Below are 57,671 nucleotides of genomic sequence, written 5' to 3'. Positions count from 1 at the left end.
CACGCCGTTTGTGGGCAAAGGTAACCGCACCAAACACGGCCCCAAAATACAGTAATGAAAAACAGACCGAAGGCGGCGGCGATAAAAATCCATGCCAGCAAGGTAAAGTCCTGTGGCCAGAGCGTGATACCAAAGAAAAAAAACTGTTGTTGGCTGATATCTAACAGTATTGCTTGGCGGCCATCAATAGAGATAAACGGCAGGGCGAAAAACATCACGATCAATAGGCTATTCATCATGGTTCGCAGGCGCTGAAAATCACCTTTTTGCTCACGGAAATGGATATTGCCAGAGGGGAGACGACTCTTTGCTGCGGTTTCAGTAGAGAGGTTTTTAACCGGAATGTGTAGCTCTACTGAGGCAGGTTTCGCGCCCACACTCTTATTTACACTTGGAGAATTTGGGGTAACTTCGCTCTTGGGCATAAAGGGTCCTAACGGCTTAAATAAGATTCGCCTCCCTATAGCAAGCGCTAGGCCAAGTTTTAATTGGCTCAACATCATGATATTTATAATTATTTTGTGATTGGAACTAGATGCGGATCACGATATATCACACATTGGCGATATATCGCGTTTTTAGTGTGCTCGTTTTGAATTAGATTTCACTCGATTGACGCTGGATCCCCAATTTTTTCATTCGCGATCTCAGTGTACTTGCGGGCACACCGAGGACATTCGCTGCGCCGAGTGGGCCGGATATGCGCCAGTTTAAGCGCTTAAGGGTTTGTTCTATATGCAGCGCTTCCGCTTCCGCTAAGGTTTGCCCTTGGGTTTGAGCTAAGGGATTATTGCTCGGCATAGCGTGGATCTGCAGAATATCTCCTTGGGATAGAATGGCTTCGCGTTCGAGGATATTTTGCAGTTCGCGCACATTGCCCGGCCAAGTATAAGCCATGAGTTTTTGTAGCCCTTTTTGGCTCACTCCACGAATTTTTTTACCTAGCTTACGATTCAAGTTGTGCAGAATATGGCTGACGAGTTCGGGAATATCTTCGATTCTTGCGCGCAGTGGTGGTACTTGAATAGGGAATACATTCAAACGGTAATAGAGATCCATCCTAAATAATCCCTGTTCGACTCGCTTGAGTAAATCGTGGTGACTGGCGGCGACTAAGCGAATATCCACTTGAATGGTTTCGCTGCCACCGAGACGTTCAAAGGATTGTTCTTGGATGACTCGCAGTAGTTTTGATTGGGCTTCTAAACTGAGTTCAGCGACTTCGTCGAGGAACAGTGTGCCTTGATGAGCAAGTTCGAAGCGACCTTTACGGCGGCTCGTGGCGCCAGTAAATGCCCCCTTCTCGTGACCAAAGAGTTCACTTTCTAGTAAAGATGCCGAAAACGCGGCACAGTTGACACTGATCATGGGTTTATCTTTGCGGCGACTGAGCTGATGTAAGTTACGGGCAACGAGTTCTTTTCCTGTGCCATTTTCACCACAAATGAGCACAGTACTGTCGGTATTGGCCACCATGTGCAATTGCTGGATCATATGGCGGATCACTGTACTGGCACCCGAAATATCCACATCACCCGTTTTGTCTGCCAACTCTGCCTGTAGATAATGATTTTCAGAGGCGAGTCGCTCCGAGAGCGCTTGTACTTGGGCTAGGGCTTGGCGTAATGACTGCTCTGTTTGTTTTTGAATACTAATGTCGCGAAATATCGCGACTACACCAATCAGTTGATTGTCACGGTAAACAGGGGTGGAACTGTAATGAACGGGGAAGCTACTGCCATCTTTACGCCAAAATACATCGTGGGTGATTTCTCGGGTGATCCCATCCTTTAAGGTGTTGTAAATCGGACAATCCTCTTGGGGATAATGACTGCCATCTGCATGGCTGTGATGATGGCAGTTATGGATGTTTTTACCGAGTAGCTCTTCATTCTTCCAACCCGTCATGCGTTCGGCTGCCGGATTGATAAACACCGCATTACCGCTTAAATCAAATCCATAAATACCTTCGCCGACAGCGTTGAGCAGTAACTGGTTTTCCGGTAAGAAATGCTTATCTATCGATTTTTCATTATTGACTGAAATCTTATTGGTCATCTGTCTTACTCTGGTTTTGGCGGTATTTTCTGAGTATACCTTAAGTACTGTGACGCGATATATCGTGTTTTTGATTATGCCCTTTAAGCATTTTTTCTTTGGTGATTTTTCTGCTCACACTTTTGCCGTTCGAATACATTTTACTTGATGCCATACTCTAAAAAATATTTTCATCTAAGAAATTGATATAAAAGATAAATGACTAATATTCATTCAAAAGTCTGATTTAACATTGGATATTGTTTCATTTGTGTTATAAAAATGTTTGTGCAATGTGATTTTGTGTTGGCCGTGGTAGCAAGGTTTAGGGACGAGAATCGCACAAAGCAGGTCAGGTATTCTAAAAATAATAAGCAGTTGGGATGAATATGATGACCTCAAAGAAGCAGAAGTTTGGATTAAGTGCAGTGAGTTTGGCGATTACTCTAGCCTTGTCTGGTAGTTTAATCAGTCCGCAGGCAATAGCAGAAGAAGATGAGACGGCTGTTAAAAATGAGAACGTTGAAAAAATTGCAGTTGTAGGGTCCCGTGCTGCGCCACGCTCAATCGGCGATTCCCCCGTTCCTATTGATATTATTAGTAGTGACGACCTTAAAAAAAATGGCTCAACTGACATGATTGATATGTTAGTGACTTCGGTGCCATCGTTTAACTCACGCGCTCAACCCATTAGTGATGCAGCAACCTTAGTTCGTCCCGTTAATTTACGGGGTTTGCCATCAGACAGTACGCTAGTGCTAGTCAACGGTAAGCGTCGTCACCGTGCATCTGTGATTGCGTTCCAAGGAGGTGGTATTAACGATGGCGCTCAAGGTCCTGATATTTCGGTTATTCCTGGTTCTGCATTAAAGCAAGTTGAAGTGTTGCGCGACGGTGCTGCTGCGCAATATGGCTCTGATGCGATTGCAGGAGTCATGAACTTTGTTTTAAAAGATAATTCCGAGGGTGGTTCTATCACTGTGACCCAAGGAGAATATTACGAGGGTGATGGTGCTACGACTACGGTCGAAGGTGATGTCGGTTTACCTGTGACTGAAAATGGCTTCGTCAATTTGAGCTTCCAGTATAAAAATGCTGACTCCACTAGCCGTAGTGTGCAGCGTCCTGATGCGGCTAACTTAGCCGAGCAGGGTAATACCGCGATTAATGACCCCGCTCAAGTGTGGGGTAATCCTGAAATTAATGATGACTATTCAGTGTTCATCAACTCAGGCTTAGACATTAATGCCAACATGCACGCCTATGCCTTTGGTAATCTTTCTTCCCGCGATGCCGTGGGAGGCTTCTATTATCGTTACCCGCAAAATCGTAGCAATGTGTATTCCAATGATGGTGGCCAGAATTTACTTGTGGGCGCTGTAAATGGTGATCCATCAACATGTGGACTCGTACCGATCCCTAAAAATGCTGATGGAAGTGACGGCAACGTACTCGACACTGATGCATACAAGGCGATGGTTGCCGATCCCAATTGCTTTGCCATGAACCAAATTTTCCCAGGGGGTTATACACCGCAGTTCACCGGCACCATTGAAGATATGTCCTTCTTCGCAGGCGTAAAAGGCGATATCGGTGAATGGAATTATGATTTCAGTGCTGGTACGGGGGCGAACAAAGCCAGTTTTGGTCTTAAAAATTCGTTGAATCCATCATTGGGATTAGATACCCCGACGGATTTCGATACGGGAGCTTATGAGCAAGTTGAAACTACCGTTAACCTCGATTTCTCGCGCTTCATAACCTTAGGAGGCATTGAAGACATTAGTTTTGCTTCTGGTTTTGAATGGCGAAATGAGTCGTTTGAGATTTCTCAAGGTGATGAAGCCTCGTGGATTGCTGGCCCTTATGCTAGTCAAGGTTTCAACATTGGTGCGCATGGTTTTAAAGGCTTTGGCCCAGAGTCTGCGGGTAAAAACTCACGTCATAACATAGGTATTTATACTGATTTAGAAGCTTATTTAAGTGATGACTGGTTACTCGGTTTAGCACTGCGCTACGAAGACTTTTCAACCTTTGGTGATACGTTAAATTACAAATTGACGTTGCAGTATTCTGCAACGGATGAATTGTCGTTCCGCGCCTCACACAGCACCGGCTTTCGTGCTCCAACGGTTGGCCAAGAAAACGTGGTGAATACCCAGACATCGATCATCGATGGTGAATTGATCCAGACCTTTATTGCCCCCCCAACCGATCCGCTTGCGGCATTTTACGGTGGTGAAGTGTTAAAGCCAGAAGAGTCGATTAGTTATGCGATTGGGGCTGTATATGAGTACGAAAGCTTCTTCTTAACGGTCGATTACTACAACATTGGCGTAGAGGGCCGTATTGCACAGTCGAGTAAGATTGATGTTGAGGCTACAGATTATGATGCGCTACGTGCCGCTGGGGTTGAGTTCCCTGAGTTGATCCAAGGCGTGAGTTATTACACCAACGACTTTGATACTACCACTCAAGGTATCGATATCGTCGCTTCCTATGATGCGGAAATCCTATCGGGTAATGCTAAGTTCAGTCTTGCCTATGGTTGGACCGATACCAGCGTTGATAAGTTTGATCTTAAAACGACCGATGCGGGTAAAGTTCGTCGATTAGAAGATGGTATCCCAGCGCACCGTGCCACCTTAACTTGGGCACAGTCATGGGACAAGGTAACCCTGTCACTACGTGGTAACTATTTTGGTGAGTACTATGCGACTCACGCTGATGATACCTCTGACTGGGGCTCTGAAATGGCTGATGCTGCAGTGACCGTCGATCTTGAAATGAGCTATCAATTACTTGATGGCTTAACCCTGGCGGTGGGGGCTAATAATCTATTTGATCAAGAAGCGCAAAAGCTGAAAGAAGGGACCTTGGGTGAACTCGGTGGCGTTTATTATGAAAGTGGGCCATTCGATTACAACGGCGGTTTCTACTATGGTCGAGTGAATTACCGTTTTTAATGAGTAAGCCAATTTATAGAAGCGATTTCTAACCCACCTTTCAAGAAATTTGGCTTTTATAAATAGAAGTGAAGTAAGCAAAAAGGCTGCAATGCAGCCTTTTTTATTCGTATTTGACTCGTCCTAAATATGGTTTAGTGCTTAGTTACGATTCGTTTGCGCGGCAGCTAAACCATTTAACACATCACTCATACTGAGTTTTGACGGCAATAGAATCCCATTGGGGGCGCTTGGACCATAAATTTTATTGTAGGGCGTGCCGGGGACTCCTTCGTGGCGCATATAGGTTTCAATCGTTTTATTCGCCTCACTCCAGTTACCTTGCATCAGAATGATATTGTCGGCCATCAAGGCATTTACAATTTGCTCCCTGTGGGTGACTTCCGCTTTATTCGTTTGGCAGATGGTGCACCAATCAGAGGTGATATCGACAAAGACGGTATAGCCTTGGGCAACCAGAGGCGCGATTTTCTCTGGGGCTAAGGTGTGCCATTGTAGTTTTTGATAGGCTTGGTAATCCTCGCTTTTGTGCACAAATCCAATAATAGCACTGAGTCCTAAGGCGAAAAATCCCAGCACAAAAATCACCGTCAGTGGTATGGTTTTACCTTTTTGTCTTTGCCAAAGCAGTAATAAGATCGCACCTATTAATAGGCAAAGAATAAAAATACTGGTCAGCGTTATAGTGTTCATAAAATTTCCTGATTGAGAATCGCCTTTGTGATAATAGCGATGAAGGCTTAGGTATTAAGGCTTGGCTATAAAGACTTAGGTTAACGCTAATCTTAGCGGTTAACGGCTTAAATCAGTGTGAATTTATGGGATTATCGCGTTTTGGGTTCTCTTAAATGACTGTTCATTTATTGAAAATGGATTTATTAGCGTTAACGCCTTGATGACGCGATGTTAGAATAGCAAGCAAGTTTAAGGCCCTGCAGTGGGCTTTTTTATTCGGCGAAAGGTGTCTCAATGAGTTGGAGTACTTGGTTAGGTTTATTGGCTATTTGTTGTTTGGGGGCTATGTCGCCGGGCCCAAGTTTGACTATGGTAGTACGTCATACTTTAGGTGGTGGGCGGGGAAAGGGTATCGTTTGTGCTTGGGCACACTCGATAGGGATTGGGATCTATGCGCTGGTGACGTTACTGGGCTTAGCCGTAGTCCTTAAAAAGGCGCCCTTAGTCTTTAATGGCATTGCGATTCTCGGTGCCTTATACCTTGCTTGGATGGGAGTTCAAGCGCTGCGTTCCAATGGCGGTATGCAAGCTAAATTGGCTGCAGGGGAGGCGACAGATACCTTAACTGCAGCCCGTGATGGTATTGCTATTTCTTTATTCAACCCTAAGATAATGCTATTTTTTCTTGCGTTATTCAGCCAATTTGTGATGGTCGCCGACAGCATGACGGCTAAAGCATTAATTGTTTTTACACCGTTAGTGGTCGATGGTCTTTGGTACACCTTGATAGCCTTATTGCTATCCCACTCGAGTGTGTTGCCTAAATTGAGAGAGAAAGCGGGGTTAATTGATAAGTTGTCCGGCGTAGTATTAATATTGCTGGCGATTCGTGTGGTGTACACGCTTTAGTGATCTATCTAAAATCATTGGTTTTAAATAACAAACATGCCATCAATCGATGGCGTGTTTGTTTATGGCTATGCATTTAAATCAAGGCGTGATTAGCCTTTAAACATTTGCACAGAATTATCAGCTTCTTCTGCCACACTTTCTTGGATAATGGGTGGATTGGCAATGTGGTCGTCTAAGTTGTCACTCAGCATTTCTTTGAATTCACTGCTAAACCATTCTAATGCGCTCTCTTTTTCAGCACCGAGATCCGCTGATTTAATCGCGGCTTCGAAGGCATTAAAACGTGCTGCGGCAAAACGGAGTGCTGTGCCAACTTTACCTACATCTGCTTCTTGTTGGCTTAGCTGATTGGCTAAGGCAATAAACTGATCGGCAAGTTCGTAAATGGTGGTGCTGCTCGTGTCGGTCATGGCGTTCACTCTAAAAAAGTAACAGATTAAAGTTCGATTCTAACTTAATTGGTGTAAGAAGGAATCGTCAGGCATTAACTATTGGGATCTGTGTCGGTAATGACGACTCCTGTGTGGGAGTCATAATTAATCGACAGTTTATCGTTTGTTCGATACAAATAAGTGCACTGGCCAGGATCGGTATAACTGGCTTTATAGTCGGTTTCAGTCGCATCAATATTCAAGCGCGAGACACTCGGCTGGGCATTTTGGAATAATACTTCCCATACCGATATACAGTCTTCAACATTATCGAGTGCCGGAGAGGCCTCATTGCCATGGATATAGTGTTGTGCTGGCCAACCGAAGGCGTTGAAATCTATTTGTTCGGATTGTGCCGTACCAAATACGGGTAAATCCTCTTTTGGACCTGAGCCCACTTTTACAGCCCATACGGAACGTGCCAGATTGATGGCTGATTTAAAGCCTCCGCCTGCCGCTTTAACGGTTGCAATTTGCGCATCTTGTTGCACATTGATAAATTTTGGCAGGGCCACTACGGCTAAAATACCGAGCACTATGATGACCACCACAAGTTCAATTAAGGTGAAACCCGTTTGATGTCTTTGAATTGATTTATCAGAATGTTGGATCATCATTACGTATCAGAGTGTGCGAGAATGGGCGCACTATATCACTTAATTTCGAATGTTTTAAATTGAAAGTCTTAACGTGAGACCTAGCAGGTTTAGTGGTATTACTTAGCGGCAAGTAAGGTCTGCAAACTTGCCATACCACTATAGGACTTTTAAGCTAACCCGATTATAGAATTGAGGAAGTAAAATAGTGACTCAGGTGACATGGCAAACATTTATCGATGAGCAAAGAGCTTTGCTTTATTTTCAGCAACTAAGCGCATTTGTTGATAATGAACGCAGGGCTGGGAAAGTGGTTTATCCCCCCGAAGTTGATGTTTTCAATGCTTTTAGTATGACGCCCCTTGAACAAGTCAAAGTGGTTTTGATTGGCCAAGATCCCTATCACGGCCCAGATCAAGCCCATGGTTTATGTTTTTCGGTTAAACGCGGGATAAAACCACCGCCATCTTTAGCCAATATGTACAAAGAATTAGCGACGGATATTGAAGGTTTTGTTGTGCCATCCCATGGTGATTTATCCGCATGGGCGGAGCAGGGGATATTGATGCTCAATACTGTGCTGACCGTTGAGCAAGGCAAGGCGCATTCCCATGCCAAAGCCGGGTGGGAAGTCTTTACGACTGCGGTGCTGGAATTATTAAATCGGCAGACTCAGCCGATTATTTTCGTGCTTTGGGGCAGTCATGCCATTAAAAAGGGTCAAGTCATTAACGCACCGCAACATCAAGTGCTCACAGGACCACATCCTTCACCTTTATCGGCTTATCGCGGTTTTTTTGGTTGTGGGCATTTCTCTCAAGTGAATCAATTATTGCTTGAGCGAGGCGAAACGCCGATCCTTTGGCAGGTTTGATTTTAGGGTTGCGGTTAAAGCAATAAAAAAGGTCTTACTGAGTAAGACCTTATTTTTGGGGCGAAACTACATTTGTTAGCAATCAGTGGTTTCTGTCGACCGAAATCTTAGCTAGCGTTACTAAGGCTTGCTTATAGTCGCTATCGGGTAAAGCAGATAATGCCGCGATGGCTTTCTCTGATTCTTCAATTGCTTTTTGTTGGGTGTAGTTTAACGCGCCGCAATGGTGCAGTGCTGCTACGATTTTATCTATTGCCTGAGTACCATCACCTTGCTCAATTGCTTGACGTATGAGCTGTTTCTCTTCGTCTGTGCCATGGGCAATGGCATAGATGAGTGGCAGCGTCGGTTTACCTTCGGCAAGGTCATCGCCAATATTCTTTCCTAGCTCGTCACTGTCGGCGGTATAGTCGAGTAAGTCGTCGGTAAGCTGAAAGGCGGTGCCGAGATACTTACCATAGTTGCCTAAGGCGGTTTCTTGCTCAGGCGTTGCACCTGCTAGCACGCCCGCGAGTAGCGTAGCGGCTTCAAATAACTTGGCAGTTTTGCAATAAATGACCCGCATATAGCTTTCTTCAGTGGTGTCTGGGTCATTGCAATTCATCAGCTGTAAGACTTCACCCTCGGCCAACACGTTAGTCGTATCAGCTAACACTCTGAGCACTTTCATGTTGTCAAGTTCAGTCATCATCTGGAATGAGCGGGTATAAAGGAAATCCCCGACTAGCACACTGGCACTATTGCCAAACAGTGCATTGGCGGTTTCTCGTCCGCGGCGTAACGTCGATTCATCAACTACATCATCATGGAGCAATGAGGCTGTATGGATAAACTCAATAATCGCCGCTAGCTTAAGATGTGCTTCGCCTTCGTAGCTCACCGCACGTGCGGCTAGAACCGACAGCAGAGGACGAAGACGTTTACCACCACCATTAATAATGTAAAAACCTAATTGATTAATTAGGGCGACATCTGATTCAAGCTGTTTATATATCAGCTGATTGACTGCTTGCATATCAGTGTCAGCCAGTTGACGAATAGCGTTTAAATCCATAATAGACTCTGGTTGTGGGGTCATTACGTACCCGGCCCCTGTTTAGGCTCACGTGTTATAATGAAATGAATTTTACCTAAAATTCTGACATATGACAGCACTAGCTCAACTAATGTGAGAGTTAATCCGGTCTTTTTTTATTCTTTCCTAATTAGGGCTTGCCAGAGTTAGATTCTTCGCGTAAACTCCGCGCCCATTGTCAATAAAGTTTTTGTAGCACCCTGCCTCATCCAAGAATGAGCCCGCGTGTTAGGAATTGGAGTAAAATAGCTATGTACGCTGTTTTTCAAAGTGGTGGTAAACAACACCGTGTAGCTGAAGGCCACACAGTACGTTTAGAGAAGTTAGAAGTTGCAACTGGCGAAACTATCGAGTTCGATCAAGTTCTTTTGATCGCTGATGGCGAAACAGTGCATGTTGGTGCTCCTTTAGTAGCTGGCGGTAAAGTCGTTGCTGAAGTTGTAAGTCACGGTCGTGGCGATAAAGTTACTATCGTTAAGTTCCGTCGTCGTAAGCACCACGACAAGAAAATGGGCCACCGTCAGTGGTTCACTGAAGTTAAAATTACTGCTATCAACGCATAATAGGAGTCTAACTCATGGCACATAAAAAAGCTGGCGGTTCTACTCGTAACGGCCGCGATTCAGAAAGTAAACGTCTAGGTGTTAAGCGCTTTGGCGGTGAATCAGTTCTAGCTGGTAACATTATTGTTCGTCAACGTGGTACTAAATTCCACGCTGGTGTAAACGTAGGTATTGGTCGTGACCATACTCTGTTTGCTCTGACTGACGGTAAAGTTAAATTCGAAGTTAAAGGCGCTAATAACCGTAAGTTTATTAGCATCGAAGCTTAACTTTCGAACCTAGCTCATACTGTTAAAGCCCCGCCATTGGTGGGGCTTTCTGTTTTTTGTGCTTCTATTTACGCCGTGTAGATGCTTGAGTTGGTAAATGATTACCAAGAATGAGCATTGACAGGTAAGATTGGAAGCAAAGTATCTCGAGTTTTTTGGCGACCAATGAAGTTAGACGGTATAATTGCTTCATTCAGTGGTGCCAGGAGTAAGTATGAAGTTTGTCGATGAGGCAGTAATTAGGGTCGAAGCAGGCGACGGCGGTAGCGGTTGTGTTAGCTTTAGGCGCGAAAAGTATGTACCTGATGGTGGTCCTGATGGTGGTGATGGTGGCGACGGTGGCAGTGTTTTTCTGCAGGCTGACGAAAACTTCAACACTTTGATCGAGTTCCGTTTTGAACGTTTTCACATGGCTGAACGTGGCGAAAATGGTCGTGGCCGTGATTGTACTGGTCATAGCGGTAAAGATCTGATCTTAAAAGTTCCTGTTGGTACTCGCGCGGTCGATCATGATACTGAAGAAGTCCTTGGGGATTTAACAACCCACGGTCAAAAGCTATTGGTTGCCAAAGGTGGTTTCCATGGTTTAGGTAACACTCGTTTTAAGAGCAGTACTAACCGTGCTCCACGTCAAAAGACGTTAGGGACACCTGGTGAAGTTCGTAGCCTTAAATTAGAGTTGTTACTGCTGGCTGACGTTGGTTTGCTTGGCATGCCTAACGCGGGTAAGTCGACATTCATTCGTGCGGTTTCCCGTGCAACGCCGAAAGTGGCTGATTATCCGTTTACAACACTGGTGCCTAACTTAGGTGTGGTTAATCCACGTCCTGGGCAAAGTTTTGTGATTGCGGACATTCCTGGTCTCATCGAAGGTGCTGCCGATGGTGCGGGTTTAGGTATTCGCTTCTTAAAGCATCTTGAGCGTTGTCGTATTCTGCTGCACATCATAGATATTGAGCCGATTGACGGAACCGATCCGGTTGAGTCTGCGCGCGCTATCGTAGGTGAGCTTGAGAAATACTCTCCAAAGTTGGCGAGTAAGCCACGTTGGTTAGTCTTTAACAAAACCGATCTGCTGCTTGAAGAAGAGCTGCAAGAGAAGGTTGATCGTATCGTTAAAGAAATGGGTTGGGAAGGCGATGTTTACACTATCTCCGCCTATAACCGCGACGGTACCAGTGAGTTGGCATTAAAACTCCTCGATTATATTGCGAGTCTTCCACCTGAAGACAATGAAGTCGACCCAGATAGTGAAGTTGAGTTCAAGTGGGATAATTATCATCAAGCAAACCTTGATTCATTGAATGAAGATTATGTTGATGAAGATGATGACGACGACTTTGATGATGACGACTACGACGTAGAAGTTATTTACCAAAGATAATAGTAATCTTTGAGTTTTGAGAGTTCTGTGTACGCTGATACTCAAAATGATATTACTCGGCAAGTTGTGCGTGCTGCACAATTGCTACTGGCCTACGGCGCGGAATCTGATTTAGTTGAAGAAATCAGCCAGCGTCTAGGTCAGGCTTTAGGTCTTGCCAGCGTAGAACTCTCTATTTCCTCTAATTCCCTCGTGTTAACCAGTTTGGTTCATGGTCGCTGTATCACAACTACTCGTCGTATTCGTGAGCATGGTATTAACATGACAGTCGTCTGTGAATTGCAACGTATCTGTCTACTCGCTGAAAAGGGGTTGTATGGCCCAAATGAAGTGCGTAAACGCTTGGCGCGGATTGAACCTAAAACCTATCCTCCTAGCTTAGTGGTATTCATGATTGGCCTGTCGTGCGCTAGCTTCTGTCATTTATTTAATGGCGATCTCACTGCATGCGTGATTACTTTTTTTGCCGCGGCAGTGGGTATGTCGGTACGTTTAGCAATTGCTAAGCGGCATTTTAATTTATTAGTCAATTTTGCCATCACAGCTTTCGTCACCAGTATGCTGGCTCAAACGGGTTATTTGTTTGAGTTAAGTGAAACGCCTAAGGCTGCTATGGCCGCGAGTGTGCTGATGTTAGTGCCGGGTTTTCCGATGATTAATGCGATTTCCGACATGGTAAAAGGGCACATGAGTGTCGGTATATCCCGCTGGGGTCATGCTACTTTGCTGACCGTTTCTTCAGTGATAGGGATTACGATTGCGATGCAGATCGGCGGAATTTTCCTATGATGGAATTATTGATAGCTCTTTTGCACGATGCTTTTTTCTCAGCCATCCCCGCCGTAGGATTTGCTATGGTATTTAATGTTCCTAAACGATTTCTTCCTTACTGCGCTTTAGCGGGAGCCATTGGCCATAGTTCCCGTACTTTAATGTTACAGTTTGGTCTGCCAATCGAGTGGGCAACCTTCGCCGCCGCGGCATTAGTAGGGATTATTACCATAGGGTTTGGTAAGCGCCACTTAGCGCCACCTTTAATGTATGCTGTCGCCGCGATTATTCCTATGATTCCAGGCACTTATGTATTTAATACTGTGATTGCCTTAGTGCAATTGACCGCTCAATCTCAAGTCAGTCCTGAACTGACGGGGCAAGTGATTAGTAATGGCCTCAAAACCGTCTTTATTCTAGGGGCGTTAGCCGTGGGTTTGGCCATGCCGAGTTTGCTGTATTTCAGGACCCGCCCCGTCATTCAATAATTCTATTTCTATAAAACAGGAGTGAGCATGCGCATTGCTATGATAGCCGCGATGGCAAACAATCGAGTCATCGGAAAAGATAATAAAATGCCATGGCATCTTCCAGAAGATCTACGTCACTTTAAAGCGATGACCCTAGGCAAGCCTGTTGTGATGGGACGTAAGACCTTTGAGTCAATCGGTAGGCCCCTTCCTGGTCGACATAACATAGTGATTTCACGCCAAACGGATCTTGTGATTGAGGGCGTGACCTGTGTGACCTCGTTTGATGCAGCCAAACAAGCTGCTGGTGAGTGTGAAGAGTTAGTGGTTATCGGTGGTGGCCAGCTTTATGCCGAGTTATTGCCCTGCGCCGATATCTTATATTTGACGCAAATCAATCTTGAGGTGGAAGGCGATACATTTTTCCCCCACTGGGACGATGGGACTTGGAAGGAAACTGAATCTTTGGCGAGTATAAATGCGGCTGGTTTGGAATATCGCTTTATCAATTTGGTAAAAAAATGTTAAATTGCAGCTTCTGTTGTGTACCCTGCGTGTATGGGGCGTCAGTTTATCTAACGTATTGCATCATATCGGACATTTAGTTTTCACGGAAAGAGATAGCCTATTTCGTTATCCTAGATTTCGAACGAGAGCTAAAGCCAAGAGGTCAATATCATTTAGACAATAGATGCAGCCCATACAGAATTGATAATAAAACTATAAGAAAGTATTAAGGAGTATCGGATGCGTCTTATGCCTGTGGCCTTGGCTGCGTTGATTGGATTTAGTTCTATTGCTGTACCAACCTCTGCTGTTGCGGGGGAAGATCCACTCGTAGCGAGTCTTTGTGATTATGTAAAAGCTAACGACAAAAACCGCTTGCGTAAAAAGTTAAAAGAAAGCCGCGTTAAGTTACGTCAGATTTACAGTGGTATCAGTTGCGATGGTGCAAGTCTATTGCGCACCGCTTACGGTGCGAGTGCGAACGATACCGGTGAGTTTGTGGCTAAGCGTTTGTCGGCGACTGAATTGAGTGTTGCTGAAGCTGATGGGATGACTATCCAAGCTTGGGCTGAAGCAAACGGTCATGGTGCTAGCCCAATTACCGCTGCAGTGAAAGAGCGCCTTGGCGCTGCTGCGGGCGGTGAAGAAGAGTAATGCGGATTTGAACTTAGCGGCACTTTAGCTCTATTTACTGCTAAGTTATATTAAGCGTCTAATATCAAGTATCTAGCATTAAGCTAGATAAAAATGCCAAACTTAAGTTTGGCATTTTTTATGGCCTTAATTTGTGCAAAGGCCGGACAGTTCGAGTCGTCAGTAAGATAGGCAAGTGAATTCGTCTCAAAAGAAAGGGCCGCTAAGCGACCCTAGGTTTTAGTGGTGATAAACATTAGACTCTAAATTCACCGACCGAAGCTTGGAGTTCTTCGGCTAATTTGGCGACTTGATGGCTAGACTGAGCCGTTTGATCTGCACCGATAGCGGTTTCTTCTGAAATTGCTGCAATATGCTCTAGTTTTTCAGAAACTTGCTGGCTTACTAAATTCTGTTCCTGCGCAGCATGGGCGATATGGGTGCCAGAATCATAGGCCTTATGCACAGATTGGCTGATGGTCTCGAGGGCAATGTTGGCTTGCTCCGTTTTTTCAACACAGGCGTTGGCTTGAGCACGCCCCATATCCATGGCGGCAACGGCTTGCTCTGCACCTTGCTGCAACACTTCGATCATCTGTTGGATCTCTCGGGTCGACACTTGAGTGCGTGAGGCTAAACTACGCACTTCATCGGCAACTACCGCAAAACCACGACCTTGTTCACCCGCACGGGCGGCTTCAATAGCGGCGTTAAGGGCGAGTAGGTTAGTCTGTTCTGCAATACCACGGATCACATCCAAAATTGAGCCAATAGAGGCGCTGTCCGACTGCACTTTATTAATCACAACACCCGCTTTGGCCACTTCATCGGCTAAAGCCAAAATAGTCAGTTTGTTCTCTTGTGCAATGGCACGCATGTGCTGAGTTTCTTGATCAGCCTGTTTGATTTGCTCAAGGGCTTGATTGGCACTTAAAGACACCTGCTGAGCACTAGAGCTAAGTTCAGTTGTCGCAGTAGCCACTTGGTCAACTTGGCTTTTTTGTTCTTGTATGCCTGAGGTGGTTTGCGCTGTGATTGCTGATGTTTGTTCGGCTGCCGCGGCAAGTTGATTTGACCTATCTAAAATACCTATGATTAAACTGCGTAAGCTATCGACGAGACGATTACAGTTTTTTGCTAGTTCGGCAAATTCATCGTGTCCAGAGTCATCTAGTTTATGGGTAAGGTTACCTGAGGCTAAGACGTTCAGGGCATTGTTCACTTGGCTGAGTGAGCGTTTTAACGGATTCACCACAGCAAAACTCACAATCACAGCGACAACGATTGCTATTAACACGACAATCATGGTTTGTATGCTGGCTGAGTCAATCTTGGCTATGGTGTCATTACTCATGTTTGCGGCAACAAGTTCGATGTTATCGCTGACATCATTCATGTTGGAATTAATGACTTTCACATCATTTTCGATAATGCCAAGTTTTATCACAGCTTCTTTGGAGTGGGAGAGCTGACTCGATTTTAGCTGCAACATAGATTGCGGACCGGTGACGAGCGCTAATACTTTTTCGATATCTTTAGTGACCGAGCTTAAGGTATCCGCTTCGACGATACCTTGACCGTGACGATTCACATATTCAAGTTTGTTCTTGGTTTCGCTGATAATGTAGTCAAGTTCCTTTGAGATCAGTTCGTGCTTACTGTCTTCGTCATTCGTTACTAAATCTGCAATAGTGGTGATGATATTTCCGAGACTAGTATCAATAGCGCTGGCTGATGCAGCAAGACTCTGCTCATCGGGATTCTGACTGCTTTCTAAATCAACAATATCGAGCAGTTCTGATGAGGCATCATCGGCGGCATTTTCGAGCTTTTTCTTTAGTTCAACGAGCTGTTCTTGCTTGCTCAATGAGGCCTCACGTTCGGCGATCATGGCAATACTATCTCGCTCAAAGGTGGCAAAGCTGCCGCTTAATTGGGCAATTAAAGAAGATAGATTCTGCTGGCTCTTGACTAACTGAGTGAGGGTGGCAATTTCGTTTTTGAACTGAGTCCCGTGGTCTTCGAACACTTTACGAATATTCGGGATATTTGCCGATCTAGGGGTGTTATAGGCAATGAGGATTTGTCTTTGTTGCTCACTCAATGCTTCACTAAGGTGGTTTGTCGATTTCAGCGCGGGCAAGCTTAATTCTTGCATCATAGCAGAGCTGGCTTTTAGGCTATTGTTGGTTAAATAAGATGTAAATCCTAGTAACACGAGTAAAAGTGTAACAATACCAAATCCGCCAATCACTCTGGTGGCTACATTAAATTTCATAGGATACTCCGATTTTTATTATATTTTTCCAAATGAAAACAGGGTGATATTCAGGGTTAGGCGGCTCAGTCTGTTATCGACTTTAAGCTGTTTTAGTTTAACTCTTTTTTAACTTTTTTTGCGTAATTTTTTGGTCTTTTTCAAGATGCCATAAGGTTAAGTGTTCACCCCAGCAACAGCCTGTATCTAAAGCCTTTAATTTAGTATCGTCGACCTTGCCCATCAACGCAGCCCAATGGCCAAATACTAAGGTATGACTCTGGCGCAGCGGCGAAGCAAACTCAAACCAAGGTTTGAGTTGTGGATTAGTACAGTTTTCAGGAGGTTGTTTGCAATCAAAATCAAGTCGGCCATCGACATAAAGATAGCGCATGCGTGTTAATGCATTGATGCAATAACGTAAGCGTTCTATGCCAGTTGCACTTGGATCCCATTGCTCTGCGGTATCTGAATACATTTGGCTTATTAATGTCTCAAGATAATCATCGTGCTTGAGGGCGCGACTGACGAGTGCGGATTCTTCTCTTAATACCTCCAGCGACCACTGAGGTGGTACACCCGCATGACTCATAATGAGTTGGTGTTCAGGTAATTCACGCATAAGAGGTTGTTGTCTCAGCCAGTCAATGGAGGCTGAGATATCGGGGGATTCTAGAATTTCAGTGAGATTATCGCTGGGCTTAGCGCGTTTGAGCTTACCGTGTAATGCCATTAGATGGAGATCGTGGTTACCTAAAACCGTTTTAGCGGAATCACCTAAGGAGCGAAAAAACCGTAGCGTAGCTAAGGAGTCAGGTCCACGTGCAACAAGATCACCTACAGCCCAGAGTTCATCGCGGGAAGGATTAAAATCGACCTTAGCGAGTAATTTTTGTAACTCAGCGAAACAGCCTTGAATATCACCAACAAAATAATGCGCCACAGTACCCCTTTCCTAACGATATTAATGTAGTAAGCCTGGGGTCGCTAAACGGAAGGGACGGATTGTCGCCTGGAAACGCTCACCCGATTCGCTGACCATACCATAAGTGCCGTGCATTATGCCAAGTGGCGTATCGAGCACAGTACCACTGGTGTATTGATAGGCAGTATTCGGCGCTATGGTTGGCGTTTCACCGACAACACCGGCACCTTGGACTTCACTGGTGTTGCCATTGGCATCAGTGATTATCCAGTGACGAGTTTCAAGTTTAGCCGCTTGCTCACCTAAATTGATGATAGTGATGGTGTAACTGAAGAGGTACTTTTCATCCTCGGGCGAGGACTGCTGCTCTATATACTCAGTTTTGACTTCGACCCGAATGGAGGTGTCCAATGCGCTCATTCTTGTTCCTAGGCTCTGGTCTAAGGGCACCTAAGTGCCCTGACATATTTATGCTTTCTTATCGCAAACCATGTTAGCCATAGCAACATACTGCTGCACGCTAATCTGTTCTGGGCGTTGACTTGAGTCAATCCCTAACTGCTCGAACTCATCGTCAGATAACATGTGCTTTAAGTTATTACGCAGAGTCTTACGACGCATGTTGAATGCGGTAGTACAAAGGTGGCGCAGTACGGTCACATCTTTACAAGGGAACGGCTTTACAGCGTATGGCAATAAGCGTACGACTGCTGAGTCCACTTTAGGTGCAGGGGTAAAGCTGTGGGGCGGCACTTCGAGAACCGGAACCACTTGGCAGAAGTATTGTGCCATGACCGTTAAACGGCCATAGGCTTTACAGCCTGGGCTTGCCGATAGACGCAGGACTACTTCTTTTTGTAGCATAAAGTGCATCGTTTCAATCTGTTCTGCAAATTCGAACAGGTGGAACATCAGTGGCGTTGAAATATTGTAAGGTAAGTTACCGAATACTTTCATTTTTTTGCCAGGCACACTCAGTTGGCCAAAATCAAACTGCAGTGCATCACCTTGGTGAATAGTCAGTTTATTTTTAAGGACTGGGTGTTGATGTAAGCGTTCAACCAGATCGCGGTCGAGTTCGACGACAGTCAGATTATCCACAGCATCGGCTACAGGTTCAGTTAAGGCACCAAGGCCTGGGCCGATTTCGACCATCACATGGTGATTATCGGGTGCAATTGCACCCACAATGCGGTCAATCACATTGCCGTCGGTAAGGAAGTTTTGTCCGAAACGCTTTCTGGCCGTGTGGCCTAAATGTACTTTGTTGCTCATTAATAATGTAATCGTTTAGTTCTTTGAGGATAACTCAATGGCTTTATTCAGAGCACAGACAAAACTGCCAATATCGGCCTTGCCTGTACCCGCGAGATCGAGCGCCGTACCGTGGTCAACCGAGGTACGAATATAAGGTAAACCTAAGGTGATGTTTACCGATTTGCCAAATCCTTGTGACTTGAGAACGGGAAGTCCTTGGTCATGGTACATGGCCAAGACGACATCGGCGTCCTGTAAATATTTAGGTTGGAACAGAGTATCGGCCGGTAATGGGCCGACAATATTCATCTGGAACTCTTCTCGCAACTCGTTGAGTGCAGGAATAATCACGTCGATTTCTTCACGCCCTAAATGGCCGTCTTCACCTGCGTGTGGATTGAGACCACAGACATAAATTTTCGGTGAAACTATGCCAAATTTGCTGATGAGATCGGCATGTAGAATCTTGATAATATGCTGTAAGCGTTGACGCGTTATAGCTTTTGCAACATAGGCCAGAGGAATATGGGTGGTCACGAGTGCCACTTGCAAACCCGGCGTTGCCAGCATCATCACTACATCGGGGCAATTTGCTTGATGGGCAAAAAACTCAGTATGGCCACTAAAGGAAATACCTGCTTGATTGATAATGCCTTTATGCACTGGACCTGTCACGACAGCATCAAACTCGCCACTCATGTTTTTCTCGCCCGCATAACGCAAGGTTTCAACTACATAAGTGCTGTTTTGCTCATCGAGCTGACCGCAAATCGACTCGCTCACTAATTTAAAGGGCGCTATGGTTAATGTGCCCGCTTCTTGCGGTTTAGGAGCTTGATTTGGCTGGTAAGGGCGGAAAGTCACTTGCAAACCGAGTCGTTTCGCGCGGCTCGCAAGTAATTCTGGATCCGCACAAACGACTAACTCAGCAGGCCAAGCCTGCTGAGCGAGTTGTACGACTAAATCGGGGCCAATACCTGCGGGTTCGCCTGGGGTAACGGCAATACGTTTAGTGCTCAATTAGAATTAACCTCGATTGGTCTCTGGCTGGAAGATTTCAATGTATGCGTCTGAACGCATTTCGTCTAGCCAGTTTTGCAGTTCTTCGTTAAATTTGCGACGGAAGATCAACTGGTGCGCACGGTTGCTATTGAACTGATCCGTGGCGTCGGTTTTTCTGCGTTCTTCTAACTGAGTGATATGCCAACCGTGAGTCGTACGGAATGGCTCACTAATTTGGTCGTTTTTCAAACTGTTGAGCGTTTGAGCAAACTCAGGTACGTAAATGCTTGGTTCTGCCCAACCTAATTCACCACCTTTTGTGGCCGAACCAGGATCCTCTGAATACTGACGCGCTAGGTCTTCAAACTTAGCTTCACCTGAGCGGATTTGCTTCAGGAATTGCTCAAGCATGGCTTTAGCGCGGTCTTCTGACAGGATCGGCGATGGCTTGAGCAAAATGTGGCGCGCTCTAACTTCTTCGATTTCTTTGGTTTGTAGGCCGCGAGCATCCATGATCTTAATAATATGGAAACCTGCACCACTCTTAATCGGGCCGATAATGTCACCCATTTTCGCACCGTTAATCACTTCGGCGAACAGAGTTGGCATTTCGTTGATGTTCATATAATCCCAAATACCGCCTTCGAGTGCCTTAGGACCTGAAGAAGAAGCGATAGCGGTACGACGGAAATCCTCACCACTCTTCAAACGTTCTAATACGATATTGGCGCGTTTGCTTGATGCTTCGAGTTGTTCACTGGTGGGGTTATTAGGCACGTCAATCAGGATATGGCCAATTTGGTATTCCACATCTTTCATCCCTTGTTCTTGGATGAGTTTGACTAGGCTAGTAATTTCCTGTGGTGATACTTGAATGCGGCGTTGTACTTGAATACGTTGAATTTCACCTAGAGTGATTTCTTCGCGCAATTGTTCTCGGTATTGGCTGAAACTTAAACCTTCGCTTTCAATTTTTTGTTGCATCTGCGCGACAGACATTTTTTGTTCGCGCGCGATGTTTTCAATCGCTTGGTCTAGTTGTAAGTCACCAATATTCAGCCCTATACGACTAGCCATTTGCAATTGTAGGCGAGTTAAGATTAAACGCTCAATCACCTGAGTGCGCAGGGCACTGTCAGAAGGTAACGATTGGTTTGCTGCTTTGGCATTCGCTTTAACAGTGTCAATCATGTTAGTGATTTCACTTTCGAGCACTATGCCGTCGTTAATTTGGACTGCAACGCGGTCTAGCGGCTGGGGTGCGGCCAATGTAGGTTGGCTGATCGCGAGTGCAAATAAAGCAAAAATCAGATGTTTACTGGGTTTCATCCACAAAATCCTTGGCACGTTCTAAGGTCAGGTTCGACGGCTTAATTGAAATAACTTTACCATTTATATCGAAATTACAGTGAGTTGCCCTAATGTAATTTTTTGGCGACGCATTTGAGTGCAAGGTTAGACCTTAAGATCCGCTTTTATTCGCTTTAGCAAAAGGTGAACGGTAAAGCACTCATTAATCTGTTTGGACTCTGAGTCCTTGTTGAGGTTCAGCAATCTATCACAATTCTTTGCTAATTCCTCAGATAAAGCGGTTTTCTGTAGTTAAACAGGCCGTCATTGAGCATATCGGATACGCCTAATGGGCCAGAACCACCGAGTCCCTTAATGATTAAGTTCAGGTAGATACCACTATCAAACTGTTCGCGAGGATCAATTGTGGCAGAACCTATGTTGTCGTCATAGTTGGTTTTAATGCGGTAATGATAACTAAGTCTTACTGCGTAACAGCATGATTCGTACTGGATACCTGTGTAAGTTTCAATACTGCGACTTTCGTTAAGGTCATAATACCAATTACCAACAAAGTAGAGGTCGTCACTGATTGGCCAAGCGCCACGAACGCCCGCTTGGGAGATGTTCACTGTATCATTGGTATTTGAGTTCAATAAATCAGGGACATAGCGATAGCTAAATTGCAGTAATTTATTCGCTTCAGGTCTGAAATCTAAGGTGACTTCAGATTTTTTATTGTCACTGGTGTTGGTATCGTACTGAATCGCAGCCCCCATATACCAATCATGGGACAAGCGGGTATCTAACTCTGCAGCAAGTACTGAAGTTGATTGATTAGACTCAAAAATACTGTCTTCGTAACCGACTTTACTGTCTTGCAGGTAAAAAATTTGTCCTAGGCTGAATTTAGTGGCTTCTTGGTTGTGACTATCAAACAGGCGTGTAGTAACACCTAGAGTGACTTGATTTGCATCGGAAATCCGATCCAGACCCGAGAAGCGACGATCACGGAATAGACCAAAGTAGTCGTCCTGTAATTGAGCCGTATCATAAATGCCTATGTTGCGTTGATCTTCGTAGCCGACATAAAGATATTGAAATTGTGGCTCGAGCGTTTGGCGGTAGTTTTGATCGAAAAGCTCAGTAAAACGTTCGAAGTTGATTTGACCATTAATCCGTACCTGCGGGATGGTGCGATTCACTGTGTCGTCAACAACTATGTCTGGATCTTCGTTATGCTGCCAATAATTGGTCTGCATCAACTTAACTTGACTGGTGAGCGAGCCTGAAGGCCCATGTATTGGCAGAGTTACGCTTGGTGACATGTACAAACGAGTCGCCGTATTAACATTGTTGTCCTGATGGGCAAAATTCGTTAGCTCCGAATTGAAACCAAAATCTAAATTGTTCCAAAAATCAGCAGCGCGATAGTTAAAGTTAACCTGAGGCATGACTTGATATGGTTTTTCATCCTCACCCAGTACTTTAATATCTTGTACTCGGGTGCTTAGATCCCAGTTACTTTCGAAGTAGCTGATTTCACCTATGCGTGATAACTGGTTATCGGTTGCACGGTTAACATCTGACTTTAAGTCATTGAAATAATTGTTATCTGATACATCGGTAAAATTCGCTAATACGCGCCAATTTTTGTCGATCGCCCCTTGATGCTGCCAGTTATATAAGTAGCGATTCGGGCTACCATCGATCAATTGGTCATTGCCTAGATATTCTAAATTGACTCGGCCATTTTGGGCTGCACCCGCCAGATAACCAAACTCTGTTTTAGTGAATAAACCACGGTTTGACATATAGCTAGGCGTAAATGTTAAATCGTACTCTGGGGCAATATTCCAATAATAAGGTGCAGAAATTTCGACACCATCTGTAGTGCTAGTGCTAAAACTAGGGTAGAGAAAGCCAGATTTACGTTTGTCTGAAACGGGGACTGTCATGTAGGGTATATAGAATACAGGTACACCGCCAATTCTTAGTTTGGCATTCCAAATTTCGCCCCATTCTTCTTCACTGTTGATCTTGATCTTTTCGGCCTCGAGTAGCCAAGACACATTGTCAGGAGGGCAAGTAGTGAAGTTGGTATTCGTTAAAATTAAATTGTTATTGATAGTAATTTGCAGTTTTTCGGCATCACCGTGAACTTGTTGGCCATGGATCCAATATTGTGCGCCTTTAAGGGTGGCACGGTTTGTCCGCATTTGAGCTTGTAAGGATTCGGCTGTAACGGTGAAGTTACTGTCTTGAAAGACTAAATTACCATTGGCATCAAACTGTTCAGTAGCTTGATCTAAAATCGCCTCATCGGCTGCTATGTGCCTATCGCCTTGGCTAAAAACCACATCGCCACGGAAAATCGCCTGCTTCCCCATTTCGGCATTGGTGTTATCAGACGCAATACGAATTTTGTTGAGTTCAGCCGCACTCATCCCTTGGGTTTGAGATACGATACGGGGTACTGGCGGTTCGATTAAGCATTGGGATGCCGAAGCGGTTAGAGAGTCGTCTGCCAGGACTAATTGCGGTAACAGGCTCAGGGCCAGAAGGTATCGGATCTGCATCTTTAGGTCAGTAATTATGATTTCTTATTCTGGACAAGTATGGATGGGGAAAGTTGCAATTGACAAACGCAACATCGCTTAATAAATCTCTCAATTTCTTAGCTGTTTCCAAATTCTATGCCAGCTATAATAAAGCAATTTTTCTTTAAGAGCCATGAAATGACTTTATCCGATCCGAGATTTCTTTCCCTTAATCAGTGGCTGAATGCTTATTTTTCCTGTGAGGTGATGCCTGTGTTGATTTCCGGAGACGCAAGTTTTAGGCGTTACTTTCGGATTTCGATGCCCGATGCCACCTTTATCGCCGCCGATTCACCGCCTCAGTTAGTGCCTATCGCCCCCTTTATTGCACTGTCGAATGCTTATTCAGCCGTGGGACTGACAGTTCCAAAAGTAATCCACGCCGATGCCGATTTGGGTTTTATGTTGATGAGTGATTTGGGCGATACCCAACTCTTATCTGTATTGACGGTACAAAATGTGGAAGGGTTTTACCGTCAGGCGCTCGATTTATTACCGCAAGTGGCCGCTGTGATTGAGTGCAAGAATCTTGATAGCGGTTTAGTTCAGGCATTACCTAACTACGATGAAGCCTTTGTGCGCCGTGAATTACACATCTTTACTGAGTGGCTGTTAGGAACACATCTTAATTTGTCTTTGGACGCTGCTGAGTTGCAATTGCTGAATGATACTTTTGATCGCCTCGTCGGCAATGCGCTATCTCAGCCTAGTGTGGGAATGCATAGGGATTTCCATAGCCGTAATCTTATGCTGCAAGCTGACAAGCTGTGCGTGATTGATTTTCAGGATGCTGTCGTTGGTCCTGTGACTTACGATGCGGTATCACTACTACGCGATTGTTATATTCGTTGGCCGCAGCCGTTAGTTGCAGACTTGATGCGGTATCATTATCAGCAAGCATTAGCGCTTGGTTTTATTCCCGCACAGACTCCTTTTGAGCAATATCAAACTTGGTTTGATCTCATGGGCTTACAGCGCCACATTAAGGCTGTGGGGATTTTTGCACGGTTAAATTATCGCGATAGTAAACCTGCGTATATGGCGGATATTCCACTGACATTAACGTATATTGTCGACATCTCGCTGCAGTATCCCGAACTCGTGCCATTTGCACACTGGTTAACTCGTCGTGTGTTACCTGCGTTTAGTGTGAGTCAGTCTTCATCTGAGGTTAAGCAATGAAAGCCATGATCTTGGCCGCTGGACGAGGGGAAAGGTTACGGCCGTTAACGGACAGTTTGCCTAAACCTATGGTGCCAGTGTTAGGTAAGCCACTGATTGTTTATCATATTGAAAAACTTGCCGCGATAGGCATAGTCGATATCGTCATCAACCATGCTTGGCTAGGGCATAAGTTAGTTGAAGCACTGGGCGATGGCAGCACTTTTGGGGTGCGCATTCGGTATAGCGCTGAAGAGAGTGCGCTTGAAACCGGCGGCGGCATTAAACGCGCTTTGCCTTTATTGTGTGAGGACGGAAGCGACGAACCTTTTTTAGTGATTAATGGTGATGTGTTTATTGATGCTTTACCGCCAATCACGCAACTGGCTGCGGATAGGCTCGCTCACTTATGGTTAGTGCCTAATCCTGAGCAGCATCCAAATGGCGATTTTGCTTTGAATGGTCATCAAGTGCAGGAGCGTGGCGATGTTAAGCACACGTTTTCGGGCATGGGCATTTATCACCCTGCGCTATTTCATGACACGCCGCAGAGCGCCTTTGCACTGGGTCCGTTGTTGAGATCGCAAATGGCTCAAGACAGAGTTAGTGGTGCCTTGTTTAATGGATTTTGGTGTGATGTCGGTACCATTGCACGATTGCAAGCGCTTGAACTAAGGTTACAAAGTAACAAGTAAATTTCGGTGCTGGCATATCCATAGGATTAAGCTAGTGCATCAAATACATAATAGAAATCAGGAAATAAGATGCGGCTTTGGGGTAAGTTTTTTGGATTTGTCATTGGCTTTATGTTCGGCCGTATTTTTGGTGCGCTGCTAGGTTTGTGGCTCGGTCATCTTTACGATAAGCGTGCAGCATCGGGCGTGGGTTTTCGACAGATTCTAGGGCAGGCTAAGAATCGCCAAGCCATTTTCTTTAATACCACATTTGCAGTAATGGGGCATGTGGCGAAAGCATCAGGACATGTTACCGAAACCGATATTCGCATTGCGACCTTATTAATGGATCAAATGCGTTTAACGGGGGAAGCCCGTAAAGAGGCGCAACAGGCATTTCGTGAGGGTAAATCGGCGGATTTTGATCTACGTAGCAGCTTACAAGCTTTTCGTGTTATTACGATGGGACGCAAAGAGTTAGTGCAGATGTTCATCGAAATCCAGATCCAAACGGCACTGTCTGATGGTGAATTGGATCCTGCTGAGCACGCTATCTTGATGACGATTGCTCAAGAGTTAGGTTATGGTCGAGCGCAGTTAGATGAATTACTTAAACGCTGGCAGGCGGAGTTTCGTTTCCATCAAACATCGAGTGGCAATAAAACATCGATTACTGATGCCTACAGTTTACTTGGCATTACGAACGAAGCTAGCGACCAAGAAGTTAAACGGGCTTACCGTAAATTGATGAATGAACATCATCCCGATAAGTTAGTGGCGAAAGGGTTACCACCGGAAATGATGGAGCTAGCTAATCGTAAGGCTCGGGATATTCAAGCAGCCTATGACAGAGTCAAGTCTGAGCGCGGTATGCGTTAGCCTTGATTAAATTGGTTTTTGTAAAAGATAAGGAATTCATTATGAAAAACACTTACCGTTTGTTGCTGTTGGCGAGTTTGTTACCTGTGGCTATGTCTACGCAGGCCGAGGTGTTTATCGCTCCTTTTGGTGGTTATAGTCTGGGGGGCGGTCAATTTGATGTGAATCAATATGAGGTCAACACAGATCAAACGGGTGATAAGGCCGATGTGAAAGTCGAGGAGTCGAGTCATTACGGTTTGATGGTGGGTATTGGCACCAATGATCCCGGTAATATTTATCTTTTATATAGTCATCAAGCCTCTGAACTGAAAAGTGGCGGCTTGTTTACGCCAGACTTTCTTACCTCGTTAGATTTAGATTACATCCACTTGGGTGGCACTTTATATTTCCCCCGTGGCGATATCCAGCCCTATGTCACTGCCAGCGCGGGGATCACCCGCATGCTGCCTAGCGGTTGGTCGAGCGAAACGCGTTTCTCCATGGGGATTGGTGGCGGGGTAGAGTATCAAGTGACGCCACACTTTGGCCTGTTTGCGGATATTCGGGGTTATGCGACTTTTATCAACAGTGACACTTCGCTGTTTTGCAATGAAGATGAATGCCTATGGCACATTACGTCGGATGTGATGTGGCAGGCTCAGGCTAACCTTGGGCTCAAAGTCAGTTTTTAGATTTAACGCATCGTCTTAAAAGGAGATTTAGTGGCATGAAAATAGTCGTACTTGATGGTGAAACCTTAAATCCTGGCGATCTCAGCTGGCAATCCTTAAATGAATTAGGCGAGTTTGCGTGTTTTTCCCGCACGAGTGGCACTGATATTGTCGCGCGAGCCCAAGGTGCTGAAGTCATTCTCACCAATAAAACGCCGTTGACTGCAAAGACGCTAGCACAGCTTCCTAGTCTCAAATACATAGGCGTATTGGCCACGGGCACGAACGTTGTCGATATCGCGGCAGCTAAAGCGCAAGGTATAGTGGTCACTAATGTGCCCGCTTATGCGCCTGATGCCGTTGCGCAAATGGTGTTTGCCCATATTCTGCATCACACCCAAGCCGTGGCCGCCCATCATCAAGCTGTGGTCGATGGCCAGTGGGTGAACTGCCAAGATTTTTGTTTTACTTTAATGCCGTTGCAATCTTTAAAAGGCAAGACTTTAGGCTTAATAGGTTATGGCGATATCGGTCAGCAGGTGGGAACACTCGCCCTCGCATTCGGGATGAAAGTTCTTGTCAATACTCGTTCAATCATCAAGGATTTACCCCAAGGCGTGACGTGGGCGCAACGTGATACTGTGCTTAGCGAATCAGATATTATTTCGCTCCATTGTCCGCTTACTCCAGAAACTGAGCAATTTATCAATCAACAAACCCTTGCCTTGATGAAGCCTAATGCGTTGCTGATTAATACAGCGCGCGGTGGATTAATTGATGAAGTCGCGCTTGCTGCTGCGCTGGCTCAAGGCAAGTTATTTGCCGGCGTGGATGTGTTATCGACCGAGCCGCCCACTGCAGATAATCCCTTACTGCATGCGCCTAATATCAGCATCAGCCCGCATAATGCGTGGGCGACGAAGGAAGCAAGGCAAAGTCTACTCAATATCGCAGTGGCGAATTTGAACGGTTATTTGAAGGGGGAAGTGATTAACTGCGTGAACAAGTAAAGCGGTATGCGTCTTTCTCTCTTTCATCATGTCGACGTTGAGAGAGAAAGACGTAAATGGTTATTTATTATTGAGTTTTTCTTCTACGCATCCACCACACACCCAATAAGCCTGTGAGGGCTAATACGCCAAATACGACGGGCTTTTTCAGCTTGTGGTACAGGGCGTTCCATTCTGCCATTTCATTCGCCTGCGCTCGTTTTACTGCACCGTCAAAATCGGGCGCTTCACACTGCAAACCAAAGTTCTCGGCCCAAGGCACAAAGGGGCCGTTGGCGACGTATTTTTTGTAGTAACGCAGGGCAAGTTCTTGATCTCGATACAATACCCAACCTGTGGCTTGGCAGAGTAGCGCTGCATAGGCTTGGCTGTTGTGGGGCACATGATCCGATGCCTTGTTGGCTAGTTCTGCCGCCGTGTAGCGATAATGGAAGCGTTTATCGGGGATTGCTTGGCTAGCACTGATCCGCAGCTGTTCTTTCTCAGCCAGTTTGCTCGGTTCATTCCAATCACTTAGATCGAAGACACCTTGGTAGATAGTGTAATCCGGGGCTAATTCAAACCCTAAGAGTTCCATGCCTTGGTGGCGGGCAAGTTCGGCAACAGCCCAATAGGCTTTCGCGCTATTAATGCCTTTTGTTTTTTTCGCTGCATTCAACTCTGTGGCATAGGCAAGGGCGCTGGCATTCAGTTTAGGATTAGGGAAGTAAACTGGCGCTTCAGCTATCGCGCCTTCGCGTAATAGCCTGCGACCTAGCAAGTAGCGCAAGCGGTTGTTAATTGGCTCAATATTATCGTACCAGTCGCTGTCTTTAGGGTATTCAAAGGCGATAAATGGCACATGTTCGTCGACAAATAACTTAAGTTCAGCCGTGGTGAGCACGCGCTCCGCCACATAGGCAATGTCTTGCCAGTACTCATCACCGCTGGCGAGTAAGTGATTGAGCGCATCGACATATTCGCCACGCTCTAGTGACAACACCCCTTGCTCGGCACGAATACGGCAGTAAGTGGCTGTATCTTCATCGGCATTAATGGCTTGTTGCTGAGTTTCTTTAGCGTCAACAGTGGCCGAGATCTTATTGAGCTGCTCAGGGAAGTGACGCGCAGCCTGAGCATAGGCCTTGGCCGCTTCTGCTTGATCGCCCTTTTGTAGCATTAATTTTGCGTTGAGCCACCAAGTGAGGCCGCTCGGTTTCGCTAGCGTTAATAGGCGCTCAGCACTGGCATAATCCCCTAACTGGTAATAAATCGCCGCTAATTTATCGCCATGGTTGAGCTGTAAGCCATCGGTTGGAAATACTTTAAGGAGCTCAGCAACCTTTAATCCCATTTCTGAAAGCTGGCCATTGTAGGCGAATTCATTAGTGCTGCTTTGCCAATAGGCAATCAATAACTGCTGCACGCTCGCCTGTTGCAGTAGCGGCTTAAGTTCAGCAATCTCTTTACCCATCAAAGTGCGGCTTAACATCAATAAGGAATCATAACCGCCGCTATCGCCCTGTACCGATTGGGTGGCGTAGAGCTCAATAGCTTTATTCAGTGCATCAGGGGTGAGAGTCATTTGCAGCTCTGACTCAGTTTCACCTGCCCCTTGATTGGTCAATTGCGGGAGCGGCTGGCCTTGGTGTAGCAGGATATAGGCTTGCTCACCTAAGCTCGCTAAACTCAAACGCAGGGGATCGGCGGCGCCTTGTGCGACTTCGGTTTGTAATTGTGTCAGGTAAGCATTGGCACGATTAAAATGTTCAGGATCAGCCGAAGTCTTGCTTAAGATAAGCTCAATACGCGACAGCGAATAGAGTGCCCACAGGCTACGAGATGCGCGTTCATTTTGTGGTAATTTAATGATTTTGCTGAAATAGTTACTCGCCCTCTCATAATCTTTTGCTTCAAACGCTACGGCACCTAAGGTGTACCAAGTTAGCGCTTGTGGTAGATCTTTGTCTAACTTAGCGGCCATTTGCTCGGCTTCAATGGGGCCCGTTGCATCCCGCAAAGTGTTCACTAAAGCTAAATGGGCGTCACTTAACTCGCTGTTTTCAAAGGCGCGAGTTTGTGAAAGATAACGGCTATGCACTTCATCCCACAGATATTCTTGTGCAGCGGGTGCATCTTGATACTGCCAAGGCAAAGGTTTTGCGAGGGCTGTGAGCTGCTGGCTGAAAGAGGTTTGCGGTAAATAACTGAGATTGCTCTGCCTATCCTGAGTGAGTTGCAAAGGAAAATCGGGGCCGCAGGCCAATAGCATAGGGGAAAATAAGCTTAAACAAATGAGCGTGGTCTTTTTAAGCATAAAAGCCCGATTGGGTATTGCCATGGTAAATGATAGTTTTGGCTTATGGCGCATAAATTCCCTGTAAATATAATGACTCACAACGTGCCCAGCCTATCACTTTTTGGCCGCCAGGGTTGAGCATGTGTGTTTGAATGTCTCTGTTTGATTGCGGCATAGGCATGATTGCAGTGCGTGAAACTGTTTTGGTTGGTGTCAACGCTGCTGTATTCTCAGCTCGCCATTGCCACGTTAACAGCCCATCTTTTTGTATTACGCTATAGCCATTTTGCGCATCATACCCGCTGCAAGCTTGTCCCGCTAGCGACAAAAGAGGAGGCATTTCACCTGCAATATTACCGTGATTCATTAAGCTCAGTTGGAATAGCTGTGGCTTGCGGATTTCCAGATTTTTTGGCTTATTTTCAGCGGCTAATATCGTTTGGGCTGTGGCCTTGTTATCGCTTGATATCACTAATTCAATCTTGGCGGCAAGTTCACCTTGCTGTGCAACGGCGATTAAGGTGTTGAGTGGCCAAACCCTTTTATCCCCTTCCAGCGGCAGCCGAAACCAGATAATGCCTCTGAGTTTGGCATCTTTTTGAGTGTGTAGTTTTTGCACAAAAGTCTGCAATACTTGCGGTTCGGCCATCAGTTCCTGTACTACATTGGCTGATTTGAGTTGATCGCGCAGCGGTGTTTCACTTTCAACTTGATAACCTGAAGCTGTACTGATGACCGCCGAACCATAGGCGGGGAGTGCAATAAGGTAAGGCACAGTGCTGATATTTGAAAGTTGCTGCACCCACTGCCAACCTTGAGTCGCATCGAATAGTCCGAGGCGTGGATCGCTTACGCTGTGAATTTGCAGCACCAGTTCATCAATATTGCTGAGTAATGCGGGGAAATCGGCGCTACTGAGCCAAGCGGGCAGTGCAGTAATGCTGAGTTTGAGTTCTGTGGGTAACTGCGCTTTAAGCTTTTTAAGGAAATCCCGATAGGCTGGCAGTTTACTGTTGGCACTGTCGTGGTCGATTTCCACCCCAGCGATTTTAGTGCCTTTAGCCTGCCAGCTGTTAAGTACTTGGCTGATTTTACTGATGATCTCAGCATCATTGAGTCGAGTAAGTTGGCCATCTAAGCGAACCACAGCGATTTTGGGTCTAGGATCGGTCTGTAGCCAAGTGTGGTTAACGGCGACCTCAAACCAAATATCGGCACCATTGGGTTTGGGGTGTGCCTGCAGGGCTAAAATACGTAATCCTTGGAATGCACTTTGGCTTTGCACTAATGCCGTTTGATTGGCGGGGCGCCATTGGCGCTGCCAGATATAGACTTCCTGCGCGAGTGGCGCTCGAAGTGTTGTTGCTTCTGTAGCGGTTTTTACTGCGACACTGGTATTTGGGCTAGCCGTGATTTCATTGGGGTTTGATGCCGGCTGGCAGGCGCTCATAAATACGGCGGCGCTCAACAAAGCAAATAAGAACCATTGATTTTGGCTTATGTTTTTAACCAGATTGCCTATGCCCATACTACTGCTGTCGATTCCGTTTTGAGTGAGACATTACTATGCCTGAAAAATGCCACTTATACATCGCGGTCAAACTTCTGATAATGCCCACTAAGCTTGGTTTTCCTTTTGGTGCCTTGTTAATCAATATCAGAACTCAGATCTCAAAAATCAGGATCGACTTGAAAGCGCATCTGTTCACGGGTGACGGGATGTTGAAGCATCAATAAATCGGCATGCAGATGCAGGCGATTGGCGCGAGTGCCGTACAGATCGTCACCCACAATGGGCGTATTTAGCCCTTCTGAGTGGGCGCAGTGAACTCTGAGTTGATGGGTTCGGCCCGTTTTTGGGGATAGATATACGCGGACTGTACGTGCCATTTCATCGATATGGCTTAATTCCCAATAGGTTTGGGCCGCTTTGCCAAACTCATGGCAAACGAGTTGCCTCGGTCTATCGTCTAAATCGCCACGTAGCGGTAAAGAGATTTGTCCCGTTGCCTGCCTATCTGCCATTGCTGTAGGAGTTCCCGCTAAAAGTGCCACATAACGTTTAGTCACAGTGCGCTGGATAAACTGTTTTTGCAGTTGTTTATGGGCGTCTTTTGTCAATGCGATCACCATTAATCCCGAGGTCGACATATCGAGTCTGTGGACGATAAGTGGTCCAGTGGCATTGGGAAACGTTTGCCGTATGCGCGAATACACTGAGTCTTCAATCTCTTTGCCGGGCACGGATAAAAACTCGGCGGGTTTGTTCACAATCGCCATCGCCTCGTCTTGGTAGAGGATGTTTAAGGTTTTGCCTTCGGCAGGGTTCGTCAGCAGCGGATTATCATCGACAACAAGCCCTTCGAGCATATGCCCCAAGATAGGCTGGCATTTGCGCAGACAGGCAGGATAAAACTGCTTATGTTGGCGAATTTCTGATTTTGGCGGCGCCCCCCACCAAAATTCGGCAATTGCCAATGGTTTAAGACCGTGTTTAAAGGCGTAATGTAGCAACTTAGGGGCGGCACATTCCCCTGAGCCTGCGGGCGGTGTTAACTCAACCGTCCCGTTAAATATGCCGTTAAGGCTTTTTTCTGCGCCGCGAATATTCAAAAAACGATACTGCTCAAACAGCTTTTGCTGCAGCGCCGCCGAGAGCTGTTTACGCTGTAGTCTTAACGCGTCACGCTTATCAGTGAGCAGAGTTAACGCTTGGCTGATGGCATGGATACGTTCATCCCAATAGCGTTTAATATCTCTTAACTGATTCTTTTCGTTAATGCTTTCTTGGCTGAGTTTAGCTTCGATTGCAGTATTTTCACGTAAAGTCTCATCAGTTGGATTGGCTGCCCATTGCACTGCGAGTTGATTGCGCTGCGTCTTGCGGGATTGACGGCCGTCGATCATCACTTGCCTGTGGGCGGCAAGCTTGGCTTGTGCTTGAGCTTGCTCAGCGTTGAGTTCGTTCGATAGCCGAGGAATATCGGGATGATTTTCTACTGCAAGTAGCTGCTCGTTAATTTGGTTGATTTGCAGATTTTCGGCGTGGAAAAAATTGTCCTTAGCCAGCATATCAAACACAGGTGGAACGAAGCGTGGCCAATGGTTCTGCTCAGCTAACTTGCCCGAAAATGCCGACAAATAGCCCACTTCTCCCTGCGGATCTTGCACTAAAAGCACACCAAACATTTTACCAATGGCACCCGTTAACTCCCCCGTGAGGCCAAAGTTATGTTGCCAATCGTTTTGAGTCTCAAGGTAGCGTTGTAATTCGTTGGCAGCGATCACGCACAGTGGGTGCGGTTCGTAATAGAAAGGAAAGGTAAAACGTTGCGGCAGGGCATAGGCATCAATGGCTTGTGTGAAAGAGGTAAAGCAAGAAGGCTGAAGATGCATATTGGGGTCTACTGTTGGTTTTACTTATCTGGGTTAATTATCGGAGTTAATTATCTGAGTTAAGCCACAACTTAGGATGATGGCTAGCAAGAAAGGGCGCTAGTTTACTCTGTCGATTTGGGACTGTCGATTTTGGGCTGTCACTTTTTATTGGTGCGGCTCTGTGTTGAAAAAGGGAAATAGCATTAAAGCGCATTTCCCTTTGATGTGTCGCTTGTGCTTAAAGCCAATTTTAAACGGTTAAACCCGCTTAAAAGATGACTTTTACTTTACTGGCGCTATCGAGTGCTTTGCTGATTGCGCTGTCGATATCGATATCACGGGCAAGCGCGACACCTAAACGGCGGCGACCATCAATATCGGGTTTGGCGAATAATCTAAGCTGAGTGTTGACCGCTTCTAATGCCGCACCAATCCCTTGATAGCGGATATTGTTTGAGGTGCCTTCGGCCAAAATAACCGCCGAGGCACTTGGACCATGCTGATGGATATTGGGAATAGGCAGGCCGAGAATCGCTCTCACATGTAGGGCAAATTCTGATAAATCTTGGCTGATGAGTGTGACTAAGCCTGTGTCGTGGGGTCTTGGCGAGACTTCAGAGAAATACACTTCATTGCCTTTAACAAACAGTTCTACGCCAAATAATCCATAACCGCCAAGGGCTTCGACGACTTTGCTCGCAATCGCTTGGGATTTTGCTAACACTTCATCGGACATGGCTTGTGGCTGCCATGACTCGCGATAATCGCCATCTTCTTGCCTGTGGCCAATGGGCGCACAAAAATGAATGCCGTTGACTGCGCTGATGGTTAACAGGGTGATTTCATAATCGAAGGGAATAAAGCCTTCGACTATCACGCGACCGCCGCCGGCGCGTCCGCCTTCTTGGGCGTATTGCCACGCTTTATGGCTGAGGGCGATATCGCGAATAACGCTTTGGCCTTTGCCCGAGGAACTCATGACTGGCTTCACCACACAGGGAACGCCAATTTCACTAATCGCTTGATTAAATTCGGTTTCGGTATCACAGAAAAAATACGGAGAAGTCGGTAAACCTAAGGTTTCAGCGGCGAGACGACGAATACCTTCCCTGTCCATAGTGAGCTTTGTTGCCCGAGCTGTTGGGATAATATTCACCCCTTCGGCTTCCATGTCCACTAAGGTTTGGGTGGCGATGGCTTCAATTTCTGGGATGACTAAGTGCGGTTTTTCTAACTCGATAACCGCACGCAGGGCGTTGGCATCGAGCATATTGATCACATGGGAGCGATGCGCGACTTGCATGGCGGGGGCGTTGGCGTAACGGTCAACGCCAATCACTTCAACGCCTAAGCGTTGCAGTTCAATGGCCACTTCTTTGCCAAGTTCACCGCAGCCGAGCAACATGGCGCGTCGTGCGCCCTCAGTGTAGGGAGTGCCTATCATGTGTGGGTACCTTTGAGATTGTAGGGATGATGGGTTTTATGCTTGCGTTCTATGCCGCAATGATGTGGTTAGTTTAGCCTGAACAGGCTTTAGGATCATGGAGTAAATTGACAAGTGTGTCCCGGATCACTGGGGGCAAAAACGAAACAGCATATCTTTGGTTAATATTGAGGTTGAGAGCAAAGTCAAATGTTAATGTCATGTTGGTGGCATGTTCGGGGGCCATCCACTAATCTTTGGGATGGAATAGATATTATTAATACAAGGAGATGCGGATGTTCTTAGATTACTTTGCGTTAGGTATTTTGTTTTTTGTCATCATTATCATGTTTTATGGTGTCATAGCCATTCATGATATCCCCTATGAAATAGCCAAAAAACGTAATCATCCCCAGCAAGATGCATTGCATATCGCCGGGTGGGTGAGTCTATTCACCCTACATGCTATTTGGCCATTTTTATGGATCTGGGCGACTTTATACCGTGAAGATCGCGGTTGGGGGTTCAATACTGTAATGAAGCGAGAATTAGTTTTAGAGGAGGATGTGAATTCATTGCGCGAGACGGTCAGAGGGCTTCAGACTCGGCTTGAACAGTTAGAGCAAATAACTCCCATGAATATAGCGCCTGCTGTGGATGCGATAAAAACAGACAAAGTTGAGGTATAACATGGATTTATTACTCATACTCACCTATGCGGCCGTGTGTATTGCTATCTTTAAAGTCTTTAAAATTCCGATGAATAAATGGACTGTTCCCACCGCAGTGCTGGGTGGAGTGTTCATTATTGGTACCTTATTGCTCGTGATGAATTACAACCATCCTTATTCTCGTTTTGCCCGTGAATATTTTGTCACTATCCCTATCACCCCCGCAGTAAAAGGCTTAGTGACTTCGGTGGAAGTGCAGCCTAATGTGCCAGTTAAACAAGGGGATGTGTTATTTCGTCTCGATCCTATTCCCTTCGAGGCCGTTGTTAAACGTAAACGCGCAGCTTTGATGGAAGCAGAGCTCCAAGTGCCACAACTCGCCGCGGCGTGGGAGTCTGCTAAGGCTAATGTAGAGCGCGCTAGGGCCGATAAAGACCGTAATAAATCTGCCTTCGAGCGTTATGAGTTAGGCCGCAAGAAAGGGGGCGCGAATTCGCCTTTTACTGAACTGGAACTCGATAATAGGCGTCAATTGTACTTAGCCTCAGAGGCACAACTGACCGTCGCGAATGCTGAAGAACTGCGTGTCAGGCTGGCCTATGAATCTAATATTGATGGTGTCAATACTAAAGTAGCTGGCTTGCAAGCTGATTTAGCCAGTGCACTCTACGATTTAGAACAGACAGTCGTGCGGGCACCTGCTGATGGTGTGGTGACGCAAATGGCACTTCGTGCGGGAGCGATGGCTGTGCCTTTACCATTACGTCCCGTAATGAGCTTTATTCCCGACGAGCAGCGCTACTTTGCGGGGGCATTCTGGCAAAACTCGTTAATGCGTTTGCAGGAAGGTGATGAAGCTGAAGTGATATTGGATGCCGCTCCAGGACAAATCTTTAAGGGGAAAGTGGCGAAAATATTACCCGCTATGGCTGAAGGTGAAGTTCAAATGGGCGGCGCGCTGCAGTCATCGGCTCGTTTATTTCAAAATGGTCGCGTTATTGTGCTGATTGATATCGAAGATGATGCCATCCGTAAGCAATTTCCTGCGGGTGTTTCTGGGCAGGTTGCAATTTATACTGAACATTTCCATCATGTCGCTGTGATGCGTAAAGTATTGCTGAGGATGCAAGGTTGGCTGAATTACTTGTTTTTTGATGGACATTAACCCTTAATCGGTTAACTTTTGTCTGTTGTATCAAGTCCAGTTCGCTGGACTTTTTTGTGACCCATTTGGGGTGAATAAAAAGGAATTTGAAAGCATGCAAGATATTCACGATTTAACCTCAGTGCTGCGCTCCAATACGCCAATCGTAGTGATTGAAACCTATGAAGAATATCGCGTGGTTGAGTTGCTTAAGCGGGTCGCCAGTGTGCTCTATCAACCTGTGTTTACATGGAGCATAACCCAAGGCCTAGCACGGGTCGATAAGCCCTTGGCGGCGCAAAAGTTTAATAGCGAACCTACAGATCTGCTCGGGCAAATTAAATCAACCTCGCAGCAGGGAATTTATGTGCTGTGCGACTTCCATCCCTTTGTGGTTGACGCGCCAAAGAACGTACGCTTACTCAAAGAGATAGCCCTTGAGTATGAGACGCTGCAGCACACCTTAGTGCTGGTGAGCCACGCCTTTGAAATCCCGCCTGAAATCAAACGTTATTGCGCATATTTTCACTTAACTTTGCCAAGTACAGTGCAATTGCAAAATCTGATTTATCTTGAAGTTGATAAAATTCGTCACCAAGGTACGCCGCTACAGGTCGATGATGCGGCTGTGGTCAAATTAGCCGATAATCTGCGGGGCGTGACTTTAGACGATGCCCGTCGTCTCGTACGCAAAGCCATAGTCAATGACGGTGCTATTACCTTGTCAGATATCGACGCCATCAATAAAGCCAAGTTTCAGCTACTCGATCTTAATGGTGTGCTGCAATTTGAATACGACACCAGTGATTTTTCACAGGTCGCAGGACTACATAATCTTAAAAAATGGCTCAAGCAGCGCTCGCCCATAGTGGCTGTCAGCGCCATTGACCAAGGCGGCCAGCCGACTCCAGTTCAGCACGTCAAAGCGCTCGATGCGCCCAAGGGGATTTTACTGCTGGGCGTTCAGGGCAGTGGTAAGAGCCTCGCGGCTAAGGCGGTTGCGGGCGTTTGGCAACGACCTTTGCTTAGGCTCGATATGGCAGCCTTATATAACAAATACATAGGCGAAACCGAGAAGAACCTGCGTAATGCACTGGATCTGGCTGACATGATGTCGCCCTGTGTGCTTTGGATAGATGAAATTGAAAAAGGCTTAAGCGGGAGTAGCAGTGATGAGGGAACATCGACGCGGATCCTCGGCACCTTACTCACTTGGATGGCGGAGCGTAAATCTGAAGTGTTTGTGGTGGCTACCGCTAATGATATTCAAGTTCTGCCGCCAGAGTTGATGCGAAAGGGCAGGATGGATGAAATCTTTTTTGTCGATTTACCCGACGAAGCCATACGTAAAGCTATCTTCTTAATCCACTGTAAGCGCCGTGGAATCGATGTGGCGAGCTTAGATCTCGCCCTTTTATCAGCTCGTAGCCAAGGATTTTCCGGCGCCGAAATCGAACAAGCCGTTATTGCTGCCATGTATACCGCAAGAAGTGTCGAGTGCAGTGTCGACCAAGTGCTATTACTTGAAGAACTTAGTAAGACACGGCCTTTATCTGTGGTCATGAGCGATAAAATCAATGCGCTACGACAATGGGCAGCAGGCCGAACCGTGAATGCCCATGAGTAAGATTTTTGCTTAGTACCATGAGTGCTAACTAGCATTTTTAAACGCTATATTGGCTTAGTTATTTTCGAGATTCCCAAGGTACTGTCATGAATGATGAGTCGTTTTACTGGATATTAGTGATACAAGGATAAGAGATTGAAAAGTATATATGAACTGATTGATATCGAAGACTCTGGCATAAAAGTAGTCAATGAAATGGTTGCTGGTGCTGAGCATTGTGTAGAGATACTGCCGCCTTCAAAGGATCGGGTTGAAGTACTTGAATCCCTTCAGGTATCGACTCGTTCGGTATTAGGGGCTATTGCCTACGAAACCGGTGGGATTTTGATCGACAATGGATGGATTCGATTTTTCGGCTCTGGACATGAAAGATTGTCTAGAAACCTTACTGATTGGAATAGAAGTGCACATTATCTTTTAGTGGCGAATGACGTAGTTGGTGGATTTTTTGCTATCAACGGCGGCGGTTTAGGCGCAGATGTTGGGAATATATACTATTGGTCGCCAGACTCAATTCATTGGGAAGCGTTAGAAATCGGGTTCACAGATTTTTTTCAATGGTCAGCTACAAAGAGAATCAATGAGTTTTATGCGAGTTTAGGTAAAGATCGCTTCCAAAAAAACTATTCACAGATAGCTACAGATAAATGCCTGAGCTTTTATCCATTTTTATGGGCGAAAGAAGGTTCTATTGAAATAAGCAGCGTGAAAGTGGTGTCAGTTGATGAAATGTATAGGCTGAAATTGGAATTATTAACCTCGGTTAGTTAATTCGTTTACCCGCTGATTTTATGAGTATTTCTGCAATAATTATTTGTTATAAACATCTAATGTGTTGATTACTAGGTGTAAACCTGCTTATCAGCTCTATTGATTCAACATGGATGGGCTGTATATGCCATCCATGATTAATTACTTCTTCGGAGGGGACAGCACCAAGATCTAGCTGACGTTTTGGCGGTATCTTGGGCTTTCTCGTTACCGCTTGCATCAAAAATCAAAGCTGTCGCTATCACCAAAAGTTGTCGCGGCAATGCCTAATGAGTGCTTCAGTGTTTGGCGTGACAATATCTCTCTAAATGGTTTGAATCTTAGCGGTATCCACTCCCTGTGGTACCGCTAATGCTGCTTATTCCTATTATGATGACATTAGATATCAAAGGCGAGACTGCCCGGAGTCAGGAATGGCCAACTTAGACGCGTTGGTGAACTCTCACCCTGCGCACCAAAGAAGTAAGCTGTTCTTGGGGTAGCGTAAACTACACTGCCTTTTTGCAACCCGAGTTCCTGCAGATTATGGTGGGTGAATTTGGCTTCCCACAGCTCTTCACTATGCCAGCCGTGTGGGGCTAATTCCAATCTAACTTCGGCGCCAATGGGGGTCATGGCGACAATATTGAACGGCAAATTGGCCTGACTATTAGGCTTATTTGACAGCGCTAATTCGTGACTGCGTACATAGAGAACACCATCTTGCTGCAGTGCTGGCTGTTCTGGAGGTGTTAAAAATGCTTGACCATTTTCCCAACGTTTTTGTTGCCAACTGGCTTCAAAGACATTGACGTTACCAAGAAAATCAAACACAAAGCGACTATTGGGGTGCGAGTATAGCTCAGCAGGTGTATTAATCTGCTCTATATGACCATTACTCATCACTACCACTCTATCTGAGAGCTCAAGCGCCTCATCCTGATCGTGGGTCACAAACACGCTGGTGAATTTCAATTCATCATGCAGGCTGCGTAGCCAGCGGCGTAGTTCTTTACGCACTTTAGCATCCAAGGCGCCAAAGGGTTCATCCAGTAGCAAGACTTCTGGTTGGGTTGCGAGTGCACGGGCCAATGCAATGCGCTGTTTTTGTCCTCCCGAGAGTTGTTCAGGATAGCGCTGTGCGAGATGGCCTAGTTGTACTGTTTCTAGCAGTTGTGTCACTCGCTTATGAATTTCTGCCGCTGAAGGCCTTTGTTTTTTCGGCATGACTTCGAGTCCAAAGGCGACGTTATCGGCGACCGTCATATGGCGAAACAGCGCGTAGTTTTGAAACACAAAACCTACGCGTCTTTCACGCACATGCACTTGAGTGACATCTCGGTTGCCGAATTGAATTTGGCCGCTATCGGCTCCTTCAAGACCGGCAATAATCCGCAGCAGTGTGGTTTTGCCTGAACCTGATGGTCCCAGCAGACCAATCATTTCCCCTTCTTGAATATCGAGATTAAGTGGGGAAAGCGCCTGAAATTGGCCAAATTTCTTGGAAATATTAGTAAGACGAATACTCATAGTTGGCTCTGCTCTTTATTGTCATTGGCGGTTAAACTGCGTTGTTGCCGCCATTCCACTACGGCTTTTAACATTAGGGTAAATAGGGCGATCAGGGCCAGTAATGACGCGCTCGCGAAGGCGGCTTCGGCCTGATAATCTTCGTACAATAATTGCACATGTAAAGGTAAGGTATTGGTTTCGCCGCGAATGTTGCCAGACACGACAGCAACGGCACCAAATTCTCCTACGGCTCTGGCATTGGTGAGGATCACACCGTAAATCAGTGCCCATTTGATGTTGGGTAGGGTCACGCGGCGAAAGAGTTGCCACCATGACGCTCCAAGGATCACTGCAGCTTCTTCTTCCGATGCGCCCTGTTGTTGCATCAATGGGATCAGTTCTCTGGCTACAAAGGGGCAAGTGACAAAAATGGTCACTAATAGTATTCCCGGCCAAGCAAACATGATCTGCAGATCGTGCTCATATAGCCATTCGCCCAGCCAGCCACTGTTGCCATAGAGCAGCAAATAGAGCAAACCTGCGACGACAGGGGAGACCGCAAATGGAATATCAATTAGCGTGATCAGTAATTTGCGACCGGGGAATTCAAAACGAGTCACGCTCCACGCCAGCATGATTCCGAACACTAAATTGATTGGTACTGTGAGTGCTGCCACCATCAGTGTTAAACCAATCGCATGCAGCGAATCCGGTTGAGTTAGGTGCCCAATATAACGCTCCCAACCTCCGACAAACGCCTGCTGAAAAATACTCACCAACGGCAATAGCAACAATAGCAAGCCCAAGAGCACGGCGAGGGTAATAAGGCTCCATTTGATCAGGGGCGCTTCACCGACTCTTAAGGGTTTAAATGAGTTCATATTTGCTCCTTATCGTCCATGAATGCGGCGCAGATAACGCGCCTGCCACAGGTTTATCAGCAGTAATAGCAGTAACGAGGTCATCAGAACCACTGAGGCAATGGCGCTGGCACCTGCAAAATCAAATTCTTGCAGGCGGACAAAGATCATTAACGAAGTGATTTCACTGATATAAGGCATATTGCCAGCGATAAAGATCACTGCACCAAACTCACCCAGACTGCGGGTAAAAGACAGTGCCGTTCCAATCATTAATGCTGGCCAAAGGGAGGGCAAAATAACCCGCCAGAATACCGAACGATCCGAGGCGCCAAGCGTCATTCCCGCTTCTTCTTCCTCGTGGGATAACTCTTCGAGAACGGGTTGTACTGTACGAACCACAAAGGGAATACTGGTGAAAATCATCGCGACCACTATGCCTAGCGGGGTGTAGGCAACTTTTATGCCCCATTCAGCCAATAGACTACCGATTTGGCCGTTTTCCGCATAAAGGGTGGCTAAGGTGATACCGGCAACGGCGGTCGGCAAGGCAAAGGGTAAATCTACCAAGGCATCTAAAATGCGTTTGCCGGGAAATTCATAACGCACGAGTACCCATGCGAGTAATAATCCGAAAAGGCAGTTAAATAATGATGCCGCGAGCGCCGATAGTATGGTGACTCGGTAACTGGCAACCACTCTGGGATCGGCAATCACGCCCCAGTATTCGGACCAGCTCATTGAACTGGTCTGCATGATTAGGCCTGTGGTCGGCAATAATAGGATTAGGCTGACAAATAGTAGTGACACACCTAAGCTGATGGTAAAACCGGGAAGAACCCGCTTATGGCGTAAACGCCCGTTATTAAAAATCACAGAATAATCACCCGATCAGGTTAATTGCGTTAAACCAATACTATTTATACGGTTCGCTCGTTGTTGGCTCAAGCCATTTGTTGGATGCAATCTTTACGGCTAACACTGATTGATAAATGCCAATTAGCGATAAACCCGAGACTTTGCTCGGGTTCAATGTTGATATCTTACTACATTAAGGACGATATCAGCGCTTTAATAGCTCATCGAGTTTTGCACCGTTAGCAAACTGCGTTTTCATGGCATTATCCCAACCACCGATGATTTGCTCAACAGTCAGCAGGTCAACGGTAGGGAACTGTTTAGCAAACTCAGCTTTTACCTTTTCGTTGTGTACACGATAGCTGAATCCTGCCAGTAGACGTTGTGCTTCTTCACTGTAGAGATAATTCAAATACTCAGTTGCGAGTTCCTGTGTACCGTTACGCTTAGCATTTTTTTCAACTACAGCGACGGGGAACTCTGCCAGAATCGAGGTTTTTGGTACAACCACTTGGTAATCGTCCGTACCATACTGCTGGCGGATATTGTTCACTTCCGATTCAAAGGTAATTAATACATCACCGATCCCACGTTCGACAAAGGAGGTGGTCGCACCGCGGCCGCCAGTATCAAATACTGCGACATTACCGAGGAATTTTTTCAGGAATTGATCCAGTTTAGCCTGATTATCCTTACCATAGTTTTTCTGAGCATAACCTAATGCGGCTAAATAAGTGTAGCGAGCATTACCAGAGGTTTTTGGGTTAGGAAAGACCAGTTTAACGTCATCTCTCGCTAAATCGCCCCAGTCGCTGATCTGCTTTGGGTTACCTTTGCGTACCAAAAATGCGATGGTGGAATAGTAAGGTGAACTGGCGTTAGGCAGTAATTGTTGCCAATTTTCAGGGATCAATTTACCGCGGTCATGGAGGACCTGAACGTCTGTTACTTGGTTAAACGTCACCACATCTGCGGGTAATCCCTGCAGAATAGAGCGTGCCTGTGCAGATGAGCCTGCATGGGATTGTTTAATTTCGACGGTTTTACCTGTTTTCTCTTCCCAATGTTTGGCAAAAACGGGGTTGTAGGCATTGAATAATTCCCGTGCGATATCATAAGAGGAATTAAGCAGGGTTTGATCTGCGGCAGTCACATTGAGTGAGGTTCCCAGAATGAGGGTTCCTAGCAGGGCCTTTATCAATTTTACGGACATTTTTAACTCCTTAATCTGGCAATTTTGTCAGCGTTATGGCACCTAGAGTAATAGAATTAATTGTTTATAAAAAGCCAGTTGAATAGAACTTTTTTGAATAACTATGAGCGATTTATTTTATGTTATAAGCAGTATTCACCGTGTTTGTCAGTGGTAACCGACTTAGAATAGGCTATCGCTTAGTTGTTTTTATCAAGTAAAGGATAATCCTAGTGTCTGACTTTCCGACAATTGAAGCCTGCATCGGGCAAACTCCGCTGGTTCGCTTGCAGCGGCTTAACTGTGGTACTTCCACTGTACTATTAAAATTGGAAGGCAATAACCCCGCGGGTTCAGTAAAAGATCGTCCTGCACTCAATATGATTATTCAGGCCGAACTTCGCCAAGAAATAAGCCCTGGTGATACGCTTATTGAGGCAACGAGTGGCAATACTGGGATTGCACTGGCGATGGCGGCGGCAATCAAAGGATACAAGATGATCCTGATTATGCCGAATAATTCGACTCAGGAGCGTAAGGATGCGATGCAAGCCTATGGCGCAGAGCTCATGCTAGTGGATAACATGGAGACTGCGCGGGATTTGGCGCTGCAGTTACAAAGCGAAGGCAAAGGTAAGGTGCTGGATCAATTTAATAACCAAGATAACGCTAATGCCCATTTCCTCACGACAGGCCCTGAGATCTGGCAACAGAGTCTAGGCAAAATTACCCACTTTGTGTCAAGTATGGGGACGACAGGTACCATAATGGGTGTGTCCAAATACCTTAAAAGTTGTAATCCAGACATTACTATCGTCGGCCTTCAACCCGCCGATGGCAGTGCTATTCCTGGGATTCGGCGTTGGCCGCAGGCATATTTGCCTGGGATTTTTGATGCTTCTTGGGTTGATTTAGTTATGGATATTGAAGAGCAAGATGCAAAAGCCATGGCGAGAACCTTAGCGCGAGAGGAAGGGATTTGTGCAGGAGTCAGTTCGGGCGGTGCCGTGTTTGCTGCGCTGGAGATTGCTAAACAATATCCGGGTTCTGTGGTCGTGGCGATTGTCTGTGATAGGGGCGATCGTTACCTTTCGTCAGGGCTTTTTTCCTGAGTCCTAGATTTTTACTCTAAGCATATTGAGCGATATGAATGTTTGATTGATAAAAATGGGCGAGACGCGCCCATTTTTACCCTTTAAAACGTGATCATTTTTTCGGTGGGAATTGCGTCAAAATTCGGTTGACGGCTTTGGCGGTATCTTGGGCTTTCTCGTTACCGCCTGCATCAAAATCATAGCTGTCGCTGCCACGCCAAATAAGAACTTTGGTCTTAGGATCGACAATATCTATCTGAATGGTTTGAATTTTAGCGCTATCACTCCCCAGCGGCACACCAACACTGGTGCCTATTCCAATCCCGCCCGAACTTCCGAATGTGCCTGTGCCTAATCCAATGGATAGCCCTGAATCTTTGGGCTTATCTTGGGTGAGTAAGGCGTAGGCGACGTTAAAGTCGGGCGACGCTGTATTTTCTACAAACCCTTTTTGAGTCAATTGGTTGTTAATTTCTACTTGAATACGCTGGGCGCTTAACGGGTCATCCGTCGGCTGTGGTGTTAACTGGGTAAAACTGCGTAGTGCGGTGAAGTCGTAATTGAGATCATAATCGTTTTTCGGTTTACTGCTGCAAGCGCTTAATAAGGCAACAGCGACGAGCAGACTGGCAAAGTGACGGTATCCCATGATAGTGCTCCAAGTTGTACAAACTCTGTTCAATGTGCCTTGATTAAGGTTGTTTCTGCAAGTACTTTAGATAAGTGTGGTGTATTTGAATCGCTTTGAATGCAATCCAACGGTATCTTTTTTAGCGCTGGTCGTTTTGAGTATGGTTCATTTTTAGATAGGAATAGCGGCAGGTTATGGAACAGTTAGCCTTTTTTGATATCCCGAGTCCTTGTATCGGTGTGTGTGTTACCGATGCGCGCGGTTACTGTAATGGTTGCCTGCGAAGCCGTGACGAAAGATTCAATTGGCTAACGTTTTCAGATGCGCAAAAGTATGATGTCATTCGCCTGTGTACTCAACGTAAACGTCGTCGCCAGTTGGCGATGATGAAAGCACGGCAAGCGCAAATAGAGCAAGAAAGAGCAGCGTTAAACCCACAGTTGAATTTTGAGCCTGAGCCCGAAGCCGATCTGGATTTTGGTGGCTTCGAGCTAGACTAATATCTTGAATACTTTGTTAAATAGTCTTATTTAACTGACTTATTTAATTGACTTGTAGAATTAGCGCGTTAGATGAATAACAGACCCGCAGTCGTTTAATCCCAATCCCTATTACAGCTTACGCTTCTTCGGCCAGATTAAACTAAATCGAGTATGTTGTGCATCACTGGTAACACACACATTCCCTTGATGTCGTTGCATAATCCGTTTGATGATCGCAAGGCCTAAACCATGTCCTTTATTGCCATTCTGTACCGATTGGCTGCGATAAAATGGCTCGAACACTTTCGGTAAATCCACCGCAGGGATAGGTTCGCCGTCGTTACTCACACTTAAATTGACCCTATGCTGGGTCTGCTTAACTTCAATGATGATTTCAGTGCGGGCAAAGCGTTGTGCATTGGTCAGTAAATTCTGTAGTGCCCGTTCGATTAATGCGGGTTCTCCGAATAAGGGCAGTTTTTCGACTTCGGCCTTGAGCGTTATAGGCGTTGGACTTAAGGTTTCTAGGCGCTTAATACTTTGATTGATGAGATTAATTAAATCGTACTCATCCAACTGGATACCTTCTCGCTGTGACTCTAAGCTGGCGTAGGTCAGCAGTTCTTGAAGTAAGTCTTCCATTTCTTTGATGTCGAGCTGCATTTCATCGAGAAAGTCTTGTCGCTTCTGTTCGTCCGAATCTGGCTGACAATACATAGGCATAAGTGCAAGAGCAAATTTGAGCCTCGCCAGTGGCGTGCGGATCTCATGGGATACCGCATTAGATAAGTGTTTCTGGTTCTCAATCAAGGCGCTGATATGTCGCGCCATTTCGTTAAACGTATTGGCTAAGGGCTTAACTTGGGAGCGATTTGACAGGGTAATCCGCGTGTCCCATTTGGCTTCGCCAAATTCTTTGGTGGCCTTACGCAGTATGCTCAAATCCCGTGAAAGCGGGCCGACCCAAATTAGCGCAACGAGGGCGAGCGATAAATAAAAGAACAGGGTGAACAGGCTGCGAAGGTTGGCTCTGGGATCTATGTCCAGCGGCCCCGCCATTAAGACTTGATCGTCTACTCGAATAAATTGCAGCAAGCTATCATCATTGGCCGTGGTGGTGAACACCTTGCTTGTGCTTAAAGCTTGATTATCTGCCAGCGCGACTTGATCTGCATTGAGTAATTGCAGTGGCATCACAGGGTTCGCTGGGATCGCCTCCAGATACCGTTGGCGGGCATCGGGAGGTAATTCAGCTAATAATTGCGCCAATGCCACTAACGGCGCATCGAGGGCATTATTGTCATCAACATTCTTCTGCCACAGGCTGTCGAGTGTCCAGCCAATCCCAAGCACGCTGAGACTGAGTAGCAGATATAAACTGATAAAGAGACGTTTCACTGTATTTGTGCTTAGTTATTCCAAGCTTCAGGAGCAAAGAGATAACCTTGTCCCCAAACGGTTTTAATTCTGAAAGGTGTCTCAATATTATCGTTGAGTTTTTTACGTAATCTAGAGATCCGCACGTCAATTTTTCGATCTTTACCATCGAAATCAATATTGAGTAACAACTGATAAATATACTGACGGCTGAGCACTTGGCCCGCTTGCGAGGCCAGTAACCACAGCAATTCGAATTCATGGCTGGTGAGATCAATTTCAGTTTCATTAAGACGAATCGCATGGGTATGCGGGTCGATACTCAATTTACCGAAGGTTAGACAGTGTGATTCTGCCTGTGGTGGCTGATTCTGACGGCGAAGTAAGTTGTTGATCCGCGCAACTAACAGAGCAGGATCGACGGGCTTGACCACGTAGTCATCGGCACCGAGTTCTAGTCCTTTGATTTGATCTTCACTTGAACCAAGTGCGCTCATCAATAGGATTGGACCTGCGAAATAATCGGGCAGTTTCTCACACAGAGTGAGGCCATCCATGCCCGGTAGCATAATGTCTAACAGTATGATATCTGGCTTGTAATTGATTAATCGTGTTAGCACTGTATCGCCACGGCGTTCAACTTCAACATGCATACCATGGGATTTTAGGTAATCTACAATCAAGTTTGCTAGGCGAACGTCGTCTTCAACCAATAATACTCTGTGGTTCGATTGTGGGCTTGTCATTAAAATAAACTCCAAGGGTTGCGGTAACGTCTGCGAACCTGAGGTTGTGATGCAGAAGTGATTTTAAGTTTGGCACCAGCCAAAGTTTGGTTACTGTCTTTACTCACCATGACAAATTGAATATCCGTCATAGTGTGGATTTTCATGCTTACCGTATGGGTTGAAACTGAATCACTGCACCATTTGGGATAGGCGGCGTTGTCGGACAAGATACAGATAAGCTCATCTTTAGCGAGTTCCCACTGTAGTTCTATATAGACGTCACAGGCCTCAGTTTCTGAACTTGTGATGCAAATTTCGGGTGTGAGTTTGAGTGCAGAGTCGCGAGTTTTGGCTTGTGCTGAACTTTGGCCCATCAAGCCGAGGCTTAGACCTATAAAGCAAAGCAAGCTTAACTGAGGCAGTGTCACTAACGTTAGAACCTATAGGCTGCGCCGATAAAGTAGGTGCTGCTATAGTCTTGGTCTAACAAGGGACTGGCGGCAATCTCATCGGCAATTAGAGTGTAACGAACTGCCAACAGTAGATCCCAATTGTCAGTTAATATGTAACGGGCCGTCATTTCCGCACCTTTATCCCAACCTGATTTTGCTTGATATCTTTCGCTCCAATAGGCGTTTTCACTGGGTCTAACACTGTAATAATAATCCACTACATCTTGGCTTTTCCAATCAAATACCAATGCAAACTCAAAAATGAAACGATCGTAATCCCAGCCATAGGTCCATTTTATTTGTGCTTCTGAACCTTGATGAACATTAAACATATCATGAGTGTACGCCAATCTAATAATACCGAGCCGTGTATAGATGAATGCTTCGGCACCGCCAAGTAAGGTGAAGTTCCGAGTCTCTAAGGAATTAAACTCAGGCTCTGGCTCAGTCGACAAAGCCATACTATTTATGGCTTTGGCTTCAACTTGAGTGCCACGATTCAAAAAGATATTCGATGGGTCCCATTGATAGAAGTAGGCTCTATCTAAGCTATAACTTGTTACTAAGTTAATTGTAAAGCTTTCTTGCTCGGCTAAGGTATAACCTAAATTACCATTGTCGAAGAACCAGTGTTCGCCGTAATAGGCCACTGTTGGAATAAAGAACAATGGAATATCGTCAAAATCCCTAAGTGGATTGCTTTTTTGTCCCCAGCCTATGGCGATGCCTAGATCCCAGTTGTTCATCTCAATACATTGATTTTCTGGTGCACAGGCTTCTTTCGCCATTCCGATTGCAGGCAAAATACTTAAACTTGTAATGAGGACAAAAAGAATACGATACATGATTTAACGATTAAGGGCTGAGGTTAATAATACAGGAAAACAGATTAGCATTTTATGCTCAATTCAACAGTGGTTTCATTCACGGAGATGCAAAATGATACAGCTATCAATTAAATAATAAATTTATGAATTGCACAATATGTTGATAGTCATGCTAAAAGCTTATCTTGGCTGCTTTCGTACGGTTAATTGTGGATGTTAAATTTTGTGTTTTATAAGTTTCGAGTGTAACTGAAATGATGTTAATTATGATGTAAAAGCTGTGTTGCTTGGAAATAATAATGCCATTCGCAAGTGTGAATGGCACAGACTGAAGCCGAATAACCTACTTTGCGGTAATAACACAGAGATTAGAATGAAGATTAATTGACCTCAGTAACTGACTTGTAGCCCATTTCTGTCAATTGATCGTTTACACAATCAAGCACATATTGTTTTAGCTCAGCATTTTCGACTTGATCTTCAGAGGCCATCTGTTGGCACACTTCTTTCAACTGAGCGAGATCGGCAGCTGGTGCAGGCGGTAAAGAGGAGTCGTCAGCAAAGGAAGTGAAACTTACTAATGCCAATAGAGTAAAAACAGCTGATAACTTATTCATTTTATTTCCTTTAGTTATGTATTGTTAACCACAGATTAAGAAGCATTCTCTTAATACCACTGTGCCAACATTAGCAATTTATCACTGCTATTCTGTTTTAGATATAAATAATTTTTACCTTTCTTGATTAAGGTTTTTTACCTTGTTTTCCCTTGATTCGCTTCAAGTAAATGGGCTGGATAAGTGTACTTTATTTGCTCTAGTTTGATTCATTCTTAGCAGCCTTTTGGCTGCTTTAGATTGGTTCACAACCCTCCCTCTGAACTTATGCGTGCTAAGTTGGCTCTTCTGAACTTGTGTTTGAAATTAATTGATGAAACTCTGCACTAAACTTATGCGCTTAACTTATGCGCTTAATTGTGCGTACAGTAGAACTTGGATTTCTTTCAAAAGTGCCGCTTACATCACTTTAACGGCTTATTTGCGATAAAGTGCATTATTATCACTGTTTATGGTCGATTTTTAATGAAGGTTTAATCGCCGCTGTTAACTGAATTATGCGGTAGTTATAAGAAGTCATATAAAATGAGATATGACGCATGTTGTAGGCCGTTTTTTTCTAGAATATTGAATTAAAAAGAATTAATTTTTATGTGTTTTTTAGTTTAAATTTTATTATACAGTTTATTATTTTAACTTTATGTTTTTATTGTTTATTTTTATGTGTTCGTTTGTTTTTGATGATTACATTGCTAAGATTATAGCTATCCTCTAGAATGCGCCGCTCTCGCAGGTGCGCGTGCATAAGATTAATGGCAAATGCTATTGATTTTTATTGAATTATTGATTTTTCTCTAGGGGAACTCTGTGTCTACAAAACTGGCTAATCCAGCGCCATTAGGTTTAATGGGCTTTGGTATGACAACAATTTTGTTAAACATTCATAATGCGGGATATTTCCCTATTGATTCTATGATCTTAGCCATGGGGATTTTTTACGGCGGCATTGGTCAAGTGATTGTGGGGATTATGTGTTTCATGCGCGGCGATACTTTCGGTACGACGGCATTTACTTCATACGGTTTGTTTTGGTTAACGCTAGTGGGCCTCATTTTAATGCCTAATGCTGGCATTGCGGCGAGTCCAACGTATTTTATGGGCTGGTATTTAACGCTTTGGGGCATATTCACGGCATTTATGTTTGTGGGTTCTTTGCGTTATCCAAGAGCCAAACAGTTTGTGTTTGCTTCTTTAACTATCTTATTTTTTCTGCTGGCGGCGCGTGATTTTACGGGTAGCGCCTTGATTGGCACTATTGCGGGCTTTGAAGGGATACTTTGCGGTGCGAGTGCGATTTATTTTGCGATGGCGCAGGTGCTTAATAATGAGTATGGCCGTACGATTTTACCGGTTGGTGAATTGAAAAGTAACGATTCAGCAATGCAGAGTTGTAAAAAAGGCTGATGAAGATCAGCCTTTTTTATGGGTGTTTTTAGCTGTATTACATTTTAGTTTTAATATAGGCCACAGCTGCTTCATCTAAGCTACGGAGAGAAACATAACTCGTGCCTGCTTTGTGGGTGATCAAGAAGCCTTTTTCAGTTTCTTTAATCCGGTAAATGTCGGTCCATAAAATTTGGCTGGTCACAGACATAGATTGAGTATGAATCCCTTGCTCATCAATAGTGAGTGTGACCTCATTGCTGGCCGCTTTACTCATCATCTGACGCATCAACCACCATGCTTTGTGATACTTCACATTTAGCGCTTCGATAACACCTAACCCAACAAAAAAGTAAGCTAAATAAAGGCTAATATCGGTGAAAATAAGCGCGATACCTATCAGGGTTAATCCAATGGCTTTGTAGTAAGGTTTGAGCGTGGGATCTGGTACCACTGATTGCGTATAGCATTCATCGAAATGGGCTTTATCTAAAATATACGTTGTGGAATATGAATAGGGCGTTGGCATCATGTCATCTAATTGAGGTGGCACTTAATGCGGGTTAGTGTAGCGATTACAGTGATGAAAGTAACTAACCTTGCTATTGCAAGCATGAATGAGCACTTTGGTGTTTTCAAATTCGACGTTCAAACCCGCTCGTTAATACAGGTCAAGATATGAGTTGGACAGAAATACGGCAACGGCTATATTAGTCTTGCCGTAAGCATTACTCGATTTTCGTGATTTGACACAAGGAGTGCAAAACATCATGGCCTTAGTCCCCAAAGATTTTGTAAATTACAAATCAACGCCGGTTTTCAACCATGACAACGTCCCTAAAATGTTGCTGCACATGCACAATACTAAGGCTGGCGTGTATGGGCAGATCCAAGTGTTAACGGGCAGCTTAAAGTTTTATGGCTATACGGGTAGCAGGGGCGAATTAGATAAAGAAGTTATTATTCGCGCAGGTGAAACCGCCATATCACATCCTGAATATTGGCATAAAGTGGAGCTACTGACTGAAGATACTCAGTTTAGACTCCACTTTTATGCCCATAAGGATTCGGCCATAGTGGCGCAGCAACAATCCGAGCGAAGCGAATAGTGTCTAGCACCTAGCACCTAGCACCTAACACTCAGTCCAATTCGCGCGGTTAGCAGCTGCTGGCAACTTCTCGCTAATAACCGATTTACGCTAATAGCAAATGGCACTAATAGCGATTTCGTTCCTTTGGAATATCAGTTAAATACTCCACAAATTCCACTTCAAAGCCATGGGCATCGAAGAAGTAAATATTGCGTCGATAGGGATCTTCCATGCCATCTTTGGCAATAGGAAAACCTGCTTGGGTCAGTCTTGCTATCACAGCATCTAAGTTGTCGGTCACAAAGGCAAAATGCGCCAGTCCAATTTGATGACCAGCCAAATCGCGGTTTTCACCTTCACCATTGTCACTAAAAGCAATGTATTGATAATCATCGCCAAAATGAATCCAATTACGCGGTTTGCCGTACCAAGTGCCTTTATCACCACCGCGAACACGCCAATGGGGAAAAGCCGCTTGATAAAAGCGCAGTGCTGCGGGGATGTCGTCTACCACTAAATTGATATGCTCTAAATGAATCATAATGCGTTCCTTGTAATGATTTTAGTCTGTTGCTGGTGGTTAAAATCTCAAGCCGCTTACATACCGTAACAGTATTCCTGCTGTTTTGGGTACGCTTGATTGGCATGTTGTTCACGAATGGGGGCTAATGCTTGGGCGTATTGATGCAGCATATATAAGCTGTATTGCACTCTTTCCCTAAGCGCGATATCGCGGACACTCTCAGGGATTGCATTGAGTACATGGCTGACATTGCGGATGATTAAGTGATCGGGTATGGGCACTAATTTATTGTTTTTAAGGGCATTCATCTTTACTTCAACGATAGGATAGGTACCGCTAATACCGTCCGATATTGAGACTAATAAGGCGGGTTTATGGGCGGTTTCTTCACGAGTACACATCAACAAAAAGTTCTTCAGTAATGGTGATGCCATGCCGCCCCATTCCGGGGTGATTAGCACTAGCGCATCGGCTTCATCGACTCTGTGCTCTATTTCGGGCCAGTGTTCACCTTTGTTGTCTTCTTCTCCGTCCCAAAAGGGCAGATTAAACAGGCATAGTTCTAAGTGATGTATCGTGTCGTAACCCATGTTGTGGGGAGATGAGAAACTGCTTTCCGCGATATAACGACCGACTTTAGCACTTTGTGAATCGGGTCTTTGGCTGGTGCTGATGATGAGTAACTTCATTAAGTAAACCTATTTGTTTATAAATTATTTGTAAGGTAATTGCTTTACTTAATCTTGTAAAGGATAAAGTAAATAAAAAAGTTTATTTAATCTGTTAAAGCTGCGGAGATTGGGAGATAATACTTCGGCTGAAATCGGGGAGACTCAATGAAAACTACTGATAAGATTATTCAATTACTCAAGTTGCATGGCCCGCTTACCGCAAAAACCTTAGCGGAGGAATTGGCGTTAACAACTATGGGGGTACGTCAACATCTTCAGGCTTTGGAAGATATGGGTGATGTGGATATTGAGGATCGAGTTGAAGGTCGTGGTCGCCCAACACGTTACTGGGGATTGACTGAACAAAGCCGTACTCACTTTGCCGATCGCCATGAGGAATTGACGGTACAACTGATTGACTCGGTAAAAATGATCTTTGGCGACCAAGGCTTGGATAAGCTTATCGGTCACAGGGAGCAAAGTGCGTTAGTCCAATATCGTGCGGCAATGGAAGGTGCTACTGATATTCCGACACGTTTGGCCATACTTGCGAAATTACGCTCGAACGAAGGTTATATGGCGACCATGGAATACATCGATGGCGTGTATTTTTTACTAGAAAATCATTGTCCTATCTGCGCCGCAGCGACTAAGTGTTTGAACTTTTGCCGCTCTGAGTTGCAACTTTTCCAGCAGTTATTCGCTGATATCGCCTTAGTGAGCCGCGAAGAGCATATCATCGAAGGTGCTCGCCGCTGTGCATATAAGATTGAGGCAATTAAAGTTGCGGCGATAGCCTAGTAGTGCACTTAAGTTGTTTGCTTGAGGCGTTTTATCTGTGGGATAAAACGTCACTGAACGCTAACGCTATATATTAAGCATTCGTTCTGGGCTTAAACCTCGGAGCTTAGGGCTTATCAGGTTCGTGATAGGCCAATAAGGTTTCGAAACGAGGATGCCCTTTAAGTTGTGAGAAATCAGCTTCATCCAACGCTAGCTCTTTGAAGGATGCGCTGTTATGGATGGCGCGTTCCAAATCAGAAATTGCTCTATCTTCAACACCTAAACACGCAAAGGCGCAGGCTCTTTGATAAAAAGCATGGGCGTTAGTCGGGTCAACCTCCAAAACACGATTACATAGGCTTTGTGCCCAATTAAATTCGCGCATTTCCATTGCTGCATCGGCCTTGTAGGTCAGTGCTTCCAAGTCTCCTGGTCGAATCGTGAGGATTTCATCGTAGACTTCAATTTTTTGTTCGGGTGTCTGGGCACTTTGGGCGCGTAGCCACAGATTATGAATTTCATTAATCACTTCTATTTCACGATTATTGTCTGTGATAGTACGACTCTTATGTTTGAGTTCTTGCTCGAGTAATTTGAACTTTTCTTCGTATTGTTCGGCAATACTCTGCAGCTGATTCGCGGCCAGTTTGGCGGTATGTGTCTTGATTTCCCGCAGGGATTGCCAGCCGATAAAGGCGACTAAAGAGGCGACGCCGGCGATCATATAAAAGAAGTAAGTGACAGTGACATTGGCGTAATTCATCGACTTGTCGGCAACGGCCAGTTCGCGATCTGTGATATCTATGGTGAGGCGCCGCTCAAGATCCTGTTGATCGTATCTGAGGGATTTGAGTTCATCGAAGACGTAGCGCTCTATCAGCGGTTTATCATGGATGGCGAAAGGTTGAGGCGCTTCAGGGGGATTTTCTGCATCGCTCGCTTGAGTGAAGAATGAGCTCGCGAGTATCACTAAAAACAAGACTAAAAATAGCAGGTTCGAACGTATCATAACGGGACTTGCAGATAAGTTTTTGATGCGGTAACCACTCACAATAAGATGAATTGAACGCCTAGCTTAACAAATTTTGCCTAGTTTGATCTAATTTTGCTCTAAATAACCTCTGTGATGCTTACAGTATTGGCTCGCTATGACCTGAACTCGCATCCTGCTAGAATGGCTATCCCATTCATATTTCGTCATTTGTGGTGTTATGCAGTCTAAGCGCGGCCGACTCGATCGTTATCTTTGTACCCAGTTACACACTCACCGTAAAGCGGTGCGTGAATTGTTACTCTTGGGCCGAGTTCGTGTCGATGGATTGATCGTGAAGGACATGGATAGGCAAGTGGATGAGTTTTCTCACATCCAACTCGATGGGCAAATATTACAAGCCAACACGCCGGTTTATTTGATGTTGCATAAGCCGATTGGCGTGGTGAGCGCGACTAAAGATACTCAGCATAAAACTGTGATTGATTTGCTCGATTGCGAAGCCCGTGATGAGTTACATATCGCGGGTAGACTAGATTTAAATTCTTCGGGTTTATTATTACTGACCAATGACAGCCGCTGGTCTGATGCACTAATGTCACCGACGCATAAGGTCGATAAAGTGTATCGCGTCACCTTAGCTAATCCATTAACTGAAGAATATATCGCCGCATTTGCCGAAGGTATGTATTTCAGCTTTGAAGATATAATGACTCAGCCCGCTAAATTGGTGATCCTTGCTGATCATGTTGCTGAAGTGACTTTAAAGGAAGGTAAGTACCATCAAATTAAGCGGATGTTTGGCCGCTTTCGAAACCCAGTTGTTGGTCTACATAGATTATCAATAGGTGATATTGTGTTGGATGAAGCTCTGGCGTCGGGCGAAAGTCGTGTGCTGACTGCCGCAGAAGTGGCTTCTATCCGCTGTAAACCGGTAGCTTAGAGACATAGGCACTTCAATTTATGAGCCATTATTCTGCGGATTCTAAATATAAAAATGGACTTGAGAGTCAAGTGTCCCAAGCCCGTGACATGGGATTAGAGATCGGCGTGGGGGCCGAATACTTCATAGTGCATGTTTTCAGCTGATACACCCAGAGCGAGTAATTGTTGCTTGATGGCTGACATGAATCCAATAGGTCCGCAGAAATAGTAACGTGCATGGGGAAGCAGTTGATCTGCGACTTTGCTTAATTCCATTTGTCCTTCGAAATCATAATCTGTACCTACCACATCGGTTGAACTCGGCTTGCGATACCAAACATGGCTCTTCAGATTATGATGTTGCTGGCGCTTGGTGTGAATAGCCTGTTTGAAACCATGTACATCACCTTGCTCACAGGCATGTAGCCAAGTAATAGCACTTGGATGTTGCAACTTGATCAATTGATTCAACATGCTTTTCATCGGTGTTTGACCCACTCCTGCCGAAATGAGCACTACGGGGATGTCCGCCCCAACTTCTGAGATAAAATCTCCCGCCGGCGGCATAACTGCAATTTTGTCACCGATATGCATGGTATCGTGTAGCAGATTAGACACTTGGCCACCTAATTCACGTTTCACACTGATGCGGTAGCTGTTGCCATTCGGTGCATCGGATAGGGAATATTGGCGGATTTCTTCATATGCTAAATTGGGATGTTTTAGTTTTAAACTTAAATACTGACCAGGAATGAAATCTTTAACTGGCTTACCATCTTCGGGCGTCAATATGAAGGAGGTAATGACTGTGGACTCAGTCTTTTTCGCGCTAATGATAAACTGACGCTCACCCAACCAACCGCCATCTTGTTCTGCATGTGCCTGATAAATTTGAGCTTCTCGTTGAATAAAGATATCTGCTAAAAATCCATAGGCCTGCGCCCAAGCTTCTAATACTTCTTCTGTTACTGCATCACCACCTAACTCTTTAAGGGTGGCCAATAAGTGGCTGCCGACGATCGCATATTGCTCAGGCTTGATCAGAAAGCCTGTATGTTTTTGGGCAATGCGCTCGACAGTCGAACTTAGCACCGCTAAGTTTTCAATATTTTTAGCATAAGCCGCGACGGCGTTGAACAGGGCAACAGGCTGGCCACCAGAATGCTGGTGTGCCAAGTTAAATACATCTTTTAGTTCAGGATTATGTTTGAACATACGTTCATAAAAATGGGTCGTCAGTGCAGGGCCTGCGGATTCGAGTAAGGGGATAGTGCTCTTGATAACTTGGATTGTACGGCTGTCCAACATAAAAAATCCTTAACGTGCAAATATTATGAATGTTAAATAAGTTTAAAGATCTATTTGATTTGGATCAATAGTGATGATCGCAATTCGTGCTACCGATAAGCGTGATTAAGGTCATTTGAAGTGCTTTATCAAAGCGGGTACGAGATAGGATGATGGTAAATAAATATATGATTTCAATGTATTACAGATGGTGTAAAGGAGGTTGACTGCAACAGCAAAGCTTAT

General features: G+C 45.3%; 57 protein-coding genes (1 of these 57 only partly in view). 25 read left to right on the top strand and 32 right to left on the bottom strand.

Annotation, left to right across the window (positions count from 1 at the left end; genetic code table 11):
- Both ccoG and CKQ84_RS02665 read right to left on the bottom strand, forming a co-directional pair.
- Positions 1-425 carry the beginning of a cytochrome c oxidase accessory protein CcoG gene (gene ccoG, locus CKQ84_RS02670; protein WP_173913139.1) on the bottom strand. Its footprint begins 1,048 nt before the window's first position, so only the first 425 of its 1,473 coding nucleotides appear in the window; its start codon is at positions 423-425; its stop codon lies off the left edge, out of view.
- Positions 426-597: 172 nt separating this feature from the next.
- On the bottom strand, positions 598-2,058 hold the full coding sequence (locus CKQ84_RS02665) for a sigma-54-dependent Fis family transcriptional regulator (protein WP_105250005.1): 1,461 nt from the start codon (positions 2,056-2,058) through the stop codon (positions 598-600).
- Positions 2,059-2,426: 368 nt separating this feature from the next.
- Between CKQ84_RS02665 and CKQ84_RS02660 the strand changes: the two genes are divergently transcribed.
- On the top strand, positions 2,427-5,003 hold the full coding sequence (locus CKQ84_RS02660; protein WP_105250004.1) for a TonB-dependent siderophore receptor: 2,577 nt from the start codon (positions 2,427-2,429) through the stop codon (positions 5,001-5,003).
- 141 nt (positions 5,004-5,144) lie between these two features.
- On the opposite strand, the gene CKQ84_RS02655 is transcribed toward CKQ84_RS02660, so the two are convergent.
- Complete coding sequence (locus CKQ84_RS02655) at positions 5,145-5,696, bottom strand: thioredoxin family protein (protein WP_105250003.1); 552 nt, start codon at positions 5,694-5,696, stop codon at positions 5,145-5,147.
- 276 nt (positions 5,697-5,972) lie between these two features.
- Between CKQ84_RS02655 and CKQ84_RS02650 the strand changes: the two genes are divergently transcribed.
- On the top strand, positions 5,973-6,587 hold the full coding sequence (locus tag CKQ84_RS02650) for a LysE family translocator (RefSeq protein WP_105250002.1): 615 nt from the start codon (positions 5,973-5,975) through the stop codon (positions 6,585-6,587).
- Positions 6,588-6,679: 92 nt separating this feature from the next.
- Here CKQ84_RS02650 and CKQ84_RS02645 read toward each other — a convergent pair whose 3' ends face one another.
- Both CKQ84_RS02645 and CKQ84_RS02640 read right to left on the bottom strand, forming a co-directional pair.
- Positions 6,680-7,000, bottom strand: a complete 321-nt coding sequence (locus CKQ84_RS02645) for a DUF3144 domain-containing protein (protein WP_105250001.1) — start codon at positions 6,998-7,000, stop codon at positions 6,680-6,682.
- Between the two features lie 74 nt (positions 7,001-7,074).
- Complete coding sequence (locus CKQ84_RS02640) at positions 7,075-7,638, bottom strand: Tfp pilus assembly protein FimT/FimU (RefSeq protein WP_028761538.1); 564 nt, start codon at positions 7,636-7,638, stop codon at positions 7,075-7,077.
- 187 nt (positions 7,639-7,825) lie between these two features.
- Here CKQ84_RS02640 and ung point away from each other — a divergent pair, with 187 nt between their 5' ends.
- Positions 7,826-8,491, top strand: coding sequence for a uracil-DNA glycosylase (ung, locus tag CKQ84_RS02635; protein WP_173913138.1), 666 nt, complete (start codon positions 7,826-7,828; stop codon positions 8,489-8,491).
- A gap of 82 nt (positions 8,492-8,573) precedes the next feature.
- On the opposite strand, the gene ispB is transcribed toward ung, so the two are convergent.
- Complete coding sequence (gene ispB, locus CKQ84_RS02630) at positions 8,574-9,545, bottom strand: octaprenyl diphosphate synthase (RefSeq protein WP_049821790.1); 972 nt, start codon at positions 9,543-9,545, stop codon at positions 8,574-8,576.
- 272 nt (positions 9,546-9,817) lie between these two features.
- On the opposite strand from ispB, the gene rplU reads away from it, so the two are divergent.
- From rplU to CKQ84_RS02595, 7 genes are all read left to right on the top strand, one after another.
- Complete coding sequence (rplU, locus tag CKQ84_RS02625; protein WP_006080526.1) at positions 9,818-10,129, top strand: 50S ribosomal protein L21; 312 nt, start codon at positions 9,818-9,820, stop codon at positions 10,127-10,129.
- Between the two features lie 14 nt (positions 10,130-10,143).
- Positions 10,144-10,398, top strand: coding sequence for a 50S ribosomal protein L27 (gene rpmA / locus CKQ84_RS02620; RefSeq protein ID WP_006080527.1), 255 nt, complete (start codon positions 10,144-10,146; stop codon positions 10,396-10,398).
- Positions 10,399-10,612: 214 nt separating this feature from the next.
- Positions 10,613-11,782: an Obg family GTPase CgtA gene (cgtA, locus tag CKQ84_RS02615; protein WP_105250000.1), complete on the top strand. Its 1,170-nt coding sequence runs from the start codon at positions 10,613-10,615 to the stop codon at positions 11,780-11,782.
- Positions 11,783-11,809: 27 nt separating this feature from the next.
- Positions 11,810-12,571, top strand: coding sequence for a threonine/serine exporter family protein (locus CKQ84_RS02610; RefSeq protein WP_105249999.1), 762 nt, complete (start codon positions 11,810-11,812; stop codon positions 12,569-12,571).
- Positions 12,568-13,041 (top strand): threonine/serine exporter family protein, encoded by a 474-nt coding sequence (locus tag CKQ84_RS02605; protein ID WP_105249998.1) that lies wholly within the window; start codon positions 12,568-12,570, stop codon positions 13,039-13,041. Before CKQ84_RS02610 ends, CKQ84_RS02605 begins: the two co-directional genes overlap by 4 nt.
- Positions 13,042-13,068: 27 nt before the next feature.
- Positions 13,069-13,551, top strand: a complete 483-nt coding sequence (folA, locus tag CKQ84_RS02600) for a type 3 dihydrofolate reductase (protein WP_028761532.1) — start codon at positions 13,069-13,071, stop codon at positions 13,549-13,551.
- A gap of 219 nt (positions 13,552-13,770) precedes the next feature.
- Positions 13,771-14,184, top strand: a complete 414-nt coding sequence (locus CKQ84_RS02595; RefSeq protein ID WP_105249997.1) for a DUF3718 domain-containing protein — start codon at positions 13,771-13,773, stop codon at positions 14,182-14,184.
- A gap of 235 nt (positions 14,185-14,419) precedes the next feature.
- Here CKQ84_RS02595 and CKQ84_RS02590 read toward each other — a convergent pair whose 3' ends face one another.
- The 7 genes from CKQ84_RS02590 to lptD all read right to left on the bottom strand — a co-directional run bounded on the left by CKQ84_RS02590 (position 14,420) and on the right by lptD (position 23,473).
- Positions 14,420-16,441 (bottom strand): methyl-accepting chemotaxis protein, encoded by a 2,022-nt coding sequence (locus CKQ84_RS02590; RefSeq protein ID WP_105249996.1) that lies wholly within the window; start codon positions 16,439-16,441, stop codon positions 14,420-14,422.
- Between the two features lie 97 nt (positions 16,442-16,538).
- Positions 16,539-17,363, bottom strand: a complete 825-nt coding sequence (locus tag CKQ84_RS02585; RefSeq protein WP_105249995.1) for a symmetrical bis(5'-nucleosyl)-tetraphosphatase — start codon at positions 17,361-17,363, stop codon at positions 16,539-16,541.
- Positions 17,364-17,384: 21 nt separating this feature from the next.
- Positions 17,385-17,765 (bottom strand): Co2+/Mg2+ efflux protein ApaG, encoded by a 381-nt coding sequence (apaG, locus tag CKQ84_RS02580; protein WP_028761528.1) that lies wholly within the window; start codon positions 17,763-17,765, stop codon positions 17,385-17,387.
- Positions 17,766-17,813: 48 nt separating this feature from the next.
- A complete protein-coding gene (gene rsmA / locus CKQ84_RS02575) occupies positions 17,814-18,620 on the bottom strand; it encodes a 16S rRNA (adenine(1518)-N(6)/adenine(1519)-N(6))-dimethyltransferase RsmA (protein ID WP_028761527.1) in 807 nt (268 codons plus the stop codon).
- Positions 18,621-18,635: 15 nt separating this feature from the next.
- Positions 18,636-19,622: a 4-hydroxythreonine-4-phosphate dehydrogenase PdxA gene (gene pdxA / locus CKQ84_RS02570; RefSeq protein WP_105249994.1), complete on the bottom strand. Its 987-nt coding sequence runs from the start codon at positions 19,620-19,622 to the stop codon at positions 18,636-18,638.
- Positions 19,623-19,628: 6 nt separating this feature from the next.
- The gene (gene surA, locus CKQ84_RS02565; protein WP_105249993.1) at positions 19,629-20,933 is read right to left on the bottom strand and encodes a peptidylprolyl isomerase SurA; all 1,305 of its coding nucleotides are present in this window, start codon (positions 20,931-20,933) and stop codon (positions 19,629-19,631) included.
- A 242-nt stretch (positions 20,934-21,175) separates the two neighbouring features.
- Positions 21,176-23,473, bottom strand: a complete 2,298-nt coding sequence (gene lptD / locus CKQ84_RS02555; protein ID WP_105249992.1) for an LPS assembly protein LptD — start codon at positions 23,471-23,473, stop codon at positions 21,176-21,178.
- A 159-nt stretch (positions 23,474-23,632) separates the two neighbouring features.
- Here lptD and CKQ84_RS02550 point away from each other — a divergent pair, with 159 nt between their 5' ends.
- From CKQ84_RS02550 to CKQ84_RS02530, 5 genes are all read left to right on the top strand, one after another.
- Positions 23,633-24,676: an aminoglycoside phosphotransferase family protein gene (locus CKQ84_RS02550; protein ID WP_105249991.1), complete on the top strand. Its 1,044-nt coding sequence runs from the start codon at positions 23,633-23,635 to the stop codon at positions 24,674-24,676.
- The gene (gene murU / locus CKQ84_RS02545; protein WP_105249990.1) at positions 24,673-25,350 is read left to right on the top strand and encodes an N-acetylmuramate alpha-1-phosphate uridylyltransferase MurU; all 678 of its coding nucleotides are present in this window, start codon (positions 24,673-24,675) and stop codon (positions 25,348-25,350) included. Before CKQ84_RS02550 ends, murU begins: the two co-directional genes overlap by 4 nt.
- 69 nt (positions 25,351-25,419) lie before the next feature.
- A complete protein-coding gene (gene djlA, locus CKQ84_RS02540) occupies positions 25,420-26,208 on the top strand; it encodes a co-chaperone DjlA (RefSeq protein WP_105249989.1) in 789 nt (262 codons plus the stop codon).
- A 41-nt stretch (positions 26,209-26,249) separates the two neighbouring features.
- On the top strand, positions 26,250-26,882 hold the full coding sequence (locus tag CKQ84_RS02535) for an outer membrane beta-barrel protein (protein WP_028761520.1): 633 nt from the start codon (positions 26,250-26,252) through the stop codon (positions 26,880-26,882).
- A 35-nt stretch (positions 26,883-26,917) separates the two neighbouring features.
- Entirely contained in the window at positions 26,918-27,871 is a 954-nt protein-coding gene (locus CKQ84_RS02530) for a D-2-hydroxyacid dehydrogenase (RefSeq protein ID WP_105249988.1), read from the top strand.
- A gap of 67 nt (positions 27,872-27,938) precedes the next feature.
- Here CKQ84_RS02530 and CKQ84_RS02525 read toward each other — a convergent pair whose 3' ends face one another.
- From CKQ84_RS02525 to purT, 4 genes are all read right to left on the bottom strand, one after another.
- Positions 27,939-30,221 carry a hypothetical protein gene (locus tag CKQ84_RS02525; RefSeq protein ID WP_105249987.1) on the bottom strand — a complete coding sequence of 761 codons (2,283 nt, stop codon included), beginning with the start codon at positions 30,219-30,221 and terminating at the stop codon, positions 27,939-27,941.
- Entirely contained in the window at positions 30,211-31,677 is a 1,467-nt protein-coding gene (locus tag CKQ84_RS02520) for a DUF3142 domain-containing protein (protein WP_105249986.1), read from the bottom strand. The genes CKQ84_RS02525 and CKQ84_RS02520 overlap by 11 nt, the downstream gene beginning before the upstream one ends.
- A 143-nt stretch (positions 31,678-31,820) precedes the next feature.
- Positions 31,821-33,545, bottom strand: coding sequence for an RluA family pseudouridine synthase (locus tag CKQ84_RS02515; protein WP_105249985.1), 1,725 nt, complete (start codon positions 33,543-33,545; stop codon positions 31,821-31,823).
- A gap of 250 nt (positions 33,546-33,795) precedes the next feature.
- The gene (gene purT / locus CKQ84_RS02510; RefSeq protein WP_028759245.1) at positions 33,796-34,971 is read right to left on the bottom strand and encodes a formate-dependent phosphoribosylglycinamide formyltransferase; all 1,176 of its coding nucleotides are present in this window, start codon (positions 34,969-34,971) and stop codon (positions 33,796-33,798) included.
- 275 nt (positions 34,972-35,246) lie between these two features.
- Here purT and CKQ84_RS02505 point away from each other — a divergent pair, with 275 nt between their 5' ends.
- The 4 genes from CKQ84_RS02505 (at position 35,247) to CKQ84_RS02490 (ending at position 39,163) form a co-directional block, all read left to right on the top strand.
- Positions 35,247-35,639 (top strand): DUF3302 domain-containing protein, encoded by a 393-nt coding sequence (locus tag CKQ84_RS02505; protein ID WP_028759246.1) that lies wholly within the window; start codon positions 35,247-35,249, stop codon positions 35,637-35,639.
- A gap of 1 nt (position 35,640) precedes the next feature.
- Positions 35,641-36,786, top strand: a complete 1,146-nt coding sequence (locus CKQ84_RS02500) for an HlyD family secretion protein (RefSeq protein WP_105249984.1) — start codon at positions 35,641-35,643, stop codon at positions 36,784-36,786.
- A 94-nt stretch (positions 36,787-36,880) separates the two neighbouring features.
- Positions 36,881-38,392: an AAA family ATPase gene (locus CKQ84_RS02495; protein ID WP_028759248.1), complete on the top strand. Its 1,512-nt coding sequence runs from the start codon at positions 36,881-36,883 to the stop codon at positions 38,390-38,392.
- A 135-nt stretch (positions 38,393-38,527) separates the two neighbouring features.
- A complete protein-coding gene (locus CKQ84_RS02490; protein WP_105249983.1) occupies positions 38,528-39,163 on the top strand; it encodes a DUF2625 family protein in 636 nt (211 codons plus the stop codon).
- Between the two features lie 378 nt (positions 39,164-39,541).
- On the opposite strand, the gene CKQ84_RS02485 is transcribed toward CKQ84_RS02490, so the two are convergent.
- The 4 genes from CKQ84_RS02485 to cysP all read right to left on the bottom strand — a co-directional run bounded on the left by CKQ84_RS02485 (position 39,542) and on the right by cysP (position 43,585).
- On the bottom strand, positions 39,542-40,672 hold the full coding sequence (locus CKQ84_RS02485) for a sulfate/molybdate ABC transporter ATP-binding protein (protein ID WP_028759250.1): 1,131 nt from the start codon (positions 40,670-40,672) through the stop codon (positions 39,542-39,544).
- Positions 40,669-41,535 carry a sulfate ABC transporter permease subunit CysW gene (gene cysW / locus CKQ84_RS02480; RefSeq protein WP_028759251.1) on the bottom strand — a complete coding sequence of 289 codons (867 nt, stop codon included), beginning with the start codon at positions 41,533-41,535 and terminating at the stop codon, positions 40,669-40,671. Before cysW ends, CKQ84_RS02485 begins: the two co-directional genes overlap by 4 nt.
- A gap of 9 nt (positions 41,536-41,544) precedes the next feature.
- Entirely contained in the window at positions 41,545-42,390 is an 846-nt protein-coding gene (cysT, locus tag CKQ84_RS02475) for a sulfate/thiosulfate ABC transporter permease CysT (RefSeq protein ID WP_105249982.1), read from the bottom strand.
- Between the two features lie 187 nt (positions 42,391-42,577).
- Positions 42,578-43,585 (bottom strand): thiosulfate ABC transporter substrate-binding protein CysP, encoded by a 1,008-nt coding sequence (cysP, locus tag CKQ84_RS02470; protein ID WP_028759253.1) that lies wholly within the window; start codon positions 43,583-43,585, stop codon positions 42,578-42,580.
- Positions 43,586-43,797: 212 nt separating this feature from the next.
- On the opposite strand from cysP, the gene cysM reads away from it, so the two are divergent.
- On the top strand, positions 43,798-44,676 hold the full coding sequence (gene cysM / locus CKQ84_RS02465) for a cysteine synthase CysM (protein WP_105249981.1): 879 nt from the start codon (positions 43,798-43,800) through the stop codon (positions 44,674-44,676).
- A gap of 94 nt (positions 44,677-44,770) precedes the next feature.
- Here the strand turns inward: cysM and CKQ84_RS02460 are convergent, their stop codons facing one another.
- Complete coding sequence (locus tag CKQ84_RS02460; RefSeq protein ID WP_105249980.1) at positions 44,771-45,307, bottom strand: DUF4136 domain-containing protein; 537 nt, start codon at positions 45,305-45,307, stop codon at positions 44,771-44,773.
- Between the two features lie 176 nt (positions 45,308-45,483).
- On the opposite strand from CKQ84_RS02460, the gene CKQ84_RS02455 reads away from it, so the two are divergent.
- Positions 45,484-45,789, top strand: coding sequence for a DUF1289 domain-containing protein (locus CKQ84_RS02455; protein ID WP_028759256.1), 306 nt, complete (start codon positions 45,484-45,486; stop codon positions 45,787-45,789).
- Between the two features lie 111 nt (positions 45,790-45,900).
- Here the strand turns inward: CKQ84_RS02455 and CKQ84_RS02450 are convergent, their stop codons facing one another.
- From CKQ84_RS02450 to CKQ84_RS02430, 5 genes are all read right to left on the bottom strand, one after another.
- Complete coding sequence (locus CKQ84_RS02450) at positions 45,901-47,169, bottom strand: ATP-binding protein (protein ID WP_105249979.1); 1,269 nt, start codon at positions 47,167-47,169, stop codon at positions 45,901-45,903.
- Positions 47,170-47,180: 11 nt separating this feature from the next.
- Entirely contained in the window at positions 47,181-47,894 is a 714-nt protein-coding gene (locus tag CKQ84_RS02445) for a response regulator (RefSeq protein WP_006080570.1), read from the bottom strand.
- Complete coding sequence (locus CKQ84_RS02440; RefSeq protein ID WP_105249978.1) at positions 47,894-48,304, bottom strand: DUF3019 domain-containing protein; 411 nt, start codon at positions 48,302-48,304, stop codon at positions 47,894-47,896. The genes CKQ84_RS02445 and CKQ84_RS02440 overlap by 1 nt, the downstream gene beginning before the upstream one ends.
- A 5-nt stretch (positions 48,305-48,309) precedes the next feature.
- The gene (locus tag CKQ84_RS02435; protein WP_105249977.1) at positions 48,310-49,173 is read right to left on the bottom strand and encodes a MipA/OmpV family protein; all 864 of its coding nucleotides are present in this window, start codon (positions 49,171-49,173) and stop codon (positions 48,310-48,312) included.
- Positions 49,174-49,535: 362 nt separating this feature from the next.
- On the bottom strand, positions 49,536-49,772 hold the full coding sequence (locus tag CKQ84_RS02430) for a hypothetical protein (RefSeq protein ID WP_028759260.1): 237 nt from the start codon (positions 49,770-49,772) through the stop codon (positions 49,536-49,538).
- Between the two features lie 807 nt (positions 49,773-50,579).
- On the opposite strand from CKQ84_RS02430, the gene CKQ84_RS02425 reads away from it, so the two are divergent.
- Positions 50,580-51,176 (top strand): GPR1/FUN34/YaaH family transporter, encoded by a 597-nt coding sequence (locus CKQ84_RS02425; protein ID WP_105249976.1) that lies wholly within the window; start codon positions 50,580-50,582, stop codon positions 51,174-51,176.
- A 37-nt stretch (positions 51,177-51,213) separates the two neighbouring features.
- Here CKQ84_RS02425 and CKQ84_RS02420 read toward each other — a convergent pair whose 3' ends face one another.
- Positions 51,214-51,684: a YcxB family protein gene (locus CKQ84_RS02420; RefSeq protein WP_105249975.1), complete on the bottom strand. Its 471-nt coding sequence runs from the start codon at positions 51,682-51,684 to the stop codon at positions 51,214-51,216.
- Between the two features lie 241 nt (positions 51,685-51,925).
- Between CKQ84_RS02420 and CKQ84_RS02415 the strand changes: the two genes are divergently transcribed.
- On the top strand, positions 51,926-52,264 hold the full coding sequence (locus CKQ84_RS02415; protein ID WP_028759263.1) for a DUF1971 domain-containing protein: 339 nt from the start codon (positions 51,926-51,928) through the stop codon (positions 52,262-52,264).
- 106 nt (positions 52,265-52,370) lie between these two features.
- Here CKQ84_RS02415 and CKQ84_RS02410 read toward each other — a convergent pair whose 3' ends face one another.
- Together CKQ84_RS02410 and CKQ84_RS02405 are read right to left on the bottom strand one after the other, a co-directional pair.
- Positions 52,371-52,787, bottom strand: a complete 417-nt coding sequence (locus CKQ84_RS02410) for a VOC family protein (RefSeq protein WP_105249974.1) — start codon at positions 52,785-52,787, stop codon at positions 52,371-52,373.
- A gap of 56 nt (positions 52,788-52,843) precedes the next feature.
- Positions 52,844-53,458: an NADPH-dependent FMN reductase gene (locus CKQ84_RS02405; protein ID WP_105249973.1), complete on the bottom strand. Its 615-nt coding sequence runs from the start codon at positions 53,456-53,458 to the stop codon at positions 52,844-52,846.
- A gap of 147 nt (positions 53,459-53,605) precedes the next feature.
- Here CKQ84_RS02405 and CKQ84_RS02400 point away from each other — a divergent pair, with 147 nt between their 5' ends.
- The gene (locus tag CKQ84_RS02400) at positions 53,606-54,241 is read left to right on the top strand and encodes a metalloregulator ArsR/SmtB family transcription factor (protein WP_105249972.1); all 636 of its coding nucleotides are present in this window, start codon (positions 53,606-53,608) and stop codon (positions 54,239-54,241) included.
- Between the two features lie 106 nt (positions 54,242-54,347).
- On the opposite strand, the gene CKQ84_RS02395 is transcribed toward CKQ84_RS02400, so the two are convergent.
- Positions 54,348-55,274 (bottom strand): hypothetical protein, encoded by a 927-nt coding sequence (locus tag CKQ84_RS02395; protein ID WP_105249971.1) that lies wholly within the window; start codon positions 55,272-55,274, stop codon positions 54,348-54,350.
- A 160-nt stretch (positions 55,275-55,434) separates the two neighbouring features.
- Between CKQ84_RS02395 and CKQ84_RS02390 the strand changes: the two genes are divergently transcribed.
- Entirely contained in the window at positions 55,435-56,157 is a 723-nt protein-coding gene (locus CKQ84_RS02390; protein WP_105249970.1) for a pseudouridine synthase, read from the top strand.
- A gap of 95 nt (positions 56,158-56,252) precedes the next feature.
- Here CKQ84_RS02390 and hmpA read toward each other — a convergent pair whose 3' ends face one another.
- Complete coding sequence (gene hmpA / locus CKQ84_RS02385; protein ID WP_105249969.1) at positions 56,253-57,446, bottom strand: NO-inducible flavohemoprotein; 1,194 nt, start codon at positions 57,444-57,446, stop codon at positions 56,253-56,255.
- Positions 57,447-57,671 lie beyond the last annotated feature (225 nt).

The organism is Shewanella sp. WE21, from assembly GCF_002966515.1.
GTDB lineage: Bacteria > Pseudomonadota > Gammaproteobacteria > Enterobacterales > Shewanellaceae > Shewanella > Shewanella oncorhynchi.
Note: the sequence above shows the minus strand (reverse complement) of the source record. Positions and strands in the feature narration are given on the sequence as shown.

Excerpts from the sequence above, each read along its gene's own strand:
- CKQ84_RS02665 (WP_105250005.1), bottom strand. The coding sequence starts at position 2,058 with ATGACCAATAAGATTTCAGTCAATAATGAAAAATCGATAGATAAGCAT.
- CKQ84_RS02660 (WP_105250004.1), top strand. The coding sequence starts at position 2,427 with ATGATGACCTCAAAGAAGCAGAAGTTTGGATTAAGTGCAGTGAGTTTG.
- CKQ84_RS02655 (WP_105250003.1), bottom strand. The coding sequence starts at position 5,696 with ATGAACACTATAACGCTGACCAGTATTTTTATTCTTTGCCTATTAATA.
- CKQ84_RS02650 (WP_105250002.1), top strand. The coding sequence starts at position 5,973 with ATGAGTTGGAGTACTTGGTTAGGTTTATTGGCTATTTGTTGTTTGGGG.
- CKQ84_RS02645 (WP_105250001.1), bottom strand. The coding sequence starts at position 7,000 with ATGACCGACACGAGCAGCACCACCATTTACGAACTTGCCGATCAGTTT.
- CKQ84_RS02640 (WP_028761538.1), bottom strand. The coding sequence starts at position 7,638 with ATGATGATCCAACATTCTGATAAATCAATTCAAAGACATCAAACGGGT.
- ispB (WP_049821790.1), bottom strand. The coding sequence starts at position 9,545 with ATGGATTTAAACGCTATTCGTCAACTGGCTGACACTGATATGCAAGCA.
- rplU (WP_006080526.1), top strand. The coding sequence starts at position 9,818 with ATGTACGCTGTTTTTCAAAGTGGTGGTAAACAACACCGTGTAGCTGAA.
- rpmA (WP_006080527.1), top strand. The coding sequence starts at position 10,144 with ATGGCACATAAAAAAGCTGGCGGTTCTACTCGTAACGGCCGCGATTCA.
- cgtA (WP_105250000.1), top strand. The coding sequence starts at position 10,613 with ATGAAGTTTGTCGATGAGGCAGTAATTAGGGTCGAAGCAGGCGACGGC.
- CKQ84_RS02605 (WP_105249998.1), top strand. The coding sequence starts at position 12,568 with ATGATGGAATTATTGATAGCTCTTTTGCACGATGCTTTTTTCTCAGCC.
- folA (WP_028761532.1), top strand. The coding sequence starts at position 13,069 with ATGCGCATTGCTATGATAGCCGCGATGGCAAACAATCGAGTCATCGGA.
- CKQ84_RS02595 (WP_105249997.1), top strand. The coding sequence starts at position 13,771 with ATGCGTCTTATGCCTGTGGCCTTGGCTGCGTTGATTGGATTTAGTTCT.
- CKQ84_RS02590 (WP_105249996.1), bottom strand. The coding sequence starts at position 16,441 with ATGAAATTTAATGTAGCCACCAGAGTGATTGGCGGATTTGGTATTGTT.
- apaG (WP_028761528.1), bottom strand. The coding sequence starts at position 17,765 with ATGAGCGCATTGGACACCTCCATTCGGGTCGAAGTCAAAACTGAGTAT.
- rsmA (WP_028761527.1), bottom strand. The coding sequence starts at position 18,620 with ATGAGCAACAAAGTACATTTAGGCCACACGGCCAGAAAGCGTTTCGGA.
- surA (WP_105249993.1), bottom strand. The coding sequence starts at position 20,933 with ATGAAACCCAGTAAACATCTGATTTTTGCTTTATTTGCACTCGCGATC.
- lptD (WP_105249992.1), bottom strand. The coding sequence starts at position 23,473 with ATGCAGATCCGATACCTTCTGGCCCTGAGCCTGTTACCGCAATTAGTC.
- CKQ84_RS02550 (WP_105249991.1), top strand. The coding sequence starts at position 23,633 with ATGACTTTATCCGATCCGAGATTTCTTTCCCTTAATCAGTGGCTGAAT.
- murU (WP_105249990.1), top strand. The coding sequence starts at position 24,673 with ATGAAAGCCATGATCTTGGCCGCTGGACGAGGGGAAAGGTTACGGCCG.
- djlA (WP_105249989.1), top strand. The coding sequence starts at position 25,420 with ATGCGGCTTTGGGGTAAGTTTTTTGGATTTGTCATTGGCTTTATGTTC.
- CKQ84_RS02535 (WP_028761520.1), top strand. The coding sequence starts at position 26,250 with ATGAAAAACACTTACCGTTTGTTGCTGTTGGCGAGTTTGTTACCTGTG.
- CKQ84_RS02530 (WP_105249988.1), top strand. The coding sequence starts at position 26,918 with ATGAAAATAGTCGTACTTGATGGTGAAACCTTAAATCCTGGCGATCTC.
- CKQ84_RS02525 (WP_105249987.1), bottom strand. The coding sequence starts at position 30,221 with ATGCGCCATAAGCCAAAACTATCATTTACCATGGCAATACCCAATCGG.
- CKQ84_RS02520 (WP_105249986.1), bottom strand. The coding sequence starts at position 31,677 with ATGGGCATAGGCAATCTGGTTAAAAACATAAGCCAAAATCAATGGTTC.
- CKQ84_RS02515 (WP_105249985.1), bottom strand. The coding sequence starts at position 33,545 with ATGCATCTTCAGCCTTCTTGCTTTACCTCTTTCACACAAGCCATTGAT.
- purT (WP_028759245.1), bottom strand. The coding sequence starts at position 34,971 with ATGATAGGCACTCCCTACACTGAGGGCGCACGACGCGCCATGTTGCTC.
- CKQ84_RS02505 (WP_028759246.1), top strand. The coding sequence starts at position 35,247 with ATGTTCTTAGATTACTTTGCGTTAGGTATTTTGTTTTTTGTCATCATT.
- CKQ84_RS02500 (WP_105249984.1), top strand. The coding sequence starts at position 35,641 with ATGGATTTATTACTCATACTCACCTATGCGGCCGTGTGTATTGCTATC.
- CKQ84_RS02495 (WP_028759248.1), top strand. The coding sequence starts at position 36,881 with ATGCAAGATATTCACGATTTAACCTCAGTGCTGCGCTCCAATACGCCA.
- CKQ84_RS02485 (WP_028759250.1), bottom strand. The coding sequence starts at position 40,672 with ATGAGTATTCGTCTTACTAATATTTCCAAGAAATTTGGCCAATTTCAG.
- cysW (WP_028759251.1), bottom strand. The coding sequence starts at position 41,535 with ATGAACTCATTTAAACCCTTAAGAGTCGGTGAAGCGCCCCTGATCAAA.
- cysP (WP_028759253.1), bottom strand. The coding sequence starts at position 43,585 with ATGTCCGTAAAATTGATAAAGGCCCTGCTAGGAACCCTCATTCTGGGA.
- CKQ84_RS02460 (WP_105249980.1), bottom strand. The coding sequence starts at position 45,307 with ATGGGATACCGTCACTTTGCCAGTCTGCTCGTCGCTGTTGCCTTATTA.
- CKQ84_RS02455 (WP_028759256.1), top strand. The coding sequence starts at position 45,484 with ATGGAACAGTTAGCCTTTTTTGATATCCCGAGTCCTTGTATCGGTGTG.
- CKQ84_RS02445 (WP_006080570.1), bottom strand. The coding sequence starts at position 47,894 with ATGACAAGCCCACAATCGAACCACAGAGTATTATTGGTTGAAGACGAC.
- CKQ84_RS02435 (WP_105249977.1), bottom strand. The coding sequence starts at position 49,173 with ATGTATCGTATTCTTTTTGTCCTCATTACAAGTTTAAGTATTTTGCCT.
- CKQ84_RS02430 (WP_028759260.1), bottom strand. The coding sequence starts at position 49,772 with ATGAATAAGTTATCAGCTGTTTTTACTCTATTGGCATTAGTAAGTTTC.
- CKQ84_RS02420 (WP_105249975.1), bottom strand. The coding sequence starts at position 51,684 with ATGCCAACGCCCTATTCATATTCCACAACGTATATTTTAGATAAAGCC.
- CKQ84_RS02415 (WP_028759263.1), top strand. The coding sequence starts at position 51,926 with ATGGCCTTAGTCCCCAAAGATTTTGTAAATTACAAATCAACGCCGGTT.
- CKQ84_RS02410 (WP_105249974.1), bottom strand. The coding sequence starts at position 52,787 with ATGATTCATTTAGAGCATATCAATTTAGTGGTAGACGACATCCCCGCA.
- CKQ84_RS02405 (WP_105249973.1), bottom strand. The coding sequence starts at position 53,458 with ATGAAGTTACTCATCATCAGCACCAGCCAAAGACCCGATTCACAAAGT.
- CKQ84_RS02400 (WP_105249972.1), top strand. The coding sequence starts at position 53,606 with ATGAAAACTACTGATAAGATTATTCAATTACTCAAGTTGCATGGCCCG.
- CKQ84_RS02390 (WP_105249970.1), top strand. The coding sequence starts at position 55,435 with ATGCAGTCTAAGCGCGGCCGACTCGATCGTTATCTTTGTACCCAGTTA.
- hmpA (WP_105249969.1), bottom strand. The coding sequence starts at position 57,446 with ATGTTGGACAGCCGTACAATCCAAGTTATCAAGAGCACTATCCCCTTA.